We start from the raw sequence: 54819 nt of genomic DNA on the forward strand, positions 1-54819 counted from the left end.
ATTGCGCGCCGCCCACTCGGAAAGCTTCACGAGATCATGATACATGCTGAGAAGGGCTGACATTTACCGATGAATTACGGAGCAGTCGTCAGCCCTCCACACATCCGCCGGAAATGCTGCCGCTCACTCGGCCATCGGCCGTCACGGCCATCGCCGCTCCGGGCTGCCGGGGCGCACTGCCCTGCACTGCGACGACCGTGGCGAGGGCGAACGGCGCTCTCTCCTGCGTCAGTTCACGCAGCTGCGGCACCATCTCACGCACCGGCCGCCTCCTCGTCGCGAGCCGCGCCCAGCCGGCCCTGCCAGCGTGTATAGAGGGTGTGCGGGACTCCGATGACATCCAGGACCTTTCCCGCAACGAAGTCGATGAGCTGCTGAACGTCGCTGGAGCCCGCGTAGAAACCGGGCGAGGCCGGCAGGACCACGGCGCCCTCGCCGGACAGGTCGGCCATCTGTTGGAGGGTCACGCGACGCAGTGGCGCCTCACGCGGCACCAGAACCAGTCTCCTGCGCTCCTTGAGGGTGACGTCGGCCGCGCGCTGGACGAGATCCTTGCTTGTACCCGTGGCGATGCCGGCGACAACAGCCGTGGTCGCGGGCACCACCACCATGCCCCGCGTCGGGTAGCTACCGCTGGCCGGACCCGCGGTGAAGTCGTTCTCCTTCCACACCACCATGTCGCCCACGTCTCGGCCGATGAAGGCCTTGACGTCGGTGCGCCACTGCGCCTCGCGGAAGGTCAGTCCGGTCTCGTCGAGCAAAGTGAGCCGGGCCGCTCTGCTGACGACCAGGTCGACCGGCTCGCCCGCGTCGAGCAGTCCCCGGATGACGGCCGCCGCGTACGCCGTGCCGCTGGCCCCGGTGATGCCGAGGACCCATGGTGTCCTGGGTGTGGTTGGCTGGTGAGGCATGACAGGGCCTTTCATGAAACGGCAGCGAGGCGGTGCTCAGGAGTGGCGGTGAACGGATCGGCAGCGTGGTCGGCACGTGAACACGGCGAGCTGACGGCCGGTGAACGGGAGATCCTGCGTGTGCTCGGCCGCTCGCAGGATCTCGAAAGCGTCGGCGACGAGATCCTCGTCTCGGTCGGCGCCGCCATCATCGAGGGCCGGCTCAAGCCAGGTGACGACCTCAACTCGGTCGAGCTCGCGCGCCGGTTCCACAGCAGCCGTACTCCGGTGCGCGAGACCCTCGCCACGCTGGAGCGGGAGGGCCTCGTCGAGATCGTCGCCCGCAAGCGGCCCCGGGTACGGCAGCTCGGCATCGATGAGGTGCGCGACATATACGAGCTGCGCGGCGAGCTGTACGGCCTGGTGAGCCGGCGCATCGTCGGACGCTGCACCGACGCCCAGCTCGATGAACTCGCAGCAGTGCAGGCCAGTTTGGAGGAGGCGGCCGCCGCCGAGGATCTGGACCGGTACTTTTGGCTCAACGTCGAGTTCCGCAACACCGAGGCCCGGCTCGCGGCGAACGAGATCGTACGGAGCGTGCTCGACTCCGTCGGCATCCGGACCCTGCAACTACGGCACCTGAGTCTGTCGCTGCCCGGCCGGCTGGACACCTCCGTGGCCGACCACCGTCGGCTGATGCAGGCGTACACCGACCGGGAGGCCGAGCTGGCCGCGGCCCTCACTCGGTCCATCGTGCGCCGGGGCCTCGCGGCGGTGGAGCGGTCGGGATGGACGGGGTTTCTGGGCTGACGCTGCGGGAGACGAGGAAGGTCGCCGCCCCGAGGACGCTCGCGCGTCCATCGCCGTCGGGTTTCGCCGCATCCAGTGCCTCGATCGGCCGCTCCAGCCGCATCGGGAAGGGATAGTCGCTGCCGAGCAGTACGCGCTCGGTTCCCGCGAAGTCCATGAGATGGCGCAGCGCGTCCTCGTCGTGCAGCACCGTGTCGAAGAAGAGCTGCCCGAGCAGTTCGCGCGGACTGCGGTCGCCCTTCGCCCGGACCTGCGGGGGTACCGCGGTGAAGCCACGCTGGAGTCGGCCGATCTGGTACGGGACGAACCCGCCGCCGTGCACCAGCAGCACCCGCAACCCGGGGCGTCGTTCCAGGACGCCGCCGAGCATCAACGCCGCCGCCGCGAAGGTCGTCTCGGCCGGGTTGCCGACCAGGATGTGCAGGAAAAGGCGCCGGTGCCGATCGGGCACGTCGAGCTCGGCGGGGTGCACGATCACGGGTACGCCGAGTTCCTCAGCGGTGTCCCAGAACGGCTCCAACAGCGGGTCGTCCAGCCCGCGTTCGTTGATCCTGGCGCCGATCTGCACGGCGGAGTGGCCCAGTTCGGTGACTGCGCGCCGTAGCTCGGCGGCCGCGTACCCGGGGTGCTGGAGCGGTACGGCCGCCGCTGTGAGGAACCGGTCGTGGGTGGAACGCAGTTCGGCCGCGGAGTCGTTCTGAACGCGGGCCAGCCAGAGCCCGTCCTCGGCGTCGAGTTCGTATCCGGCGAGGTCCATCCATGGGGAGACGAGCTGAACATCGATCCCGGCCGCGTCCATCCACGCCAACCGGGAAGGGACATCGCTGAGTTGGGGAAGCAGCGGCAGTCCGCTGGCCCGGCCCGCGACCTCGACGCGAGTCATGGGCTTGCCCCCCGCGTTCTGGGTGACGAGTCGGACCTGGTGCCGGGCGCCCTCGTCCCGGATCCGCTCGATGGCGTGTGTGCCGACGTGGTGGGCGTGCGTGTCGACGACGATGTCATGCGCGCCCTGCCAGCGTGTCACCGGTCGCCGTGCGGTCGATCAGCGCCGTCAGCGCATCGGCCACGATGCCGGGGCTCTCCAGGGGTGTCAGGTGGCGTGTGCCGGGCACGACGGTGGCGGGGCCGTCCCCGATGAGCCGCGCCAGAGCCCTTGCCATGTCCGGCGGGGTCGCCCGGTCGTCCTCACCGACCAGGACGGCCGCGGGATGTGGGATCGCTGCTGCCGCGTCGCGCAGGTCGGTGCTGCCGAGCATGGTGCAGGTGGCCTCGTAGCAGTCGATGTCGTTCGCGGTGAACACCTTGGTGAGCCGGTCCATCAGTTCGGGTTCGGCAGCGCGGAAGGCGTCGCCGAACCAGCGCGTCAGCTGGAAGGGGATCAGTGACGTGAGCCCCTTGGTGCGCGCGGCGGCCGCCCGTGCGGACCAGTCCTGCGGGGCGGTGGGCCCGTACCAGGCGGTGGTGTCGACGAACAGCGCCGCGCGGGTCCGCGCGGCGTGCCGGGCCGCGAAGGACTGTGCCACGCAGCCGCCCATGGAGCAGCCCGCGACAACGGTTTCCGTCCACCCCAGATGGTCGAGCAGGTCGGCGAGGTCGTCGGCGAACTGGTCCGTGGTGTACGGGCCACTGGGCCGGCCCGAGCGGCCATGTCCGCGGCAGTCGTACGTCAGCATCTCGGCGCGGCCCGCGAGCGCCGCAGTCACCCGGAACCAGAGCGAACGGTCGAGAGCGAGGCTGTGCACGAACGCGATGCGCGGGGCGCCGGGCGGCGCCGGATGCCGCGTGTACGACAGGGTGAGGCCGTCCCGGGTGCGGGCCTCCCCAGTGATCACCGTCATCGGTCTCCTCCTGCGTTGGACGGGTCGGGCACGGACTCGGCCCTGCGGATCGCGGTGGTCAGGGCGCGCCGTGAAAACTCCGCGATCATGCGGGTCTTGTAGGCGGCTGAGCCCCTGACATCGCTGTACGGCGTGGTGGAATCCGCCGCGCGTCTGCCTGCTTCCTCGATCAGGGCCCGGTCGGCCCGGGCGCCGTTCAGCCCGGTCAGATCAATGGCCACGGGCCCGCCCGTCACCGAGCCGACCGCGAGGGCCAGGTGCCGTGCGGTGCCGTCCTCGGCGAGCGTGACAACTGCGGCGACGTTGACGCAGGCGTACTCCCACACGCCGCGCACGAGGAACTTCTCGTAGGCGGAGCCCGTGCGTGAGGCGGGCAGGGGGAGCCGGATGTGTTCGATCAACTCGTCAGGGCGCAGCCGCGGCAGTTCCGGGACCGTGAGGGTCTTCCTTGTGGTGACGCTGCGGACCGCGAGGGTCGCGCCGACGGCGGTGAGGGCCACGGGCGGGTCGTGGCTGTCGTCCCGGGCGGCCAGGTTGCCGCCGAGAGTGACCAATCTGCGGATCCGGCCGGTGGCGACGGAGGCCGCTGCCTCGGTCAGGACGGGCCAGGCGCGGGAGACCCGTTCGTCGGCCGCCAGCGCGCTCAGTCGCACACCGGCCCCCAAGAGGAGGTGATCCGGGTGTTCGATGATGTCGGCGAAACCGGGCAGGGCCGCCAACGACACCAGGGGGGAGGCCGTCGGGGCCGAGCGGTCGTGGCGTCGCAGCGTGTGTCCGACGCCGCCGCCGAGGACCACGGCGCCCTCGGCGGCGATCAGCCGCACCGCCTCGTCGAGGGTGCGGGGTGTCAGCAGGGCCACGGGTGTCGAAGGGGCTTCGGCCGGCAGCGGTCCTGAGTCGAGCAGGGTCATCGCGGGTCGCCTTCCTGAGCGGCGCCGTCCGCGGCGTCCGCGGACGGGATCGGTACGACGGGTGCCGACTCGCCGTGCTGCATGCCCCAGTAGATCTTCTCGGCGGTGATGGGCAGTTCGTGGACGCGTACGCCGACCGCGTCGGCGACGGCACTCGCGATGATCGACGGCACCGGGTCCAGGGCGATCTCGCCGACGCCCTTTGCGCCGTAGGGGCCGGTCGGCTCGTAGGAGTCGGCGAACTCGATGTGCAGTTTCGGCATGATGGCGGCGGTGGGGAGCTTGTAGTCGGAGAAGTTGGGGCGGGAGGGGGCCCCGTCCTGCCAGTCGAAGCGCTCCGTGACGGCCATGCCGCGGCCCTGGGCGATCGCACCCTCCACCTGGCCCTCGGCCAGCGGAGGGTTCAGGACCGTCCCGCAGTCCACGACGGCGGCCATCTCCAGGACGCGCACCGTGCCGGTGTCCGGGTCGACCTCGACCTCTGCGGCTTCCGCGACGAAGTTGTAGGCGCCCGACTCGTTGCCGTAGCGGTTCTCGTCGGGGAACTCCGACGGGTTGTCGAACGAGCCGATGCCCACGATCGGCTGGCCGTTCGGCCGGTAGAGCTCGGCGCGTACGACCCGGCCGACCGACGCACTGACCGGGTCCGCTCCGTCGGGTCCGGCCGAGGCGTGCACGCGGCCGTCCTCGACCCACAGCTGGGCGGCGGGCCGCTCCAGCTGACGGGCGGCGGCTTCCAGAAGCCCTTGGCATGCCTGCTCGGCCGCCCGCTTGACAGCGTTGCCCGCGACATACGTGACCCGGCTCGCCAGAGCGCCGAGCGCGTGGGTGGCCAGATCGGTGTCCGGGCGGGTCACGGAGACGTCGGCGACGGGGAGACCGAGTTCGGCGGCGGCGATTTGGGCGAGCGTCGTACGGGCACCGGTGCCTATCTCGCCCTCGCCGACGATGACGGTGGCTCGTCCGTCCTCGGTGAGCCGCACGATGGCGGAACTGCCATCGTAGTCACCGAAGCTGCGCCGGCCGGAGACGTGCACGCTGACGCCCATCGCCAGGCCCCGGTTGGGTGTGCGCGCCGCCCGCTTGGCCTCCCAGTCGATGGCCTTGGCGGCCTTGCTGATGCACTGCTTCAGCTCACAGCTGCCGATCCTGTGGTTGTGCGGGGAGACACTGCCGGATTCGACGGCGTTGAGCAGGAACAGGTCCGGTATCTCGATGCCCAGTTTCTGTGCGGCGAGGTCCCAGGCCTGGCCGACCGCCCAGTCCGCGGACGGGTTTCCGAAGCCGCGGAAGGCGCCGGTGGGTTCCAGATTGGTGTAGACGAGTCGTGAATGAGCGCGTACAGCCTGGTACTTGAACAGTGCGTCGTGCCGTACGGTGGCGGCGCCGAGGACGGCCTGTGCCTTGCCGGTGTAGGCGCCGTTGTCGGCGACCACCTCGATGTCCTTCGCGGTGACCAGGCCGTCCTTGGTGAAGCCCAGCCGGACGGTGTAGCGCATGGGGATGCGCGGGCGGCTGGCGAGGAACTCCTCCTCGCGGGTGTTCACGAGTTGCACCGGGCGTCCGGCCCTGCGGGCGAGGAGTGCGCAGATGACGGATGTGTTGTCGTCGCCGGACTTGCCGCCGAAGCCGCCGCCGATCTCGGTCTGCACGACCCGCACGGCCCGCAGCGGCAGGCCGAGGGCGGTGGCGTAGCGCTGGCGGGCGAGGAACGGGGTCTGGGTGTTGACCCAGAGGCTGACCCGGTCCTGGGACCAGTCGGCGGTGCAGCCGATGGTCTCGAGGGAACCGTGCCACTGGCGGGTGCTCTGCCACGTGCCCTCGACGACGACGTCGCTGCGCTCGAACCAGGCCTGGACGCCGCCCCGGTCGAAGCCGAACTCGTGGGCCACGTTGCCGGGCGCGTCGTCGTGCACGAGGGGGGCGCCCTCGGCGAGCGCCTCGTCCAGGCTGAGAACGGCGGGCAGGACGTCGTATTCGACGCGGATCAGATCGGCGGCCCGGCGCGCGGTCTCCGGATCGCGGGCGGCGACGGCGGCGACCTCGTCGCCGACGTACCGGACGCGGTCGATGGCGAGGGGGTACAGGTCGGGCCGGAAGGCGCCCCACTTCACGCCGGCCGTGTCCGAGCCGGTGATGACGGCGTGCACCCCGGGCAGCCGCTCCGCTCGCGTGGTGTCGATCGACAGGATGCGGGCGGACGGGTACGGGGAGCGGACGACAGCGCCGTGCAGCATGCGCGGCAGCCAGTTGTCCCCGGCGTACACCGCACGCCCGGTCACCTTCTCTACGGCGTCGATGCGTTCGACGGGGCGGCCGATGACGGGCGGCAGCGCCGTGCCCTCGAGGTCGGCTCCGGTGACGGGGATTTCGACGGCGGACATCAGTGCACCTCCTCGCCCTCGGCTCGGGCCGCCTTCTGCAACGCCACCGTCTCGCGCGCGGAGTCGAGGATCTTCACATAGCCGGTACAGCGGCAGTAGTTGCCGTCGACCGTCGCGCGGATGCGCTCCTCCCCCGCGTCCGGGTCCTCATCGAGCAGGGCGCGCAGCGCCATCACATGGCCAGGGGTGCAGAAGCCGCACTGGAGCCCGGAGCACTTGACGAACGCGCTCTGTACCGGGTCGAGCCCGCCCGCTCCACCGAGGCCCTCGATGGTGCGCACGTCGCGGCCTTCCACCAGGCCGATCATCTGCAGACAGGAGGGCACCGCCTCGCCGTCGACGATGACGGTGCAGGCTCCGCAGTAACCGATCGCGCAGCCCGACTTGGTGCCGGTCAGGCCCAGATCCTCGCGCAGGACGTCGAGCAGGGGCGCGGTCGGGTCCTGGACATGGATCTCCATGTCCTCGTCGTTGAGCCGGAATCGCAGGGGTACTGCCATGGCCTTCTTTGCCTCGGATTCGTCTGCGGAGGTGGCGTTGGGGGTGAGTACGTCGGTCATGGTTCTTCGCCGGTCCATCCCGAGCGCTCGATCGCCGCGTATCCGGCTCGCACCAGTGACTGGGTGAGGGCGGAGGCGAGTTCGGCGTCCCGGTCCTCGTACGCCTGAAGCAGGCGCGCGTGGTCGCGTACGGACGGTCCGAGCCGGCCGGGCTGGGAGAGGCTGAGATGGCGCAGTTGCAGCGCCCGCAGCCCCAGTGAGTCGAGCACCCGACGCAGGGTCGCGTCGCGGGCGATGCCCGCCTCGGTGTTGCGGAACTGAACGTTGATCCAGAAGTAGCGGTCCACGTCGCCGTCCACGGCCGCGGCCTCCAGGGCGCGCTGGTGGCCTCGTAACGTCTCCAGGTCGGCCTCCGTCGCCTGGCGTACGACGGCCCGGCTGACCAGGGCGTAGAGCTCGGCCCGCAGGTTGTAGAGCTCTCTGACCTCGCGCAGCAGCAGGCGGGCGACGCGCGGCCTGCGTCGGGCGGTGATCTCGACGAAACCCTGCCGCTCCAGCACCAGCAGCGCCTCGCGCACGGGGGTCCTGCTGCTGTTGAACGAGCGGGCGAGTTCCACCGAGTTGAGGTCGTCGCCCGGTGAGAGGCGTCCTTCGATGATCTCGGCCGCCACAGCGAGCGCGATCTCGTCGGCGATGCTGGGTACCGGAGATCCGCGACCGAAGCTCCGGTTGAGCTCGAGCTGACGCGCTGCCTCCCCGACGGGGATGGGGGCGGCGGACGGCAGACGGTGTCCGCTCGCCGTGGGGGCTGCCGCATCCGACGTCACCATGTGCCGCCCAGGACGTCGGGCCACTTCCGCGTGACCCGCTCCAGCAGGTCCCTGCTCGCCTCGGCGACCTTCGGGAACGTCTCCTGCCGCGTCCAGGGCCGGCAGGCGTCGATCACGGCGCGAGTGTTGAAGGGCGGGGCCCCCTGCTCGCGCAGCGGGTCGACCCGACTCCCCCACGTCTGGCGCATCGTCTCGATGTCCTCGGCCGGGTCGGTGCGCGTGCACATCGCCCACACCACGTCGTTGAGGCTACGTGGGTCGACGTCGGCGTCCACCACGACCACGAACTTGTTCATGTACGCGGCGGCCGGCAGCTGGGCCGTCAGGTATCCGGCCTGGCGGGCGTGTCCGGCGTACTGCTGGCGGACGGCCACCGCGAGCAGTTGGCGTCCGCCACCTGCCTCATGGGCCCAGACCCCTTCGACGCCGGGCAGACCCGTGCGCACGAGCGCGTCCTGGATCATCGCGGACTTCATCACGCTGCGCATGTACGAATAGTCGTGCGGGGGTTTGCCGGGCGGGGCGCCCAGCTGGATCGGGTCGTCGCGGTGGTAGACGCGCTGCACGTCGAGGGTGAGCACGGGCTCGGTGCCGCCGCTGTAGTAGCCGGTCCACTCCCCGAAGGGTCCCTCCTGCTCGCGCCGGTCCGGGTAGAGCCAGCCCTCGACGGCGAGTTCGGCGGTGGCCGGGATCGGCAGTGCCGTGACCTCTCCCCGGATGACGTCCACGGAGCGACCGAGGACCGCGCCCGCATACTCCAACTCCGAGATCCCGCCGGGTACTTCGGTACCGGCGACGACGAGCAGCAACGGGTCGTGGCCGAGGGAGGCGGTGACCGGGGCCCGTCCTTCGCGGGCGAACCAGGCGCGTACGTGGGCGGCGCCGTGCTTGCCTGCTTCGATGTTGATGCTGGCGGCGCGGCCGTCGTTCTGTACCTGCATCCGGTAGGCGCCGGCGTTGAGAGTGCCGGTGTCGGGGTCGGTGGTGAAGACGGCGCAGCCGGTGCCGATGTAGCGGCCGCCGTCGCCCTCGTGCCATTGGGGTACGGGGAAGCCCAGCAGGTTGACTGAGCCGTCCCTCAGAACGTTCTCGCAGACCGGCCCGGTCGCCACATCGCGCGCGGGGTAGCGGGAGGCGTTCGCCACCCACTGCCCCGGCTTGGTGCGCAGGGCTTCGACCAGGGCGCGGTCGTCGAGGTCGGTGCCGAGCCTGAGGGTCATCCCCAGGCGGCGTGCATTGCCCATGGAGGCGGTGAGAACACGCTGGCCGGACCGGTAGTCCACGATGTCGTCGAAGAGCAGCGCCGGTGGCGAGGGCCGTTTGTAGTTCGCCTCGGACGCCGCGCCGATCTCCTTGTCCCAGTGGGCGCCGGAGATGGTTCTGACTTCGCCGAGCTTGTCGGCGAGTTCCAGCCAGCCACGCAGATCGTTGATGTCCTCGAGTGACGTCACGTCACTCGCCTCCTTGTCGTTTCTCGGGGCGCCGGCCGGGCGGGCGGACGGCGCGCGGGGCCTCATCGGTAGAGCGAGGTGATGAAGCCGGACTGCTGCAGCTCGTCCACGTAGGAGTTGTCGATGAACACTGCGGTGTTCTTCGGCATGGTCCCGATGCCCTTGGCCACGGTCGCGGCGAAGGCGTCGTGGACCAGAGCGGGGTCGACCCGGGGTGTCTTCGCCCAGAGCGGGTTGAAGAAGTCGTACGAGTACTCGGCGAGCGGCCTGCTGCTCACACCGCTGTGCTTCATGATGCTCTTGATCGCCGCGGCCTTGTCGTTGTGCAGCAGAGCGAGGCATTCGGCCTCCGACTTCACGAAGGCGGTCACCGCCTTCGTGTTGACGTCGAGGTAGTCGGACCTGACCGTGTAGGCGTTGGCGGCGGCGGGCAGTTGTGTGAAGTCCATGATCTTCTTGAAGCCCTTCTCACGGGTCTTCGTGCCCGTGGGCGGCTGGGTGACGATGGCGTCGACGGCGCCGTTCTCCAGGGCCGAGACCTCTGCGGGGGTGCTCTTGAGGAAGACCTTGTGGACGTCCCCCCGCTTCCAGCCGTTGTGCTCGATGAGGGAGTCGACAGCGGCGTCACCGAGCGACCCGGGGGAACTCAGTCCGACCTTGAGGCCCTTGATGCCGTCGCCGGGCCGGACCGACTTCTTGCCCCACATCTCCAGGTAGTAGTGATTGATGGGGAGCGCGATGTAGCGCAGGTCGACGCCCTTGAGGTTCATGGCCCCCGCTGCCGTCGACGTGGTGGCCCCGACGCCGACCTGGACGCTGTTGCTCACCAGTGCGGCAACGAGCTGTGAGGAGCTGTTGAGCAGGGTGAGCTTGACGTCGAGGCCGTTCTTCTTGAAGACGCCCTGGTCCTGGCAGATGTAGAGGTCCGAGTAGGCGGCGCCGATCGCCGTGTAGCCGATCGTCATCTTCATGCTGGGTTGCTGCACGGATGCCGTCGGTGTCACGGCGCAGCCCGCCGCGGTCAGGAACAGTGTGGCTCCCAGCGCCGCTGACAGCGGTGTGGCGATGCGCATGGGCGGTTTCGTCTCCTCAGTCCGTGCCCGACCAGAAGGTGAAGCGGCGTTCGAGGTAGCCGACGCCGCGGGTGAGGACGATGGCCACCACGGCGATCACGGCGATCGACGCCATGGCGTCGTCCATCTCGAAGTTCGAGGTCTGCAGCTGCACTTGATAGCCGAGGCCGGCGGACCCCATGAAGAGCTCGGCGACGATGGCCCCGATGAGGGCACGGCCGACCGCCTGCCGTATGCCGGCGAGGATGTACGGGAGAGTTGCGGGGAACGCGACCGAGCGCAGGGTGGTCATGCGGGAGGCGCAGAAGACCTTGGCCACCTGCATGTGGCTGGTCTCGAGGTTGCGGGCACCCGCTATGACGTTGATGAGCAGCGGGAACAGCGCGCTCCAGACGACGATGACGGTGCGTGCGTTCATGTCGATGCCGAACCAGAAGATGAGCATCGGCAGGAAGACGACGTAGGGAACGGAATACATGATGCTGATCAGCGGGTCGGTGAGCCCGTAGAGCACCTTGTTCCGTCCGATCAGCAGCCCTGCCGGAATGCCCACGACGATCGAGATGAGCATGCCCCAGGCCACGATCGACAGTGTGGCGCCCAGTGGGTCCCAGACGCTGCCGGTGCGGATCGAGTCGATCAGCGCCGTGAAGGCGCCGACGGGTGAGCTGCTGAAGTTCTCGTCGACGGCTCCGGTTGCGGCACAGATCTGCCAGGCTGCGAGGACCACGGCCAGTCCGACGACACCGAGGATCAGATTGAGATGACGACTTCCCAAGGTGCGCCGTGCGGCTCGGGCCGGTGCGTCCGGGGTACGGACGTTATCCGACGACAGTTGCGTTGCTGTCATGGTCACTCGCCCTTCGACCGGTCTGGGTCTGGCTCATCACCAGGCCGAGGATGTAGTCGTGGATTGCCTGGAATTCGGGTGTCCGCTTGATGTCGGAGCGCCGGGGGCGCGGCAGATCGACGTCGACGACCTCGACCAGGTGGGCGGGCCCGCTGGAGAAGACGACGACGCGGTCGGCCAGGAACACGGCTTCGGGGACGTCGTGCGTCACGAAGATCGCGGTCTTGCCCTTCCCGGCGCCGTCCGCCTGCCAGATGCGGGTCAGCTCGTCCTGCATCAGCTCGCGGGTCTGCGCGTCCAGCGCGGAGAACGGCTCGTCGAGCAGCAGCAGGTCGGGATCGGTGGCCAACGCGCGGGCGAGGTTGACTCGTTGACTCATGCCGCCGGACAGCTCGCGCGGGTACTTGTCCTCCTTGCCCGCGAGTCCCACCAGCTCGACCAGTTCGCCCACGCGTGCCTTGCCGCGGCTGTCGAGGCGCTTCTGGGCCTTCAGACCGAACTCGATGTTGGCGACCACATTGCGCCAGGGGAAGAGCGAGGCGTGCTGGAACACGAGCGAACGGTCCGGCGCGGGCCCCTGGATCTGCTCGCCGTTGAGCTCCAGCCGCCCCGAGGTCACCGGGGTGAGCCCGGCCAGGGCGGTCAGGAATGTTGTCTTGCCGCAGCCGCTGGGGCCGACGATGGCCACGAACTCGTTCTCGGCCACCTCGAAGTCGAGCCCGTCGCACGCCAGCGAGAACGTGCCGGACCTGCGCGACCAGTGACCGAGCCTGAGGTCCTGGACGACCAGTTTTCGTCGTGGAAGGTTCATGGATACCCCCTCTGGGCCGGTGTCGACCACCACTGCCCCCGCAAAGTGTCGACACTTGGATTCAAGCAGTGCCGGGGTCGCTGTGTCCAGGGGGTTACAGCGGAGTATCCGACTTGTTCCGACTCCCGTCGGTGCCGACAGGGAAACAGACAGCAAATCCTGCCGCTCGCCCTCACCGCTCGTGTTCCGCTTCGAACCGGTCGCCCCGACCCTGTCGAGTCGGCAACTCACGCATTCGACCTTTCTGTCGACACTTGGGGAGAGGCGATCGCAATCCGGGGGTGGCCGGCAAGCATCGCTCCGATGCCGGGCAGAACCACATCATGCGCAGCGTGCACCGTTCGCCGTGACCGCCAACACGCTCGGCCCAACAAGGACGGCACACGACGACGTTCGGCAATGTGACGAAGCGCATGACTGCTCTCAGTCAAAACTGCAACCGCGACCGGAAGGGCGCCATGCTCACCCACAGCGGACAAGCCGCACTGGTCACCGGTGCTTCCTCGGGGATCGGTCGTGCGTACGCCGAGCAGTTGGCACGGCGGGGCTACGACCCCGTCCTCGTCGCCCGCCGCGCCGACCGGCTGGCCCAACTCGCCGAGACTATCCACCGGGACACGGGCCGGCAGGCCGCGGTACTCCCGGCGGATCTGGCGGACGAGAGCGACCTCGCACGGGTCGAGACGGTCGTCCTCGAACACGGCAACCTCGCCGTCGTGGTCAATGCCGCCGGCCTGGGCGCACTGGCACCTCTGGCGAGGCAGACCCCAGGAAGCTGAGCCATCTCATCGCGGTCGACGTGGAAGCCCTGACACGCCTGTCCCGCGCCGCGCTGCTCGCCTTCGACAAGAACGACTCCGGCATCCTGATCAACGTATCGTCGATCGGCGCTTTCCGCGCACCGGTCGGCGGCGCCGCCTATGGGGCCTCCGAGGCGTACCCGCTGCACTTCTCACGCGCCTTCCCCGACGAGTCGTTCGTCAGCGCGCACGACGTGGTTCGGGCCGCGCTCACCGGGGTCGATCACCGACGGCCGACCAGGAGCACACGGACCGCGGCTTCGACCTGTGGTGCATCCATACTGGCGTCGATGGCGGTCCGGGTGGACAGGCATCCGCGTGCGGGGGTGCCTGCCGTGATCGACTCGATGCAGAAGCAAGAGCGAGCCGCGTTGAGCACCGGTCGCCGCGGCGAGGTCCAGCATCGACGTCGCACGGAAACCACGCGCACCGAACACCTCCAGATCGCGAGCGAACACGGGTCCTAGGCGGCTTGCGCCGTCAGCCGTTGGAACAGTTCCCAGGATGCACGCTCCACCCAGTTGTGCAGCAGCTTCCCGTCCTCGCGAACCGCCCAGACCGCCGTCCCGGTGAACGAGATGTCCTGCCCGTCCGCCTTGGTTCCCAGGATGCCGTTGTTCTTCCCGCTCACGCGCCATCGCGACGCGACCCGGCTCCCGTCCTGGTTCTGGAAGGTCTCGATGACTTCGAACTCGAAGTCATCGATCTTGGCGAGGAACGCCCTCACCCACGCCTTGAAGTTCTCCCGGCCCTCGATGCGCTCACCGCCGCTTGTGATCACGAAGTCCTCGACCACGAAGTCGTCGGCCTTCTCCGGATCACGGGCCTTCCACACCGCGTCCCAGAAAGCCTCCATGACCTCGGTCGAACTCGCATACGTCACGAGAACCTCCGCTCGCGGTAGGTAATGACCTTGTTTGACATTTATGTCACAGATAGTCCAGGAAGTCCCGCGCGCCAATCGGGGGGCGCGTTGATGACAACGCCCCACCACCTGATCCTGCGTTGGTATAATGGTATGACATTAATGGGCAGTCGAGAGGGGCCACGAAATGACGGCCGGAACGCTCATCGTCGGCGCCAGCCAGGCTGGACTCCAACTTGCCGTGTCCCTGAGGCAGTTGGGAGACACCGGGCCGATCACTCTGGTGGGTGAGGAGGTCCATGCGCCGTACCAGCGACCGCCCCTGTCCAAGGAGTTCCTCAGCGGAGAGACGGATCTGGAGGCGCTGGCCCTCCGTACCCCGTCCTACTACGCCGGTGCGGGAATCGACCTCGTCAGTGGTGAGCGGGTCACCGAGGTCGCGCTCTCCCCCTCGGGTCGCCCTGGCTCCGGTACCGCGGGGACCGCGAAGGGGCGCACGTTCACCTTCGACCGCCTGGCCCTCACCGTCGGAGCCAGGCTCCGGCGGCTGGCCGTGCCCGGGGCCGGCCTCGACGGCATCTGCTGTCTCCGTGACCGTGACGACGCGACGGATCTGCGGCAGCGCCTCGCCTCCGCGTCCCGCGTCGTGGTCGTCGGCGGCGGCTTCATCGGGCTGGAAGCGGCGGCAGTCGCCCGGGCGCTCGGCAAGGACGTCACCGTAGTCGAGGCCGCCCCCCGGCTGATCCCCCGGGCCGTAGCACCCGTCGTCTCGGAGTTCTATCGGCAGGCCCATCTACGGCGCGGCACCCGGGTGTTGCTGTCCGCCGCGGTCGCGGGTTTCGAGGGGGCCCGCGGGCGGGTCACCGCAGTAGGCCTCGCGGACGGTACGACGCTGCCGGCCGATCTCGTCCTCGTCGGGGTCGGGGTGATCCCGCGCACCGAACTCGCCGAAGACCTGGGGCTCGAGTGCGACCACGGCATCGTCGTCGACAGCTACGCCCGCACCAGCAATCCCCACATCGCCGCCGCCGGCGACTGCACCGTCCAGCCGAACCCCATGACGGGCCTCGGTCGAGTGCGACTGGAGTCCGTGCAGAACGCCGTCGCCCAGGCCACGGTGGCTGCCGCATCGCTGCTCGGCAGGCCGGCTGCGACGAGATCGGTGCCCTGGTTCTGGTCGTACCAGGGTGACCTCAAACTGCAGATCGCCGGCTTGTCGAGCGGCTACGACGCATGCGTGGTGCGGGGCGAGCCGGACAGCGAACGATTCTCCGTCCTGTACTACCGGCAGGACGAACTCCTGGCGATCGATGCGGTCAACAGCCCCGCGGACTACATGGCGGTACGCAAGGCCCTCACGGTGGGAGCGACCGTCCCGGCGAGCGTCGCGGGCGACGTCGGCACGCCGCTCAAGGCGCTGCTGGCGACGCGTCCGGCCGTGGTGCCCACCACCTGAGCGCCCGGCGTCGCATGCCCTCTGCAGGGCGAGTTGCCCGAAGAGGCGTGAGGTCAGTACCTCACGCCTCTTCTGCTGGGCCGACGGCCGTCAGATGACCGCGGATTCCAGCGATTCGGGGGCGAACAGTTCCTCGGGCCGCCACAACCGCGCGGACAGCCCCTGCTCGAGGTGGTAGCGCAGGAAGGTCTCCAGCGCGTCACGGTTGTCCTCGATGCCGTAGGACCAGTAGTCGCTGCCCAGGAGGCTCCGGGCCTCCTCGAGTTGGGGGATGAGCCAGGGCAGCATGAACCGAAGTGCCGAGGTGTCGTAGAGGTTCTCGTACGCCGCTTCCTTGGCGGCCAGCAGAGCCTTGTAGAGCGACTGCGCGACCCAGCGGTGACGGTCGTAGACGTCCCGTCTGATCACCACCACATGCATGATCGGGAAGATGCCGGTGGCCGCGTAGTACTCCTTCTCGGCGCCCACGACGTCCGGGAACACCCGGCGTACGCGCGCGTCTCCGGCGACGAACGGGCTCGGCACCCGTGGTGTGCACAGTGCGTCGAGTTCACCCGCGGCCAGCATCTCCGCGAGTGTCCTGTCCTCGGGGATGCGGCTGATGCGCAGTGAGTCGGGCAGGTCGACACCCGCCTTCTCGATGCGGCCCGGTGTCTCCTGGCCACCGGTGAAGTAGCTGACCGAGTCGAACGGCACCCCGTGCCGGTCGGCCAGGATGCCGCGCATCCACACACAGGCGGTCAGCTGGTACTCCGGGGTACCGATGCGCTTGCCCCGCAGGTCCTCGGGGGACGAAATGCCCGCGTCGGCATGGCAGTAGAGCGAGCCGTGCCGGAACATGCGCGAGGTGAACACCGGCAGCGCCACGAACGGCGCAGGGTCGGTACGCAGTGTGAGGACATACGAGGACAGCGACATCTCCGCCACCTCGAATTCCTGGTGCCGCATCATTCGGAAGAAGGTCTCCTCGACGGGCAGCCGCAGATACGTCAGCTCGATGCCGTCGGGGCGGACGGTGCCCTCCTCAAGGGCACGCGTGCGGTCGTAGTCGCCGCAGGCGAAGGTGAGGTGCAGTCGGGCCATGTGCGGCTACCTGCCTTCCGCCGTCAGACGTGCGTCCAGGCGCGGATAGACGCGCCGTGCGTTGGCCTCGTAGACCTTGTGCCGCTGCTCGTCGCTGAGTCCGGCCCGGTCGACGTACCTCTTGGTGTCGTCCCAGGCGATGCCGGTCTCCGGGTCGGCGCCACGCACGGCGCCCAGCATCTCCGAGGCGAACAGGATGTTGTCGGCGCCGATCACCCGGTGCAGGAGGTCGATGCCTGGTTGGTGGTACACGCAGGTGTCGAAGAAGACGTTGCTCATGACGTGTTCGGCCGGGTCGGGGCGGCCCAGCCGTACGGCGAGCCCGCGGTAGCGCCCCCAGTGGTAGGGCACGGCCCCGCCGCCGTGCGGGATCACGAACCGCAGCGCCGGGAAGCGGGAGAACAGGTCGCCCTCGACGAACTGCATGAATGCCGAGGTGTCGGCGTTGAGGTAGTGGGCGCCAAGCGCGTGGAAGTTCGGGTTGCAGGACGCCGAGACGTGGATCATGGCGGGGACGTCCAGCTCGACCATCGCCTCGTACAGGGGGAACCAGTACGGGTCGGTGAGGGGCGGCGAGGTCCAGTGACCGCCGGACGGGTCGGGGTTGACGTTGCAGCCGACGAAGCCGAGGCCCTCCACGCAGCGACGTAGTTCGGCGATCGCGCCGTCGAGCGTGCCGCCCGGGGTCTGCGGCAACTGGCAGACGGCGGCGAAGCTGCGAGGGAACAGCTCGACGGCCCGGTGGACGAGGTCGTTGTTCGCTCGCGCCCACTCGCGTGCGGTGGCCGGGTCCGGGACGTGGTGTGCCATTCCGGAGGCCTTCGGCGAGAAGAGCATCAGGTCGCCCCCGCGCTCCCGCAGCAGCTTGAGCTGGTTGTTCTCGACGCTCTCGCGGATCGCGTCGTCGCTGATGGCGGCGGGCACCGGGGCGGGCAGCGACGGGTCGGCCAGGCAGGCCAACTGGGCGTCGCGGAAGGCCTGGTGCTGCCTGGGGGCTGTCGTGTAGTGACCGTGCACGTCAATGATCACCGGGTGGGCTCCTGGTCGACGTAGGTCAGGCCCTTGCGTGCGAGCCGGTCACGCATCGCGTTGATGTCGAGGCTGAGTTCGCCGCTCGCGTACCGCTTGCGGCTGGCGGCCTCCTTCTCCTCCCGCGCGCGGCAGGCCGTGAGCACCGCCGCAGCGTCGCTTCGCGGGACGACGACCACGCCGTCGTCGTCGGCGACGATCACATCGCCCGGCTCGATCCGCTGGCCGGCGCAGACGATCGGCGTGTTGACGTCGCCCAGGGTCTCCTTGACGGTGCCGAACGCGCTGATGTGCCGCGACCAGACGGGAAAGTTCATCCGGTGCAGTTCGGCGACGTCGCGGCAGCCCGCGTCGATGACCAGTCCGCGCACGCCTCGTGCGGCCACCGCGGTGGCGAGCAGATCACCGAAGTAGCCCGCCTCGGAGGGGGAGGTGGGGGCGACCACGAGAACGTCGCCGTCCCGGCACTGTTCCACCGCGACGTGGATCATCCAGTTGTCCCCGGGGGGCACGCTGACGGTCACGGCGGTGCCGGCCAGGTGCGCGCCTGACCAGACGGGGCGCAGGGCGGGGTCGAGGAGGCCGGCGCGCTGTCGGGCCTCGTGGACGGTGGCGACGCCGAATCCGGCGAGGGCGTCGACGATCGCCTGGTCGGCGCGGCGTGGGTTGCGGACGACGATGCTCATGCCACCGCCCAGGGCAGGAGGGAGACGTGCACGGCGTCCTCGCCGGTCTCGCCGGCGACGGTGCGTATGGCTCGGTCGGCCTCGGCGAGCGGGAAACCGTGAGTGCTCAGCTTCTCCAGGGGGAAGCGGGCGGACGCCAGTTGCTCCAAGGCGAGTTCGCAGGAGCGGTAGCTGTGACCGCGGGCACTCTTGAGGGCGATCGACTTCTCCGTCAGCTTCTTCATCGGGAAGTCGGGAAAGGCGGCCAGTTCGCCCTGGACCACCATCGTGCCCTCGCGCCGCTTGAGGGCGTCGATGCCGAGCAGGACGGGTGCGGTGCCCGCGCCCGCGGTGCAGTCCAGGACGACGTCGACCCCGCGGCCACCGGTGATCTCCAGGACACGGGACAGCGCGTCCTCCCGCGTCACGTCGATGACGTGGTCGGCTCCCAGCTCCCGCGCGAGGGACAGGCGCGCGGCGTCCCGCGTGGTGCCCGTGACGATGATGAGCGCGGCGCCCGCCTGCTTGCAGGCGACCACCTGGGACAGGCCCTGCTGACCGGGGCCCTGGATGAGGACGGTGGAGGCGTAGCCGACACCCGCGGTGACCAGCGCCCACTCGATGCCGTTCGACAACGGAGTGACCAGGCCGGCGAGTTCGGCCGAGACGCTGTCGGGCACGCGGTGCGTCACCGAGTTCCACGGCAGGTACAGGTACTGGGCGAAGCCGCCCCACAGGTGGTACGGGTGGTTCGCCGAGGTGTAGCCGTAACGGCGGGCGTCGGGGTTGGTGCGCCAGTCGGTGGCCTCGCAGTGGCGGTACTCGCCCTGATGGCACCACGCGCAGCGGTGGCAGCCGACGTAGTGCTCGACGAAGACCCGATCGCCTTCGGTCAGGCCCTTGCGCTCGGTGAACGTGCGTCCCGCCTTGGCGATGACGCCGACATTCTCGTGGCCCATGATCACGGGATCGGCGAACGGCGGCTTGGCGTACATCTTCACGTCGGTGCCGCAGATCCCGGCGACCTCGACCTTCAGCAGCGCTGCGTCGTCGGGAATGTCCGGCATCGGGAACTCCCGTAGTTCTGTCCGGCCGGGCGCCGTCCTCACCGCCGCCAGTACCTGTTCCGCCATGACGTCGTCTCCTCACGTTCGGGGATGTCCCGCCGGACGACAGTCTATGGACTTATGGACTAACCATGCTACCTTTCGGGCCATGGTCGTACCTCTGCTCAGGACCGTCACCCGCACCCAGGGCAACAACGAGGCGCTCAAGACGGGAGCGGTCACGCCCCGCGGCTTCCGCTTCGACTTCGAGGAAGTGCCCGTTCTCGTCCATGCCTTCCGGCGCATGGTGCGGGCAACGGAGTACGACGTCAGCGAGATGGCGCTGACCACCTACCTGGTGGCGAAGGCACACGGCGCGCGGTTCACGGCCGTGCCCGTCTTCCTGGTGCGCGGTTTCCACCACGCAGCGATCTTTCATGACCCTGCGTCAGATGTGCGCAGCCCCAAAGACCTTGAAGGGCGCAGGGTCGGTGTCAGCCGGGGTTACACGGTGACCACCGGCGTCTGGGCGCGGGCCGTCCTCCAGGAGGAGTACGGCGTCGACCTCGACAAGGTGACGTGGGTACTGTCGGGCGACGAGCACGTGGCGGCGTACCGGCCGCCCGCGAACGTCCTCCCCATGGAGCCCGGCGGCTCCCTGGAGGACATGCTGATCCGCGGCGAACTGGCCGCGGTGATCGGCCCGAGGCCGACGTCTCCGGCCCTGGCTCCGCTGATCCCGGATCCCGAGGAGGCCGGTTTCACCGCCCTGCGCGACCGCGGACTCTACCCGATCAACCATCTCGTCGTGATCCGCGACGAACTGCTGGAGCGGCAACCGGAGTTGGGAGCGCTGGTCTTCGACGCCTTCGCCCGCGCCAAGCAGCTGTATGTGGATCGGCTGCACGGCGCGGCGATCGATTCCCCGACCGAGACGGACCTCATGTACCGGCGGGTCCTGGAAATGACCGGCGCGGATCCGCTGCCGTACGGCATGGAGCCGAACCGCACCGTGCTGGAGGAGCTCATGCGCCACGCGATGGACCAGCATATCCTCGAGCGACCGCTGCCCCTCGACGACTTGTTCGCCGAGAGCACGCGCACGCTGATCGCCTGACCGAAGTTCCCCCCTCCGCCGAAGGGACCAGCATGCGCATCGCCATCGCCGCCGACCACAACGGCCTCGCCCTGAAAACCCGACTCACCACGTGGCTGACGGCGCACGGACACAGCGTCAACGACCTCGGGAGCCACACGGAGGCAACGGTCGACTACCCGCCGCTCTGCGCGGACGTCTGCCGGCAGGTGACCGAGGGCGTCACTGAGCGTGGGATCGTCCTCGGCGGTAGCGGGCTCGGAGAGACCGTCGCCTGCAACAAGATCCACGGGATACGGGCTGGGCTGTGCCACGACGTGTGGAGCGCACAGATCTCCCGCGGCAACAACGACTCCAACGTTCTCGTTCTCGCGGCCAAGGTCCTCGCCCCGGAACGCGCCGAGGAGATCGTCGAGACGTGGCTGACGACCCCTTTCAAGGGCGGGGTGCACGCCCGGCGACTCGAGCAGATCGCCGAACTCGAGCGGAAGTCGGCAGAAGCCTGATCCGCGTGCGCAGGGGGCTCGGCCACGCCTCTCCTGGCGGCCGAGCCCCGTGCCTCTCGTTATGCGTCGACCCCAGCGAGGAACTCCAGCACCCGTGCCGACGCCGACTCCTCCGTCTGCTGGGCCACCGGCACGTCCCAGTACTCGGTGTCCGGGATGCACTCCTGCAGGTAACGCGCGGCCGACGGCGCGTGCGAGGTGTCCTGCCCGGGGACGATGAGCGCCGGGACGTCGAGCCGGAGAAGGTCCTCCGGCTCCGGTCCAGGAACCGTGTCCCGGTCGAACAGCAGCCGTGCCATGCCGGTCACCGTCGCCCGGTAGCGGTCGGGATCGGTCCGGGCGTAGGCATCGGCGAACTCGACGTCGCCACGCAGGACCTGGGCCCAGGGACCGACGCGGGGATCCTTCGTGAAGCCCGCCTCCGACCCACGCACCAGGGAGACCACCTGCTCCAGTCCGTGCTCGTCGGCGTACACCAGATGCCGCCGGAACCTGTCATGTTGTTTCATCCGGTACTTCACACCGCCCGCGGGTGAGTACAGCACCATGCTCAGCACGCGTTCCGGACGGGCTATGGCGACGGCCGCGGCGGTGGAGCAGCCCACGCAGCCACCCATCAGGTGCGCGCGCTCGATCCCGAGGTGGTCGAGCAGTCCGACGCCCTGTCGTACGTAGTCGGACCAGGAGATGCGCTCCAGGCGTCCCCCGGACCGCCCGGACTCGCGCCGGTCGAAGGTGACGCAGGTGAACTTCTCGGTGAGGTGGTCGAGCAGGCGGAGGCGCCGGTAGAGGCCCACCGTCCGCCAGCCTTCCAGACTCGAGTCGAAGCCTCCGGGCGAGAACATCAGCAGGGGTGGTCCCGAGCCGGCGACCTCGTAGCGCGTCGGGATCCCGTCGATGACTGCGGTGGGCACGGTCCTTGGTCCTTTCGTCGGTCGGCCGGTCGTCAGGTCGCCGGCGGGACGGGTACACCGCCGGCGACCTGGCGTGCCGCTCGCACGTCCGCGGAGTAGGCGGTGATCGCGTCGAGCGTGATCCGGGCGACGTTGGCGTAGGTGACCGGCGGATCGTCGAGGGCCGACGCGGCGTAGCCGATGGCCGCGTGGGCCATGCGCATCCGCCCGTCGAGCCAGGGGCCGCCGCCGAATCCGCCGAGCACCGGGATGGAGACGGCCTCGGCGACGGCGGCCCCCACCACCGGACCGGAGTTGGTGAAGTTCAGCAGGGCGGCCCCGGCCTCCTCGAGCCGTTTCGCCTCCGCCACCATGGCGTCCTTCATCTCCACCGGCACCTGGTCGGCACGGGAGGGGAGCGCGCTGTACTCGACGCCATAGCGCAGCGCGGTCTGCGGGGTGATCCCGAACTGGGCGAACACGGGGATCCCGGCCCGGGTGATCGCGGCGACGGCGTCGGGGAAGTCGGGGGCCGCATCCAGCTTGACCATGTCGACGCCGGCCTCCTTGACGAACCGGATAGCCGCCCGCACCGCGCCGGCGGTGCCCTCCTGCAGGGGACCGAAGGGGAAGTCCGCACTCACCAGGGCCCGGTTCACGCCCCTCCGTACCGCCTGGGCAACCGTGATCATCTGGTCCATCGTCACCTCGAAGGGGTTGGCATGCCCCCACAGGTTGACGCCCACCGTGTCGCCGACGGAGACGAGGTCGACCTCGGCCTGGTCGACGATGCGCGCGATCTGGTAGTCCCAGGCCACGACACCGACGATCTTGCGCCCCTCGTCCTTCATCCGCCGCAGTCCGCGCAGGGTGACCTTCTCGGACATGAGACCTCCTAGACCCTGAGTGCGGTGAGCAGTTCGAAGGCGTCGCTCTCGTCGGCGGACAGCAGCAGCACGCGGGCGTAGGGCCGTAGGGCGGCGACGGCGTCATCGGCCTCGAATCCGTCGCCGAGGACCACTCCCGCCGTGGTGATACCGCGTCGGCCGCAGAGCCTGCCGATCGCCGCCGCGGCGGCCCGGCCGCCGTCCTCGGTGGCCAGGACGACGACCACGTCGGTACCGGTGAGGACCTCGTCGAGCGGGGCGGCCACGCCGTCGAGTTCGTGCAGCGGCCCGTCGCCGTCCCGGATTCCGGCACTGGTGTAGAAGCGTGCGTGAGCCCAGGGCCGTTCGGCGAGGCGGCGCGCCACCGATGCCGCTCGCTCATCCAGCGCGACGACACGGGCGGATCGGGCCGGGGCGATCGGAACGTCGATCCGGAACCGCGACTCGCTCGCCGAGGCCGCACGGGCACTTTCGCTCAGGTGCATCGCTGCCGTCGTCATGTCACACCGACGACTGCGCGACGCCGGGAGTCGCCTTCACCGCGTCGCGGCAGGACTCCAGGAAGGACTCAGCCCGCGGCAGCACCACGGCCGCCGACCGCACCCGGTGGTGCTCGGGGTCGACGCCGGGGGGTGTGGCACCCTCGTCGCGCAGGGCGATCGCGGCCTTCCGCAACTTCTGACGGGCCTTGATGATCCCGCTGTCGGCGGGGACGAGCCGCTCCTTGGAGCGGTCGACGATGGGGCCCATGCTCTCCTGGAGGGAGGCGTCCTGCATGGCGATGCCGGCGACACCGGAGTAGGTCTCGCCGCGCCGTTGGGCCTCGCGGTCGATGAGGTAGTCGTTGTCCATGTTGGCCACGGGCCGGTAGGTGCCCGGGATGTTCTTGCTGTGCACGCCGTGGCCGTCGATCATGGCCTGCCGCTCCGCGTCGGTGAGCGGGCGCACGGGGTGGTAGTCGAAGGAGTACGTCCAGCAGTTCTCGTCGTCGATCGGCACCCAGAAGTGGCCGTGCACGGGATGGTCGCCGCGCGGCGGGACCATGGTGAAGGCCGGCATGACCCAGGGGGTGATCCGCCAGTAGTACCTGCCCTCCTCGGCGTTGCGACGGGCGCCGACGAACAGTCCGCCCTCGCTGTCGGCGACCTCGAAGAACGGCTTGGTGTCGTTGAGGTTGTACTCGTTGCCCTTGGCCCCCTTGAACAGCGGATCGGTCTTGAGGCCGCCGGAGTGCAGGAACGTGACGTGGCTGGAGTCGATGCCGCCCTCGAAAGCCTGCAGCCAGTTGCACTGCTGCCAGCGCTTGGAGGTGTAGGTCTGCTCCGGCGGAACGTGGATCCACTCGAACTCCGGAAGCGGGGGCTGGGTGGCCGCGTCACCCATGTAGGTCCACAGCACGTCACCTATTTTCACCAGCGGGTACGACGTCAGCTGGACGTTCTGGCAGAAGCTGCTGTTGTCGGCCTCCGAGGGGACCTCGATGCACTGGCCCGTCACGTCGTACTTCCAGCCGTGGTACGGGCAGCGCAGACCGGATCCCTCGTTGCGGCCGAACCACAGGGACGCACCGCGGTGCGCGCAGAACTCGTCGACGAGGCCGTAGCGGCCCTCGCTGTCACGGAAGGCGACCATGCGCTCGGACAGGAGCTTGACGCGCACGGGCGGGCAGTCGTTCTCGGGGAGCTCTTCGGCGAGGAGCGCGGGAATCCAGTACTGCCGGAACAACTCGCCCATCGGCGTGCCCGGACCGGTCTGGGTGAGCAGCTCGTTGATGTCTTTTCTGAGCATGGCCGTTTCCCTTTCAGGTACTGACCCGCCGGCGGGTCGTGGAACATCGGTGCGCAACGGCGCGTGGCCCCGCGTTCAGGGCTGCTCCGGGGGGATGTCGACGGTGAGCCCGTCGAGTTCCCGGGTGAGGCGGATCTGGCACGACAGACGGCTGGTGTCGCGCCGTTCGGCCACGGCCAGGTCGAGCAGGTCGTCCTCCATCTCGCCGGGGGGACCGACGAGCGACGCGAACGATGCGCGCACCCAGACGTGGCAGGTGGCGCAGGACTGGTTGCCGCCGCACTCGGCGACGATCCCGGGAACGCCGTTCTTCACCGCGGCCGCCATGACCGAGTCCCCGACCGTCGCATCGACGGTGTACTCGGGACCGTCGCTGCCGACGTAGATCACCTTGGGCAAGGTCCCTGTTTCCTCTCGCGATCGGCGGAATTCCACTGCGAACGGGCACGCCGTCGGGCTACGCTCGGCGCAGTGGTCTGTCCATTAGACCAGATGCGGGAAAGGCGGAACAAGAGACGGGACGCGGGATCACAATCGGCGGCATGCGCACACTGATCCTGCTTCGCCACGGCGAGAGCGAATGGAACGCCAGAAACCTGTTCACCGGTTGGATCGATGTCGGTCTGACATCGCGCGGTGAGCAACAAGCCAGAACCAGCGGGGTGTTGCTGCGCACCGTCGGCCTCGCCCCCGAGGCGGTGCACACCTCCGTGCTGACGCGCGCAGTGCGTACCGCCGCCCTGGTCACGGAGGCCGCCGGCTGCCCCTCGGTGCCCACCACCCGGCACTGGCGGCTCAATGAGCGTCACTACGGAGCCCTGCAGGGCAGGGAGAAGGGCGAAGTGCTGCGGGAGTTCGGCGAGGAGCGGTTCCGGCTCTGGCGCCGTTCCTACGACGCGGTCCCGCCGCCGGCCGTGGATGGTTCCGCGGACACAGGGGCGGACGATCCGCGGTATGCGGGAGTGCCACGCGGCCTCCTGCCGCGCACCGAGTCGCTGGCCGATGTCACCGCCAGGCTGCTGCCCTACTGGCACGACGCCGTCCTGCCCGATCTTCGCGCAGGCCGCACGACGCTGGTCGTCGCGCACAGCAACTCGCTGCGGGCCCTCGTCGCGCATCTGGACCGGTTGAGCCGCGACGAGCTAGCGGACCTGAACATCCCCAAGGCCATGCCCCTGTGCTACGACCTCGACGAGGACCTGGTGCCACTCGTGCGGGGCGGCCGCTATCTGGACCCGGAGGCGGCGGTCGAGGCCGCCGCCGCGGTGGCCGACGAGGGATTCCGATCATCGCGCACGAGTCGTTGACGCCCACAAGTGGTGGACTTATGGTTCTACCAATCCCCATCTCACCGATGCCCTGTCAACGCACGTCACGTCGCGAGAGCCGACCAGGAAGGGCCGCCGTATGGCCAAGGATGCGATCGTCAATGACTCCCTGGCGGCGAAGTTCGCCACGGAGAAGGACTCCCCCTACACCCGCTGGGTCGCCGCGGAGGGGCTGGACATCATCGCCGCCCACTATGTGCCCGACCTGCGTACCGTCGAGCTGAAGCCGTGGGAGCGGCGCGGCGGCCGGGGTGTGTTCATCAACCACGAGGCCACCCGCACCTCCAACGACTGCTACGTCTGCGAGATCCCGGCGGGCGGCAAGCTGGCCCCGCAGCGGCAGCTGTTCGAAGAGATGATCCTGATCCTGGACGGCCAGGGATCGACGAAGGTCTGGAACGACGCGGGCGCCGAGGTCACCTTCGAGTGGCAGGCGGGTTCGATGTTCGCCATCCCGCTCAACGCCCACCACCAGCATTTCAACGGCTCCGGCCGCAAGGCTGCGCGCTTCGTCTCCTCGACGAACATGCCTCCCGTCATCAACCTCTACGACGCCGCCGACTTCGTCTTCAACACCCCGAGGGACTTCCCGGACCGCTTCAACGGCGAGCCCGACTACTTCTCGCCCAAGGGCGAGCAGAGGGGCCTGCTGCTCGACACCAATTTCGTCGCGGACGCGGTCAACCTGCCGTTGATCGAGGCCAAGGAGCGGGGCGCGGGCGGCGGCCACATCCGCTTCGCGATGGCCAGGGGGTCGATGAACAGCCACATCTCGCAGTTCCCCACGGCGACCTACAAGAAGGGACACCGGCACGGACCGGGCGCCCATGTCATCATCCTCTCCGGCGAGGGCTACAGCCTGATGTGGCCGGAGGGCGAGGAGCCCCGCCGCTACGAGTGGGGACCAGGCACACTGATCGTCCCCCCGAACATGTGGTTCCACCAGCACTTCAACACTGGGACCGAACCGAGCCGCTACCTCGCGTTCAAGCACGAGGTCGTCTCCGTGCGCAACGCCCAGGGAGTGCCGAAGGCCTGGATCAGCCGGCGCATCGGCGGCGACCAGATCGACTACGCCGACGAGTCGCCGTACGTGCGCGAGACGTTCCGCGAGGCCCTGGCCAAGCACGATATGGAGCCGCAGATGGACGCCGTCTACGAGGCGGAGCTCGCCACGCTTCCGCCGCAGCCGGATCGGTCCGCGACCGTCTGACGGAGGATTTCGACGTCCGTTGAGGAGCGCGGCCGTGCGGCATGCCCAAGAACACAGCCAACCCGACGGGGTGCGCACGGTCTATTCGGCGTACACCCCCGACCACGACCACATACACGACGACGAGGCACTCCGGGCGCTGGAGGACAACCCGATCTGGCAACAGGACAACGTCACGCTGCACAGCGTCGGGATCGACATCGGGTCGTCCGGTACGCAGGTCGTGTTCTCACGGCTGCATCTGCGGCGCATCGGCGAGGACCTGACCAGCCGCTACCTCGTGGTGCGGCGGGAGACCCTCCACCGCTCTCCGGTGGAACTCACGCCGTACGCGAGCGATGAGCACATCGACGCCGGCGCGCTCGGCTCGATCATCGACGCGGCGTACCAGGCGGCGGCCGTCGACCCGGCCGGCGTGGACACCGGTGTGGTGATCCTCACCGGCGAGGCGCTGCGACGCCGCAACGCGGAGGCGATCGCTGGCGTCCTGGCCGAGCGCGGGGGCGAGCTGGTCAACGCGAGCGCGGGTCATCATATGGAGGCCATGCTGGCCGCCTATGGTTCGGGAGCGGCGAAGGCCTCGTACGACACCGGGCGGCGCATCCTCAACGTCGACATCGGCGGCGGGACCACCAAGCTCGCCGTTCTCGACGGGGGGCGGGTCACGGCGACCGCCGCCGTGCACATCGGCGGCCGCCTGCAGGTGGTCGACTCCGCAGGGCGCATCGTACGGCTCGATCCGGCGGGGAAGATGCACGCCACCCGCGCCGGGTTCACCTGGGAACCCGGTGACACCGTCCGCGGTGACGAGCTGGACCGGGTGGCGGAGTCCATGGCCGACGCGCTGATCCAGGCCGTCACGGCCGAGCCGCTCCCCGCGCAGGTCCGCGAGCTGTACCTCACCGAGCCGCTGCCGAAGATCCGGCCGGTCGAGGGGGTGATGTTCTCCGGCGGAGTCGCGGAATACGTCTACGGCCGCGAGCACGAGGACTTCGGTGATCTCGGTCGCCGCCTGGGCCGTGCGCTGCGGCGCCGGGCGGACGACGGCGCGCTGCCGTATCCGCTGCTGCCGCCGGGTGAGTGCATCCGGGCGACGGCGCTGGGGGCGTCCGAGTACAGCGTCCAGCTCAGTGGCAACACCGGGTGTATCTCCGCACCCGACGCGCTGCTGCCCCGCCGCAATCTCCAGGTCCTCAGGCCGGTGTACGAGCTCGGGGAAACGGTGGATGCACAGGCGGTCGAGGCCGCGATCCGCCGGCACCTGGTCGCCCTCGACGTCGCGCAGACGGGGGCGGACATCGCCCTCGCCCTGCCATGGAGCGGGCTACCGAGCCACGACAGGTTGCTGCCCTTCGCGCGCGGCATCCGGGACGCGGTGGCCGAACGGACGGCACAGGGCAGGCCGCTGTACCTCGTGCTCGACGGGGACGTGGCGCTGACGCTCGGCACACTGCTGCGGGAGGAACTGGACGTCACCGGGGATCTGCTCGTCATCGACGGGTTGAACCTGCGGGACTTCGACTACGTCGACATCGGGCGGGTGCGTTATCCGTCGAACACGGTCCCGGTCACGATCAAGTCCCTTGTTTTCGGTCGAGGTCCGAGCTGAAGGCCGGCACACCTGTGGCACGGCAGGCAGCTCACGTGTGTAAACCGATCCAAGCCCACGCGATAACAATCGGGTAAATCTCCTGTCCGATGGTTAGACCATCAGACCGCGCCTGCTGTTTCATGCAGGAATCCCCCCACACGGACGGACGCGAGCCGCAACCGTCCACCGGCCGGCTGACGACTCACTGACCCGCCGTCGGCGCGACCGCACCCTCCCCCACGCTCTGTGCTCTTCCGTCCGCCCCACGAGCCATCCGCCTCGCCAAGGAGTGTGCGATGCGTCAAGGTGCTCTCCCCGCCGGCCTCCTGGCCGTCGGCCTCCTCCTCGCCGGCTGCGGAGCCTCGCCGACGACGGGTACCACCGGCTCCGCCCCCGCCAAGAACCCCTACGCCGCGTACGAGTCGCTCACCGGCCAGGACCGCACGCGCAAGCTGCTCGCCGACGCCAAGAGCGACGGTGGCGTACTGGACCTGTACACCTCGAACACCGACATCCAGGACCTCGTCGACGGATTCCAGAAGGCGTACCCGGGAATCAAGGTCCACGCCTTCCGGGCCAACTCCGAGACGGTGCTCCAGCGGGCGCTGCAGGAGAACCAGGCCGACAAGCCGCAGAACGACGTCATCGACACCAACGACCTGGAACTGCGGGCGCTGGACGCGCAGCACCTGCTCCACCCCTACAAGGGGCCCGCCGCGGCCGGACTGAAGGACGCCGCCAAGAACCTCGGCGGATGGACGGCCGAGCGGTTCAACGCCTTCGTCGTCGGCTGGAACACCAACCAGGTCAAAAAGGGCCAGGAGCCCAAGGGCTTCGCCGACTTCGCCGACCCGAAGTGGAAAGGCAAGCTCTCCGTCGAGGTCGGCGACTGGGACTGGTACGCCTCGATGCACACCTACCTCACCGAGGAGAAGGGCATGAGCCCCTCCGCCGTGGACGCCCTGTTCGAAAAGATCGCCGCCAACGTCAAGGTGACCAAGGGCCACACGGTGCAGGGCGAACTGCTCAGCGCCGGCCAGTTCGCCGTGGCCCTCTCCGTCTACAGCCACACCGTCGACAAAGCGGCGAAGAAGGGCGCACCCGTGGCGTGGCGGCCGGCCGTCGAGCCGGTGATCCTGCGCCCCAACGGCGTGGCGCTGATGGCCCGCCCGCGCCACCCCGCCGCGGCGCTGCTGTGGACCGACTGGGTCCTCAGCGGCGGTCAGAAGATCATCGCCGAGTCCCTGCGGATCCCGGCGGCCAAGAGCGTGCCCGGCTACAAGGACCCGATCCCGGTCGGAACCACCACCTACAGCCTGTCGAAGACCGCCGAGACCGACACCAAGAAGTGGAACACCGCCTACGACGCGCTGCTGCGCGGAGTCCCCGCGGCGAGCTGACCGCACATCCCTTCCCGCACCTCTCCAGGAGAGCACCGCATGAGGACCCGTAACACCACCCTCGCCGTGGCCGGACTGCTGGTCGCGACCGTCACCACCGGGTGCGGCGGCGCCGTCACCACCGCGTCCGACGCCAAGGCGAACGGCGACTACGCGCAGATCGCCGCGCTCCCCAAGGACCAGCAGGTCGCCAAGGCCAAGGAGCTGGCCCAGAAGGAGGGCAGAACCCTCTCCCTCTACACCTCGATGACCGCGGACATCGCGACGCCCATCGCGCAGGCCTTCGAGAAGCAGTACGGCATCCACGTCAGCGTCTTCCGTGGCAACTCCGAGACCGTCCTCCAGCGGACCCTGCAGGAGGCCCAGGCCGGCAAAGCGGGTGCCGACGCGGTGGAGACCAACTTCCTGGAGATGACCGCCCTGTCCGACAACAACCTCCTGGCGGACTTCAACGGCTCCGCGCTCGACAAGGTGGAGCCGGCCGGCAAGTTCGCGCACTGGACGGCGAGCCGGCTCAACGTCTTCCAGCCCGCGTGGAACACCGACCTGATCAAGGCCGGCGACGAGCCGAACAGCTGGGAGGACCTCGCCCTGCCCAAGTACAAGGGCAAGCTGACCCTCGAGGTCAGCGACAGCGACTGGTTCGAGAACGTCACCAAGTACTGGCTGGACCACGGCAAGACGCAGGCCCAGGTGGACACGCTGTGGAAGGACATCGTCGCCAACTCCAAGGTGGCCAAGGGCCACACGACGATGATGCAGTTCCTCGCCGCAGGCCAGACTCCGATGGAGGCGATGAACTACACCTACATCACGGACCGGGCCGCCCAGAAGGGCGCTCCCGTCACCCACCTGCCCAAGGGCGGGGTGTCGAAGATACCCGCATTCGCCCGGCCCAACGGCGTCGGCATGATCAAGCAGGCCCAGCACCCGGCGGCGGCCTGGCTGTTCTACCACTGGCTGCTCACGGACGGGCAGAAGGAACTCGTCAAGCTCGGGCTCACCCCGTCGACAAAGGTCCCCGGGGACAAGAGCCTCACCGGCGTGACCCTCGTCCCCTTCGATGTCGAGGGGCTCAGCAAGGACAACGGCACCTGGGAAAAGAAGTACGACGCGCTGCTGCGCGGCGCCGCCACCGTGGGGAAGTGACCCGATGACCCTCGTACCCACGTCCACGGCCTCGCGGGACGACGGTCCCGAGGCCGGGCCGAGCCTCGCTCCGCGGCCCACCGAAAGCGGACGGGCGGGCAGGCTCGTACGGCTGTTGCGGCGTCCTCTCTCCCTGCAGGGCCTGCTGGTCGGTGGCGCCGTCATCGTGGTCGGCTACCTCGCGATCGTGCCCCTGGGCTATCTGATCCACGACACCTTTCTCAGCGCCGACGGAAACGGCATCTCCTTCGGCGCGTTCTCGCGGGCCTACGGCGGCAACTCGCAGTCCGGCGAGATGATGCTCAACTCCCTGTGGTTCGCGTGCGGTTCGGCCGCGCTCGCGCTCGTCATCGGCGTGGCACTGGCGTATGTGCAGGTACGGACTGACACCCCGTTCAAGGGTCTGTTCTTCGCGGCGTCGCTCGTGCCGCTCATCGTCCCCGGCATCCTCTACGCCACGTCCTGGATCTTCCTCGGCGACCCGTCGAGCGGACTGCTCAACTCCCTCGTTTTCAAGCCCCTGTTCGGCTCGTCGCCGATCAACATCTACAGCGTGTGGGGCATGATCTGGGTTCAGGGGCTGCACCTCGCTCCGGTCGCGTTCCTGCTCATGGTCGCCGCATTCCGTGCGATGGACCCCTCGCTGGAGGAGTCCGCCGCCATGTCGGGGGCGAGCAGACTCACCGTCCTGCGGCGCGTCACGGTGCCGCTGCTGCGGCCGGCGATGATCTCCGCGGCGCTGCTGATGTTCGTCCAGTCCCTGGAGAGCTTCGAGGTGCCAGGCCTGCTCGGACTGCAGAACGGCACTTACGTCTTCACGAGCAGGATCTACTTCGTCCTGCGGGCCTACCCCATCGACTACGGGGCCGCCGGTGCCTACGCCATCGGCCTGCTGGCCATCGCGGCGGTCGGGGTGCCGGTCTCCAGCTGGCTGCAGCGATCCTCGCGCAACTTCCAGACGGTGACCGGGAAGGCGTTCCGGCCGCGCCCGGTCGAGCTGGGCCGTGCGCGTCCGTTCGTCGGAGCCGGCGTGATCCTCTACTTCCTGCTCACCGTGGTCCTGCCGGTCGCCGTCCTCGTCTACGCCTCGTTGCTGAAGTACTACGCCGCACCGACGCGCAAGACCCTCAGCCAGATGACGCTGGACAACTACCGTTCGGTCCTCGACATGCCCCTGGCGTTCACGGCCCTGAAGAACTCGCTCATCGTCGGGGTGGGCGCCGCCACGGCGGTGATGCTCCTCACCGCGATCGTCGCGTGGGTCGTCCTGCGTACCAGGGCCCCGGGACGGCGACTGCTCGACCTGCTCGCCTTCACCCCGATCGTGATCCCCGGCCTCGTCCTCGGTCTCGCGCTGTCGTTCGTGTACCTGCGGATGTCGCTGCCGATCTACGGCACGCTCCTCATCCTGCTGGTGTCGTACTGCACGCGCTACCTGCCGTACGGCATGCGCTACTCCTCGTCGGCGATGGCGCAGATGTCGCCGGAGCTGGAGGAATCGGCCGCGGTCTCCGGCGCCTCGTGGTTCCAGACCTTCCGCCGTGTGCTGCTGCCGCTGATGAGCGGCGGCATCCTGGCCGGCTGGGTCTACATCCTGGTCGTGTCCTTCCGTGAGCTGTCCAGCACGATCCTGCTCTACAGCCCCGGTAAGGAAGTGTTGTCGGTGCTGATCTGGGAGCAGTTCGAGAACGGCCAGTTCACCACCCTCGCCGCCCTGGGCGTCTGCATGGTCGTCCTGCTCGTCGTCCTCGTCTCCGTTGCCTACCGCCTGGGTGCCCGCTTCGGGCTGCAGAGCGACTCCGCGAACTGATCGAAGGGACCTTCAGCGATGTTGACGGTCGAATCCCTCAAGAAGAGTTACGACGACACGGCCGCACGCGCCTCCAGGCGCCGGCCCGACGAGGGCACGCGTGTGTACGCCGTCGGCGGGGTCGACTTCGAGGTGCGCGACGGCGAGCTGTTCACGCTGCTCGGCCCCTCCGGCTGCGGAAAGACCACCACCCTGCGTTCGGTGGCGGGCCTCGAACGCCCCACGGAGGGCCGCGTGACGCTCGGCGGGCGGGTGCTGTTCGACGCGAAGCAGGGCGTCAACATGCGAGCCAACCGGCGCGGGCTCGGCATGGTCTTCCAGTCGTACGCCATCTGGCCGCACATGTCGGTCTTCAAGAACGTGTCGTTCCCGCTGGAGGTGATGCCCCGCGCCAAGCGTCCCGGGCGCAAGGAGATCGAGGAGCGTGTCGGACAGGTCCTCGACGTCACCGAGCTGGGCGCCTACGCCACCCGTCCCGCCACCAAGCTCTCCGGCGGCCAGCAGCAGCGCCTGGCCCTGGCGCGGGCGCTGGTGACCCGGCCCGAACTGATGCTGCTGGACGAGCCGCTGTCCAACCTGGACGCCAAGCTGCGCGAGAGCATGCGTTTCGAACTCAAGCGACTGCAGCGGGAGTTGAACCTCACCGCGATCTACGTGACGCACGACCAGTCCGAGGCGCTCGTGATGTCGAACCGCATCGCGGTGATGAACCGGGGCCGCATAGAGCAGATCGGCAAGCCACGCGAGATCTACACCAAACCGGCGACCCGCTTCGTCGCCGAGTTCATCGGCACCTCCAACTTCATGGAGGCCAAGGTCGTCTCGGTCGGAGGCGGTGAGGTGCAGGTCGACACGGCGCAGGGCCGCCTCGTCGCCCACCGGGCGGACCAGGCGCCCTCGGTCGGCGACACGGTGCTGATCTCGATCCGGCCCGAGTGCGTCGACCTGTCCCGCGAGCGGCGCGGCGACGTGCCCAACGAGTGGTCGGGCACCGTGCTCACCCGCGCCTTCATGGGCGATGTCGTCGACCACATAGTGGGCGTCGGCGGCCTGGAGATCCGCAACCGCTCCAATCCCAACCTGTCGATCCCGCCGGGCACCGAGGTGCACTTCTCGGTCGCCCCGGACAAGGTGACGCTCGTCCCGGTCGACTGACCGATGCCGATACCCGAGGTACTGCGCAACCGCGACTTCGACCTCTACTGGGGCGGCGTCGTCCTCTCCCAGATCGGGACCCGGGGCGCCGTCGCCGCCAACCTCTACCAGGTCTACCAGCTCACCGGTTCGACCGCGCAGGTAGGGCTCGTCGGTCTGGCCCAGGCGGTGGCCCTGCTGGTGCTGTCACCGGCCGGCGGGATCTACGCCGACCGGCTGGACCGGCGCCGACTGCTCCAGGTCACGCAGGGCGTCGCGCTGCTGGTGTCGGCGGTGCTCGCCGCGGTCACCCTCGTCGGCGCCGCCACGGTGTGGACGGTCGTCGTCTCGTCGCTGCTCGCGACGGCGGCGGCGACCTTCGACCAGCCCGCCCGGCAGGCGCTCATCCCGGCGATGGTTCCGCGCGAACGGCTCGTCGAGGCCTTCGCCCTGCTCAACCCCTCGCGCGAGCTGGCGGTCCTGGTGGGCCCCGCGTTCGCCGGCGTGCTGATCGCCGTCGGCGGGCCCGGGGCGGTCTACATCCTCGACGCCGTCACGTACGCCGTGCTCGTCGGCGTCCTGGCTCTGTTGCGGGTGCCGCCGCTGGCAGGCGGCGGCGAGCGGCGGTCGCTGCTGGAAAGCCTGCGGCAGGGTGTGCGGTACGTGGCGGACCGGCCCGTGGTCTGGCAACTGATGGGCCTGGACATGACCGCGACGGTGTTCGGCGCCTACCGGGTGCTGCTGCCCGCCTTCGCCGCCACCGTCCTGCATGTGGGCCCCACCGGCTACGGGTTGCTGTCCGCGGCGCCCTCGGCCGGGGCGCTGATCGGGTCGGTGTGGGTGTTCCGGCTCGTGCGCACGGCACGCGCCGGGCGGATCGTGCTGTGGGGAACGGCCGCGTACGGGTTGGCCGTGGTGGGCCTGGCCCAGTCGCGCGCCTTCCCGGTGGCGACCGTCATGGCTCTCGCCCTGGGGGCCGCGGACGCGGTGGCGACCACCGTCCGCCATGCCGCCGTCCAGGTGGAGACGCCTGACGAGCTACGCGGCCGCGTCTCCGCCATCTACCAGATGTGCTCCCGGGGCGGACCCGCCATCGGCGACTCGCTGATGGGCCTGCTCGCCGGTGCCCTCGGCCCCGTCGTCGCCCTGACCCTCGGAGGTCTGCTGCCGACGGCCGTCTCGGGCGCGAGCGCGGCGCGCAGCCGCACGGTCCGTGAGTACACCGTGCCCGCGGCCCAGCCCGCCACCTCCTGATCACCGTTCCCCTCCGACGCCCCTTGCCCTGCTCACCTCTGGGAGACACGTTGAGCACGCACACCACGACCGGGGTCACCCATTACCACGTACAGAAACGCCGACGAGCCGCCTTCATCGAGGAGTGGCGGAGAAACCAGCGCACCGTCGTCGCCCTCGAGGACGTCGTGATGCATCCCACCGAACGGGGCAGCCGCGTGGGCGTCTACGTCGGTGCAGACGGCGACCGGCCGACCCGCACGATGGACGCCCTGGCGCACGAACTGGACCCTGGGACCACGACCACGCTGCACCGTCATTCCTGGGACGCCATGGTCTTCGTCGTGGCCGGCTGGGGCTGGACCGAAATCGACGGCAAGCGCGTCGACTGGGGCCCCGGCGACTCGCTGCACCTGCCGGCCTGGTCCTGGCACCGCAGCGGCAACGACGGGGGCACGACGACGCGTTACCTCACCTTCTCCGGCGGGCCGCTGCTGGAGACGATGGGCATGGCCGTCCTCGAGGACGTGGGACACACCCCCGTGACGGATCTGCCGCCGCGTCCGCCGTACTCGCCGGGCCGTGACGGCGCCGATCCGTACGCCACGCGTCTGCGGCGGCTCGCCCGCGACCAGGATGCCCGCCGCTCCGGCCGGCTGCACACCAGCTGGGAGGAGTTGGAGCTGCGCAACACCCCGCGCGGCACCAGGACGACGTTCCTGCTGGACCGCGCCATCGGGTACCAAGCGTCCGGCATCACGATGGCCATGTTCGAGATCGGACCGGGCCGCGCCCAGTCGATGCACCGGCACCCGGGCGAGGCGTGGCTGTACGTCGTCGAGGGCGCCGGGGAGAGTTATCTGGGCACCGAGCCGGAGGGCGGCGAGCGGCACCCGTGGAAGAAGGGCGACATCATCGTCGTCGACCACTTCCTGTGGCACCAGCACATCAACACCGCGGCGGACCGCACGGCCAAAGTGGTGCGCATCCACATGTTCGACAGCCTGCTGGAGACGATGCGGGCTCTGTGCGATCCGCTGGTGCTGTTCGAGGAGCCGCCGGACCACATCCGCGACGCGCAGGCGGGCGACCCGTCGACGATCCACTGGCCGGCGCTGACGCGCCCCACGTGGCCGTGAACGGGGGACGCCAGCGGTGAGCACCGCACTGCCGCACGGAATCGCCGGAATCCACGCGCTGCCCGCCGACCACCACGACGGACCGTGGGACTCCGTGATCATCGATCCCCGCGTCAAGGAACGACTGCTCGCGACCGCCGTGCTCGTGCTCCGGCACGGGCGGCGGCTCGCGGGCTCACCCGTCGCACCGCACGGCCTGGTGGTGCTGGTCGGGCCGCCCGGCACCGGAAAGACCACGCTGGCCCAGGGCCTCGCCCAGGCCGCCGCCCGCGCGCTGGCTCCGCACGGCGCGACGACGCTCCTCGAGGTCGATCCGCACGCGTTTCCGAGCGAGATGCTGGGCGAGAGCCAGCGCGCGGTCTCGCGACTGTTCCGCGAGACGCTCCCGGAGCTGGCCGCACGCCGTCCACACACCCTGGTCCTCATCGACGAGGTAGAAGCGCTTGCCGTCCGGCGCCACTCGGCGTCCTTCGACACCAACCCGGTCGACGTGCACCGGGCCACGGACGCCGTGCTCAGCGGTCTGGACGCGCTGCGGGCCCAGCGCCCGGGCACCCTGCTCGTCGTCACGACGAACTTCGCCGAGGCCGTCGACGAGGCGTTCCTCTCCCGGGCCGACCTGGTCGTGCACACCGAGCTGCCCGACGAGTCGGTGGTCCCGCTGATCGTCGCCGACTCGCTGCGCGGTCTGGCGGCGCAGTGGCCCGAACTGTCCGCGCTGGCCGAGGATCCCGCTGTGCATCAGCGCGTGGGCAAGCTGCTGGCCGGCCTGGACGGGCGCCGGATCCGCAAGACCGTGCACGGGGCGCTCGCCCTGCGTGTGGCGACGGCGTGGCAGCCGTCTCTGTTGAGCGTCGACGACCTCGTCTCCGCAGCAGAGGAGGCCGCGGCAGCCCGCCCATGACGCTACGTACGGCCCGCAGGGCTTCGGCCCCACACCCATCGGCACGGTGTGGGGCCGAAGCGGTCGGGGGCGTCAGGCGGTCTGCGGGGCCTCGTACTCGGGAGCGTCCTCCAGGAAGTGCACCGTGTCGTAACCGAGGTGCTTGAAGACGCGGTTCTGCGCCGACAGCAGGCGCAGGGGCGTGCCGTCGTAGGCGAAGAGCTGGCACACGTGGTTCTGGGGCACGTACAGCGTGTCGCCCTTGGTGATCTCGTGCCGGGTCGGCTCAAGTGCGACCCGTGCGTAGTACTTCTCGGCGATCTCCGCCTCGACCTCCCACTGGAGGGCGTACCCGCTGCCGTCGAGTACGTAGAACACCTCGTCGGCCATCTTCCAGTACTTGCCCGAGCGGCTGCCTGCGGGAATGTCGAGCTCGAAGGCGTCGATGGAGAAGATACGGGCGTCGGTGCGCTCAGGAGAGGACATCACCCGGACCCGGCCCAGGGCGGTGTTCTCCCAGGTGGTGTCGGCGAGGCCGATGACCTTCTTGCGGTCCCCCACGCCGGGCGTCCAGATCCGCGACCAGTCCTCGCGGGGACCGAACTCGGCCTCGTGCGCGATGGGGCCACTGCGTCCCTGCTGCCACAGGCCCATGAACATCCAGGTGCTCTTGGCCTTCACCACGAGGGCGGTGGCTGTCTCGTCATAGGGGTTGAAATGGCGGTGCACGGAGTCGGTGTGGACGAAGACGAGGTCGTCCTTGGTCCAGTCGTAGCGCTGGTCGTCATGGATCTCGTAGCCCCGGCCCTGGAGGATGTAGAAGGCCGCCTCGTTCTGGTGGCCGTGCCCATGGTTGCTGGACTGCGGCGGCAGTTCGACGAAGTGGACCTGGATCGTCTGGGTGAGGAAGTCCTCGTCCCCCGGCCCCACACGCCACCACGTCCGGGACTTCTCGCTGTCGCCCGAGTGGGCCACCTTGGCGTCGTCGACGACCACGGAGTCGTCGCGAACCCGGTTGACGGCCAGTTGCCTGCGGCGGTACTCGCCGAGTCCGTACGTCTCCGAGGTCAGGCCGCGGACGAAGACTCGCCCCTTCTTGCCCATGGTGCCTCCTGTGATGGCCGAAGCCTTCTGATCACCTGATGGTCTAACCATAATGCCTATGCTGGGGACATAAAAGAGCCCCGGGCCCAACGGGACCCGGGGCTGCGCCACTTCCGGTCACCTGCCGCGGCCGGCGCCCTTCACTCTGGACGCGGTCCGCTTCAGATGTGTACGCATGATCTCCGTCGCGGTCTCCGCATCACGCGCCGCGATGGCCTCGACGAACTTGCGGTGCTCCTTCGATCCGCGCTGCCCCATCTGCGGCTCGATGCTCTGTGCCTCGCGCAGGCTCATGAGCAGAGGGCCGTGGAAGGACTGGACGAGCATCTCGATCGCGGAGTTGTGCGTGCACGCGGCGACGCGGGTGTGGAAGTCCGCAGACATCTCCATATCGTATGTGCCCTGCTTGACGGCCTCGGCGTGCTCGTCGCACAGCGCGCGGAGCGCGTCGAGGTCCTCATCGGTCGCACGCTCGACGATGAGGGGCACGATGCCGAGCTCGAACACGAGCCGGGCCTCGGTGACCTCGGCGGCGGTCAGCGGCGACAGCGACAGCAGGTCGGCGAGCCCCTCCCCGACCCGGCGGGACGACGGCGCCGTCACGAACGCGCCGCCGCGGGCGCCGACCCGGATCTCGACGAGCCCGCTGGCCTCCAGGCTGCGCAGCGCCTCCCGCACGGTCACGCGACTCACGCCGAACTGTGTGCACAGCTCGCGTTCACTGGGCAGCCGGTCACCGGGCTGGAGGCGCTCCTCCTTCAGGAGCATCCGGATCTGGTCGACGATCAGCTGCGAGACGCGACTGGAGGAGACCGTCTTGAAGAGCCCCTCGGGCGGGGCGGCCTGCTTGACGGTCGTCTCGTCGGTCTCAGCGCGCTGAGCCTGACTGGGTCGCGATGGCATGTGCGCATTGTCGCATGACCAGCAGCTTCGTTGACGTCCGCCGTCACAATGGCTTAAAGTCATACCAACAGACCAATAGACAGGGGCGGGCGAATTCCAGGTGGAGTCGTACGAAGCGCTGCGCGAACGTGTCGCGCTCGCGTGCCGGGTACTCGCCGTCACCGGCCTGGTCGAGCACATCCTCGGCCACGTGAGCGCGCGGACCGGCCCCGACGCCTTCCTCGTCCGCGGGCGCGGGCCCGAAGAGCGGGGGCTCGGCTTCACCGTCGTGGAGGACGTGCAGGAGGTCGACCTGGACGGCACGGGCGAGGTCCCGTCCGGCTGGACGGCGCCGAGCGAACTGCCGATCCATGCCGAGATCCTGCGGTCGCGGCCGGAGGTCACCGCCGTGGTGCACGCCCATCCACCCGCGGTGGTCGCTGCGTCCGTGGCGGATCTTCCCTGGCTCCCGCTCGTGGGTTCCTACGACATCCCGGCAGCCCGGCTCGCGCACGACGGGATTCCCGTCTGGCCCCGCTCGGCCCTGATCCGCCGCCGCGACCTGGCCGAGCAGATGGTGGCCTCGCTCGGGGACCGCCCCGTCGTGGTGCTGCGAGGGCACGGACTGGTCGCCGTGGGCAACGGCGACCCGGCCCAGGCCGTCGCGGAGGCCGTCACCCGGGCCCTGGCCGTGGATTCCCTGGCCCGCATGGCCCTCGCCGTGGCCGCCACCGGCGCTCCCCTGCGCCCGATTCCCGACGAGGACATCGCCGAACTGCCCGATCTGGGACCGGCGTTCAACGTGTCGGCGATGTGGCGCCATCTCGCGGCCCGGGCGGAGCACGAAGGTCCTGGTACGCCCTTGCGCCCCTGACCGGCGCCCCACCGGTGCCGAGCCGACCGAACGGAGGATCATGCTCGTCCTCGACAACCAGGTCACGGCCGCCGTGCTCACCATGCACGACGTGGTGCGCGCACTCGAGGAGTCGTACCGGGATCTGGCCGCCGGGATCGGCGTCTGCCGCCCGCGCATCGATCTGTCCCTGCCGCTGGACGACGAGCGCGTCTACCAGTGGGGAACGATGGAGGGCGGCTCGGCACGCAGCGGCTATGTGGCCATCCGCATGAAATCGGACGTACTCACGGAGACCGGTCCCCCGGGCCACCGGACCCAGAAGAAGTACTGCGTCCGTCCGGGCATGTTCTGCGGGCTTGTGCTCCTGCTCGAGGTGCGAACCGGCGAACCCGTCGCGCTGCTCAACGACGGGCTGCTGCAGCATCTGCGCGTAGGCGCCGACTCCGCCATCGGTGCGCGCCTCGGGGCGCGCGAGGACGCCCGTGTGCTCGGCCTGCTCGGTTCGGGCGGCATGGCACGCAGCCACGTCGAGGCTTTCCGCACCGTGCGCCCGCTGGAGCGGGTCCAGGTCTACAGCCCGACCCGGGCCCACCGCGAGCGCTTCGCCGCACAGATGCGAGATCTGCACGGCCTGGACGTCGTCGCGGTCGACGAACCCGAGAAGGTCCATACCGGCGCGGACATCGTGGCCGGCTGCACCGACGCTGTCGGCGACGTCGTCCTCGGACGCCATCTGCGTCCGGGTACCCACGTCACCTGCATCGGCGGGCGCCCCGACGCACAGGCACAGCGGCGCTTCGACGTGTGGTTGCGACTCGGCAGCACCAGTGTGCCCTCGTTCACCCCGGCCTGGGCCACCGACGACGAGTACGTCACGTACCGGGCCCAACCGGAGGCCGCCGTCTGGCGACGCCGCCACCACGGCAGCGGAGCTCGCCGACCTCCGGAGGAAGCCAGGGTGGTCCGCCTCGACGCCGTGCTCGCAGGCCGTGCCCGCGCCCGCGACGACGACGAGCAGGTGACGTTCTCCGAACGCGGCAACATCCAGGGAGCCCAGTTCCACGCCATCGCGGCGATCGTCTACGAGCGGGCCCGAGAGCGCGGCCTCGGCCACGAGATCCCGCGCGCGTGGCTGCTGCAGGACATACGGGACTGACGGCTCGGCGCGTCAAGTCAAGACCGAGACCAGCACGCCCCCTTCCGCCGTCCGGGCCACGTCGGCGTAGTGCTGCGGGTCCAGGACCGCATCGGGATCCTGGCCGGGACCTTCCAGGCCGACTGGTGGTGTCCGGAGTTTCGCAGACAGGCTGCAGGTGTGGTGGGTCAGTAGTCCGGAGGCCAAGCCCCACCCTGTTGGCCTGTAAATCGAAGGCGGATCGGGGTTCTCGACCTTGGACGCGATCTATTTACGAATCAGACGAGTGGCTGTCCGCCGTCGACGGGGAGGCAGACGCCGGTCAGGAACGTGTTCGTCATCGCGAAGAGGATCGCGTGAGCGACGTCCTGCGGGGTGCCTATGCGGCGCGCGGGTTGTGGGCGGACAGACGTGCGAACAACTCGGCCTTCTTCTGCTCGCCAAGTGCGTCCCACGCTCCGGTGTCGACCGTGCCGGGCGAGACCGCGTTGAACCGGATCGGTGCCAGTTCCACGGCCAGCGAACGCACGACGGTGTTGACGGCGCCGTTGGTCGCCGCGACCCCGAGGAATCCGGGATCGGGCTCAAGCCCGGCCACACCGGAGAGCAGGACGAAGGAGCCGTCGGCCGGCATCGTGGGCGCGAAGTGCTTGGCAAGCATGATCGGGCCGACGACTTTGGTGTGGAACGACCTCAGAATCGCGTCCGGCTCCAGTTCCCCGACGGTGCCACGGGCCCGGGCGCAGGCAGCGGCGATCACGTGGTCGACGGGGCCGACTTCCGCTGCAAGAACCGAGATTGACGTCTCGTCGGTCATGTCCACGGTGGCGACCTTGACTGCCGTCCGCTGGTAGCTCTCCCCCAGCGCGGCCTCGTCGCGGCCGGCCGCGACGACACGGGCCCCGCTTCAAGGGCTGCGTCACCGACCGCACGGGCGATGCCGCTGCCACGGCCCACCACGAGGACCGTTCTGCCTTGCAGCGACGTCGACATGGGATTCCTCCTTCGATCAATCCGCGCCGAGGCCAACACGCATCGGCTTTCGTTCCGCAGGGTTCTGACATGCGTCTTTCGGTGGCCAACGCCAGACTTTTCGCATATCGCGGAAGGTCAGCGGTTCCTGATCTCGTCGACGTCCAGACCTCGGTCGACGCCATGCGGCATGACCTTCTGCCCCGGCTCGGGTTCCAGGCGTTTGCCGTCGAGATAGACCTCGACCTGGTCAGGCTCGAACGACACCATGTCGCCGATCCGTTCGACCTCCCGGTAGGCGTCGCGGTACGTCCAGGCAGCGCGGCGCGCGTCACCGATGTCGTAGTAGTCGCACAGGCCCTTGTAGGGGCAGAAGGTCTGGCCTTCGACCGGGCGCAGTTGGTTCTCGTCGATGTCGGCGCGCGGGATGTACCAGCGCGGGGCGAATCCGGACTCGTACAGCACGACGGGGTGCTCGGAGCGGGCCACTACGGTGTCGTCGAGGCGGACTTCCAGGGTGCGGGAGGTATTGCGGATGTCGATGCGGTGGTAGGGGTCCGCGGCGTGTCCCAGGATGCGCTCGTCCTCCTCGTAGAAGGCGTCCATCGCGCGCCAGGCGAACGCGATACGGCCCTGGAATTCAGCGGCGTGCCCGGGTGGCGCGGTGAATTCCCAGGCGGCGCGTTCCGTGGTGCGGTCGCCGGCGTGCACCGCGTACCAGGCGGTGTCCCCGAGATCCTTGTGGTGGGTGACCTTGCCGCTTGCGACCAGGGCCTGTTGGTCCGCGTCTTCGCGGGGGAAGTAGGCGACCGGGTAGCGGCCCGGCTCGTGCAGCAGGATCACGTTCTCGCTGTCGGCGATCCAGGCGTCGTTGAACTTCACACGCATGCGGCGGCGCAGCCGCTCGGCGAACAGGAGGCGCTCGGGCAGGGGTTCGGCGGTGAGGAAATGTCCGATCGCGCCTTCGGAAAGGGGGCCTTGCTGCCAGGACAGTCCCATGGTGTGTTCCTTCCGGCTGCGGGGTGCGCTGTGAGAAGTGGAACCCCGGTGTGCGGGTGGGTGGTTGCCGTTGCCCGGTAAGGGCTGCGGGAGCAGCGAGCGACGGCGGCCTCGGGCCTGCGGAAGCAGATCCAGACGACCTTGCCGTCTCCCGTGCTGGTCCGGACTCCCCATCGTCGGAGAGTTCCTGGACGATGTGCATGCCTCGGCCTGACTCCCTACTCGCGGAAAGAGCAGGGACACGGACGCTTGACCGGCACGCGCTGTCGTGGACTTCAAGGTGGAGGCAGTAGGGGTGCCGGATGAGGCGGACCAGGTACTCCCCGCCGTCCGGGCTTCCATGCTGGACGGCGTTGCCGGCCAGTTCGGAGACACAGGCCCGGATGTCGTCGCGGCGTCGGCACCCGCCCCAGTCGTCGAGCGCCTGCATCGCGAAGGCACGGACGGTGCGCACGGTCTGGGGGGTGGAGCTGAAGGCGTGTTGCGTGAGATGTTGCATGACGGGTCCTTTGCCGACTGCGGCAGAAGGGACCTGCGAGGCCCGCGCCCACCACAGCCGCCTCGACCCTTGGCGCGTCAGGCGAGGACGCGGGCGAGGAAGTCGCTGATGTAGTCGGTGATGGTCTCGAGGTGGCTCTCCAGGGCGAAGTGCCCGGACTCGAGCAGGTGGACCTCGGCGCCTGGCAGGTCCTGGCCGAACGCCTCCGCGCCCGCGGGGCCGAAGATCTCGTCGCGTGCTCCCCAGACCGCCAGCAGCGGAACCTGGGAGTCGCGGAAGTACTGGTGGACCTGCGGGTAGAGGTCCACGTTGGTGGGGTAGTCGCGGAACAGCTTGAGCTGGATCTCGTCGTTGCCGGGCCGATCCAGCAGGGCTTGGTCGTGAACCCAGTTGTCAGGGCTGACGAGGCTGGGGTCGGCGACTCCGTTCACGTACTGGCAGCGTGTGACCTCTGCCGTCAGGGCGCCGCGCATGGGGGCTTCGGTGTCCGGTCCGGGCGCCTCGGCGTAGGCAAACACGCCGTCCCAGAAGGGCTTGACGAAGCCCTCTTCGTAGGCGTTGCCGTTCTGGGTGATGATCGCCGTGATGCGGTCCGGGGCCTGGAGGGCGAGCCGCCAGCCGATGGGGGCGCCGTAGTCCTGCACGTACATCGCGAACCGGTCGATGCCCAGCTGCCGGAGCAGGCCGGAGGTGACCTCGGTGAGGGCGTCGAAGGTGTAGGGGAAGTCCTGCAGGGTCGGCATTGCGGACTGGCCGAACCCGATGTGGTCGGGGGCGATGACGTGGTATCGGTCGGCGAGCGCCGGAATCAGGTGGCGGAACATGTGCGAGCTGGTCGGGAAGCCGTGGAGCAGCACCACGGAGGGTGCCTTCGGGCCTCCGGCCTCCCGGTAGAAGACCTCGAGGCCGTCGACGGTGGCGGTGCGGTGGTGGACTGCGGGGGCCATTTCCCTAACCCATCTATGGAGCTTCACTGGTTATGGAACCAGTCGACCATGCCATTTCTAACCCGTCAAGCTACTTTTACTGGTTAGCTGGGTGGGTGTGGTTCACGAGGGGCGCCGCCGCGCCCGGGCCGAACGCGCCCACTGCCGGACACGAGGCGGGATCGAGGGCGGGAGCAGGCCGGCGGCCTGCATCCAGCCTCCGCCAGTGGACGGTCATGAGCCAGCGCAGCCGGGGGCCTCGACCCCCCCATGCCGACCTCGCCTCGCGCCCCTTCGGGATCACGCCCGTCGGCCCTCCAGGGCTCCCGCGATCAGCAGGCCCGTGGCGTTCGGGCACCGCCCATGAACACCCTCATGTAACCTGTCAAACGAATCAATGTGGTTAGGAGGCGGCAATGGTGGCCGATCGAGAGCAGCAGGACGCACTGCTGGAGCTCCTCAACACCACGCCGGTGGTCAACGGGGTGGTCCAGGACCAGCTGGCAGATCCGGAGGCCGCCAAGGCCTGGCAGCGAGTGCACGGCGGCCGTGGCAGCGTAGAGGAGCGCCGATATCTCGTACAGGCGCGCGATGCCCTGCAGAGCGTTGTGCGCGGCAGCCGGCCGGCCGCGTCGCTAGGTCCGCTCCTCAAGGACGTCACCTCACACCCCCGCCTCTCCCCTGCCGGCGTGTCCTGGGAGCTCAACGCCCCCACGGAGCACCGGATTGCCGTGGACGCCGTTCTCACCTGGGGCGCGCTGCAGGAGACGATGCCCGGCCGGCTGCGCCCGTGCGGCAACCCGGAGTGCCGACGGTTCCTCCTCGACCGCAGCAAGACCAACAAGGCCCGCTGGTGCTCGATGGCCGTGTGCGGCAACAGGATGAAGGCCAGGCGCCACTACCAGCGCACCCGCGACGGCGCAGCCGAGTAACGCGTCCGACAGCCCTCTCGGCGCACGGAGCGGCCCGCGAGCGCGCAGGCCGGCCGACAAGCGATCAGCCTGTTCACAGGCACTTGCTGATCTGCGCGCCTGGCGAAAAGCAAACGACCGGTGGGGGGAAACCCTCGACAGTCATGTCCGATGCCCACGGTGACGCCGACGCTTTACCTTGGCGATCTCGCCCGCGATGGGAAGCCAGTAGTAGGGAATAAAGGCGGCGATCACGGCCACGCCGAGGACGGGAAGCAGGGCGCCGAGCAGGGTTCCGGTGGCGAGCCAGACAAGGGCGAGTCGGAAGCGTCGGCTGATGGCCACCACGCCGGCTGAATCGATGGAGGTGGTGAGCAACCGGCGATCATGGCGCGCGTACCACCAGATCACATTGAACAGAACGGCCAGAAGTCCGAAGGCGATGCCGTGGAGGACGACGGCGGTGCGCTGCCCGTGTCCGTCGCGGAACGCCTGGGCCAGTACGGAGGCGGCGAACGGCAGCAGCGCGATGTCCATCAGCAGCACCGTGTTGAGGAACAGCACCACCCGGTCGGCGCTGCGGATGTGGTCGAACATGATGTGATGATTGACCCACACCTGCCCGATCAGCATGAAGGTAAGGAAGTAGGCCAGGTAGGACGGCCAGAGCGTGGCGAGGCCGTGCAAAAGGTGGCGGGTGTCGTGCGGCGGACGGATCTCCAGGACGAGCAGCGTGATGGCGATGGCGATGACGCCGTCGCTGAACGCGACCACCCGGGCAGGATCACGCTCCAAGCCGAACGGCGTCGGCTCTCCTGGTCCGTCTGGTCCATGAACAGGCTCTGTCATCGCCCCAGCCTCAGGTACCGGACGCCCCTGCACGCGCAACCGAGGAGCGTTTCTCCAGCGATGCAGGTCCGCCGGCCCGGACACCGGCACGATGGTCACGCCCATTGCCGACCCCCACCGGCTGGGCGCCGGTCCGCGGGCTCCGGGTCCGCAACACGACCGTCAACGGGGTCTGCCGGGCCGCGACGAACTGATAGACCCACACGCCGAGGTCCAGGCGGGGCGGCGTGTGCAGCGGCACAACCCCGCCACCTCGCAAGAATGCGTGATGCGAATGACCAGCCGAGGAAAGACGAATACGCGCGTTTCGGCACCCGTGCCGTCCGTTCAAGAAATCTCAGCGAATACACGAAAAGATTGACGATGACGGAATCGCGGCGGCGTCGGCCGAAGAACTAGTATCGACCCGAGTGCACAGATCAGCGCCATGAGGGCTGCCCGGCCGGCCACCCACGCAGGAGGTCTGCGATGGCGACGCTGCTGTCCGTGAACGTGGGGATGCCCAAGGACGTCTCCTGGCAGGGAAGGACGGTCCACACCGGAGTGTGGAAGTCCCCCGTCCACGGCCCTCGGATGGTGCGGCGGCTGAACATCGACGGAGACGGGCAAGGTGACCTGGCCGGGCACGGAGGCGAGATGCGCGCCGTCCTCGTCTACCAAGCTCAGTCCTACCAGTACTGGCAAAAGCAACTCGGCCGCGACGACCTGACCTTCGGCATCTTCGGAGAGAACTTCACCGTCGACGGCCTTTCGGACGACGAGGTGTGCATCGGCGACCGGTACCGCATCGGTGAAGCCGAATTCGAAGTCACACAGCCTCGCGTCACCTGCTACCGCGTCGGCATGCGCCTGGGCGAACCCGCCATGGCCTCCCTTCTCGTGGCCCATCACCGCCCCGGCTTCTACCTGCGCGTCATCACCGAGGGACACGTCCGGGCCGGCGACGAGATCACCCTCACCCGCAAGGGCCCGGAAGAACTCAGCGTCGCCGACACCGACGCGCTCCTGTATCTCCCCGACCGAGACCCCGAAAAGCTGCGCAAGGCACTGAACATCCCTGCCCTCAGCCCGGGATGGCAGCAGTCCTTCCGCGAACTCGCCGCCGCCCAGCAGCCCAGACAGGAACCGGGATGGCCGGGTGAACTCGCCGGCGCTCAGCAGCCCAGAGAGGAACCGGGGTGGCCGGGCTTCAAGACCATGCGGGTCGCCCGCATCGTCGCCGAGACCCCCGCCATCTCGTCGATCTACCTCGAAACCCCTGACGGCACACCACTGCCCGAGGCGCGTCCAGGCCAATACCTCTCGATCCGGCTGGCCGCCGACGAGGCCGCCCCTGCAGTGCGCAGTTACTCCCTGTCCTCCGCGCCCGGAACCGGCACCTATCGCATCAGCGTGAAGCACGAGCCCCACGGCCGGGTCAGTCACTACCTCCACACCCGCCTGCACCCCGGCGACCTCGTGGACATCGCCGGCCCCCGCGGGACCTTCGTCCTCGAAGAAGGCTCCCGTCCCGTCGTGCTCATCTCCGCAGGAATCGGTGCCACCCCGGTACTGGCCATGCTCCACCAACTCGCCGCCGCACAAGACCCACGCCCGGTGTGGTGGATCCACACCGCCCACGACCGCCCACACCACGCCTTCGCGAACGAGACCCACACGCTCCTGGCGCAGCTCGCCGACGCGCACGAGCACGTCTACTACACCGCCGAAGCCCCACGTCCCGATGAGCCCCACATCACCCGGGGCCGCCCGACCGCCGCATCGCTCGCGGCCCTGGGCATCCCCGCCGACGCGGACGCCTACGTCTGCGGACCGTCCGCTTTCATGGACGACCTCGGCGGCTTCCTGCGCGATCACGGTCTGCGCCCTGAGCGGATCCACACGGAACAGTTCAGCGCCCTCCCCGCCATCAACCCCGGCGTCACGCCCACGGCCGCGATCCGGCCACACCAACCACCGGGTCCCACGGGCACCGGCCCACTCATCACCTTCGCCCGCAGCGGCATCTCCACCCCCTGGTCACCGGCCCACGCCACCCTCCTCGACCTCGCCGAGGCCTGCGACATCCCCACCCGCTGGTCCTGCCGTACCGGCGTCTGCCACACCTGCATCACCCACCTCGTCTCGGGCGACATCACCTACACCACCCAACCCCTCGAACCCCCCGAGCCCGGCACCATCCTCGTCTGCTGCAGCCGACCCACCACCGAAGTGGTCCTCGACCTCTAGGGCCTGTGGAGAAGGCGGATCCAGGTCGTAGATCATCACAGTTCGTGGGCTGTAGTGACCTGACGAACGGCCAGTCGGTGCGGCTGCGGCCGCTGTTGCCGAGAGGAGGAAGCCGGGCAGTCCACCGGTATGGACCCGCCGACAGCTGATCGACGGCATGCGGCGGCGGACCCGGACCGGCGCTCCGTGGCGCGACGCACCCGAGCGGCACGGGCCATGAGGGGTACCTGCACCCTGACCGAGACCGGGGGTCGAGGTGCCGGCTTGTGCCGAATCCGCAAGCCGCACCGGGAACCGGACCGACCTTCACCCGCATCGATCGCCTTGTCGAAACGTCCTGACAAACCGATTGACATCTCCTGAGTGCAGCCCCATAGTACGTGCTACTAGAGCGCGCTAATAAAGCGCTCTAGTAGCACCGTCTTACGCGGTCCACACCCATGACCGCCCTCACGGAGCTCCATCCGGGCGTACCGGGCACCCCGTCGGGCCGACAGTCAGTGCCGCAAGAACGAACAAACCCCGTTGTCCACGCGCCTGCGACGTTCCGTCCACCGGCGGCGCGCCCTGACATCGACGGACACGCCCCGGCCCCTCAGACCGACCGCCTTCCCCTGAGACGAACCCCGACCGCACAGCGAGGTACAAGGGACATGCACAGAAACCACCGAGCCGCCGCCCTGGCCGCCGTCGTTCTCACCGGCACACTGCTCGCCTCCGGCTGCTCCAGCAGCTCCGGCGGCAAGAAGTCCGAAGAGGTCGGCACCAACCTCTCCGCGGGCAAGGCCACCACCCCCCGCATGACGGTGGCCATGATCACCCATGCCGCCCCGGGCGACACCTTCTGGGACCTGATCCGCAAGGGCGCCCAGGCCGCCGCTGCGAAGGACAACGTGAAGCTCGTCTACTCCAGCGACCCCAATGCCGGTAACCAGGCCAACCTTGTACAGAACGCCATCGACCAGAAGGTCGACGGCATCGCTCTCACCGCCGCCAAGCCCGACGCCATGAAGGCGGTCGTGGCCAAGGCCAAGGCGGCCGGCATCCCGGTCGTCGGCTTCAACTCCGGGCTCGACGACTGGAAGCAGCTCGGGATGCTCGAGTACTTCGGCCAGGACGAGAACATCGCGGGCCAGGCTTTCGGCGCGCGGCTCAACCAACTCGGTGCCAAGCACACCCTGTGCGTCATCCAGGAGCAGGGACAGGTCGCACTGGAAGCCCGCTGCGCGGGTCTGAAGAAGGGCTTCAACGGCACGACGGAAAACCTCTACGTCAACGGCACCGACATGCCGTCCGTGAAGTCGACGATCACCGCCAAGCTCCAGAAGGACTCCTCCATCGACCAGGTGGTCACGCTCGGCGCCCCGTTCGCGCTGACAGCCGTGCAGTCGGTGTCCGACGCGGGCAGCAAGGCCAAGATCGCGACATTCGACCTCAACAAGGACCTGGTCAAGGCCGTCCAGAGCGGCTCAGTGGAGTTCGCGGTCGACCAGCAGCCCTACCTCCAGGGCTACCTCGCCCTCGACGCCCTGTGGCTGTACAAGACCAACGGCAACTTCAGCGGCGGCGGCACCGCCCCAGTACTCACCGGACCGGCCTTCGTCACCAAGGACAACGTCGACGCCGTCGCCAAGTTCGCCGCCAACGGCACCCGCTGACCTCGAAGGCCCCACTCGCCGGATTCGACATGACGGCAAGGACCACTGCCCCGCCGCCCGGCCAAGGCCACGGCGGCGGAGCGGTGGCCTTCGTCGCGAGCGCTCAGGCCGCCCCCTGCGGCGGCGGCCCGCTGGTTCCCCGTACCACCAGCTTCGGGTCCAGTACCGCCTCCCGCGGCTCCAGTTCCGGGTTCTCCAGCCGCTCCACGGCGAAACGCACCGCGTGCTCGGCCATGAGCACGGCATCCTGGCGGACGGTGGTCAGGCCGATCGGCATCAGGTGGGAGAGGTGGCTGTCGTCGTAGCCGACGACGGACATGTCCCGCGGGACCTCGACGCCGGCCCGCCCCAGGGGCATCAACACGCCCATCGCGCAACGGTCGTTGCCGGCGAGGACCGCCGTAGGCAGGGTCAGGCCCCGGTCGCGCTCCTCCAGGAGGAGACGGCCGGTCTCGATGCCGGACTGCTCGGTGTGCTCACCGGGAATCACCCGGATCTCCGACGCCAGTCCGTGCCGGCGCATCGCGGCCTGGTAGGAACGCCGCCGCTCGGCCGAGCCGGGCCCCCGGCCACCGTCGATGTGCACGATGCGCCGGTGCCCGAGTTCGACCAGGTAGTCCATGGCCTGCCGGACCCCCTTGCCCTCGGCGCTGTGCACGAAGTCGACACGGGCGCGCGGCACCCGGCGGCTGACCGACACGGTGACGGCGCGCTGTCCGAGTTCGTCGAGGTAGGCGGGCTCCGCGTCGGGGCCGAGCAGGATCAGCGCCTCGCAGCGGTGGCCGAGCAGCGCCTCGACCGCCTTCGCCTCGCTGCGCCCCTGGGCCGCCGCGGAGAGCAGGACGTCGTAGCCGAGCCGTTCGGCCTCGGGGTAGATCCCTTCGATGAGGTCGGTGTGGAAGGTCTGGTGCACGGTGAACATCACGCCGAGCGTGCGGCTGCGGCCGCGGGCCAGCAGCCGGGCCGCACTGTCGGGGCGGTAGCCGATCTCGTCGGCGACGCGCAGCACCCGCTCGCGGGTCTCCTGGCTCGCTCCCGGCTCGTTGCGGAACACGATCGAAACCAGCGCCCGGGACACTCCCGCCTTGTCGGCGACGTCCGCCATCGTGGGCCGCTGCCTACCCGATGCATCCACCTGTGATCCCCACCCTTCGACGGAGCCCACCCTAGGCCAGCCGCGAAATCTCCCGGCAACAAGGTATTGACATGACATTTGGACAGGGGCCATCGTACTCGCACTAGAGCGCACTAGTAGAGCGCGACAGGAACTCTCTCCTGACAACTCCCCGGATCTCCGGAGCGAAGGGAAGCCCAGCGTGACGCCGTTCGAAGTGCTGACCATGGGCCGCGGCGGAGTGGACGTGTACCCGTTCCAGCCAGGCGTAGGGCCGGCCGAGGTCACCTCGTTCGGCACGTACCTCGGCGGCAGCCCGACCAACGTAGCCGTCGCCGCCGCCAGGTACGGGCACACCTCGGCCGTGATCACCAAGACGGGCGTTCGGGGACTTCGTCCGCACGGCACTGGACGGGTACGACGTCGACACCCGCTTCGTCGGTACGTCGGACATCGCGCCGACCCCGATCACGTTGTGCGCGATCATCACCACCCGCTGGCCGGGCGTACGCCGTGCTCGCCATGACGGTCACCTTCCTCGCCTTCCGGCAGGGCTGGATCTCCCCGTGACCCGGCTGATGCTCTCGGAGATCTTCCCGATGCGGATGCGCGGCTTCGGCATGGGGGTGGCGCCGTGGTGCTGTGGCTCACGAACTTCGTGATCGGACTGGTCTTCCCGTCCCTGGTCTCCGGCATCGGGATCTCCAACACCTTCTTCCTCTTCGTGGTGGCGGGAATCTTCTCCCTCACCTTCGTGAAGCTCTACGTCCCCGAGACCAAGGGCCGCACCCTCGAAACCCTCGAAGCCGAACTCCGGACGCGCTTCTCCTGACCCACTTGTCCTAAGGAAAAAGACCATGACCGTACGTGTAGGCGTCATCGGCGCCGGAATGATCGGCCAGGACCACATACGGCGCCTGACGGAGGTGGTCACCGGGGCCACCGTCAGCGCGGTGACCGACATCGACGCGGCCCGTGCCACGGAAGTGGCCGCCCGGGTCGGCGGCGTGGCCCTGCCGACCGGCGCCGACCTGATCAACTCCCCCGACGTGGACGCCGTCCTCGTCACCTCCTGGGGTCCTACCCACGCCGAGCACGTCCTCAACGCCATCGCGGCGGGCAAGCCCGTGTTCTGCGAGAAGCCCCTGGCCACCACCGCCGAGGACTGCCTGCGCATTGTGGACGCCGAACGCGCTCACGGCCGCCGCCTCGTCCAGGTCGGCTTCATGCGCCGCTTCGACGCCGGCTACCGGCAGATGAGGGAGGTCATCGCCTCCGGCGCCCTCGGCGCCCCGCTGATCGTGCATTGCGCCCACCGCAACCGGAGCGTCCCGGACAGCTACACCTCGGCCATGGCCGCCCAGGACACGGCGGTGCACGAGATCGACGTACTGCGCTGGCTGCTCGACGACGAAATCGTCTCCGCCCAGGTGATCACCCCACGCGCCACGAGCAAACGGTTCGAGCACCTCAAGGACCCGCAGATCATGTACTTCGAGACGACGAACGGGGTCCGCATCGACCTGGAGGTCTTCGTCAACTGCCGGTACGGCTACGACATTCAGTGCGAGACCGTCGGCGAAGAGGGCCTGGTCCGGCTGCCCGACCCGGCCGCCGTCGGTGTCCGCACCGCGGGGCGCCACGGCAGGGCCGTACTGCAGGACTGGAAGAGCCGGTTCGCGGACGCCTTCGACACCGAGTTCCGCGAGTGGATCGCCGGCATCGCGGCCGGTGTCGAACCCACCGGGCCCTCGGCCTGGGACGGCTACGCCGCCACCGTCATCACCGACGCCGCCGTCCGCTCCCTGGAGTCCGCCGGCCGGGTCGTCACCGTCGACATCAAGCCCCGCCCCGCCTTCTACGGAGGTACCGCATGAAGATCGCCCTCGACCCGTACATGTTCCGCGCCCTGCCGATCGACGACATGGTGCGCACGGTGGCCGAACTCGAGTATGAGTACATCGAGTTGTCCCCCCGCGACGACTTCATGCCGTTCTTCGTGCATCCGCGGGCGGACGACGAGCGGATCGCCGCGCTGAAGCGGTCACTGCGGGCGCACGGCGTGAAGCTGTCGTCCGTCCTGCCGCTGTACAAGTGGTCCTCGCCCGACGAGACGGAACGGCAGGCCGCCGTCCGCTACTGGAAGCGGATGATCGAGATCACCTCCGACCTCGAATGTCCGCTGATGAACTCCGAGTTCAACGGCCGCCCCGAGCGGGCCGCCGAGAGCGAGGCGGCGTTCTGGCGCTCCCTGGAGGAGCTGCTCCCACTCTTCGAGCGTGAGGGCATCGCCCTCAACCTCGAGGCGCACCCGGACGACTTCTGCGAGGAGAACACCCCGGCGGTCGACCTCGTCCGGGCGATCAACAAGCCGTGGGTGAACTACCTCTACTGCGCCCCGCACTCCTTCCACCTGTCCGGCGCCGACCCGACGACGGACATCGCGGCGATGATGCGCTACGCCGGCGACAAGCTCCAGCACGTCCACATCGCCGACTCCTTCAACCACAAGGGATCGTCAGGCCTGCGCTACATCCTCAACCCGCCCGGCACCCCGGCCCGTATCCACCAGCACCTGGACATCGGGCAGGGCGAGGTCGACTGGGACGCCTTCTTCCGCACCCTGCGCGAGCTGGACTTCGACGGCGTCGCCACGGCCTGCGTCTTCGCCTGGGAAGAACGGGCCCGCGAGTCCTCGGCGTTCATGCTGGACCGCATCACCAAGGAACTCGCCGCGTAGACAGCCCATCCCGCTCCGGCACGGGCATTCGGCAGGTTGCGTAGCTGGCACTCGGGGCTGGAGGGCGTACACGCCCAGTGTCGCCCTCCACCCGGCACGGCGCCGCAAGCGCAGCCTCACTCGGCCCACGGCTGGAAGCCGGTGTGGAGGACGCCTTCGAGGGACGCGCGCAGTCGGGCCGCGTTGTCGGCCCCAAAGCTCTCCTCGAATCGGGATTGCACGGCTTGCCACAGTGGCAGCGCCGCCTTCATCCGGGAGATCCCTTCCGGCGTAATCGTAACGATCCGTGCGCGGCGGTCGGTCGGCGATGGCTCGACGGTCACCAGGCCCTCGCGCGCGAGCGGCTTGAGGTTCGACGCCATCGTCGTGCGGTCCATGGCGATGGCGTCAGCGAGGCTGGTGATCGTCATTTCTCCGTGAGCATTGAGCTTCCGCAGGATGCTGAACTGCGTGGACCGAAGACCGACCGGGGCCAGAGCCTTGTCGTAGGTTGCGCCGAGGTACCGGGCCGCCTTGCGCAGTGCCAGGTTGTTGCACCGGTCGTCGAGGTTCTTCGGCGTAGGGGTCATGGTCTCCTCCAGAGTTCCCCGCTCATGATAGGAG

Annotated in this window: 52 protein-coding genes and 4 pseudogenes; 25 read left to right on the forward strand and 31 right to left on the reverse strand. The window is 69.1% G+C overall.

Going from position 1 to position 54819, the window contains the following annotated elements; translation table 11 throughout:
- Positions 1 to 91 precede the first annotated feature (91 nt).
- Together ACZ3TS_RS30645 and ACZ3TS_RS30650 are read right to left on the reverse strand one after the other, a co-directional pair.
- A pseudogene (locus ACZ3TS_RS30645) lies at positions 92 to 253 on the reverse strand (XdhC family protein); the annotation flags it as partial.
- Position 254: 1 nt separating this feature from the next.
- On the reverse strand, positions 255 to 911 hold the full coding sequence (locus tag ACZ3TS_RS30650) for a UbiX family flavin prenyltransferase (RefSeq protein ID WP_467624294.1): 657 nt from the start codon (positions 909 to 911) through the stop codon (positions 255 to 257).
- A 48-nt stretch (positions 912 to 959) separates the two neighbouring features.
- Here ACZ3TS_RS30650 and ACZ3TS_RS30655 point away from each other — a divergent pair, with 48 nt between their 5' ends.
- On the forward strand, positions 960 to 1700 hold the full coding sequence (locus ACZ3TS_RS30655; protein WP_467624296.1) for a GntR family transcriptional regulator: 741 nt from the start codon (positions 960 to 962) through the stop codon (positions 1698 to 1700).
- Here the strand turns inward: ACZ3TS_RS30655 and ACZ3TS_RS30660 are convergent.
- From ACZ3TS_RS30660 to ACZ3TS_RS30705, 10 genes are all read right to left on the reverse strand, one after another.
- Positions 1630 to 2724, reverse strand: coding sequence for an amidohydrolase family protein (locus ACZ3TS_RS30660; protein WP_467624298.1), 1095 nt, complete (start codon positions 2722 to 2724; stop codon positions 1630 to 1632). The genes ACZ3TS_RS30655 and ACZ3TS_RS30660 overlap by 71 nt on opposite strands.
- On the reverse strand, positions 2699 to 3538 hold the full coding sequence (locus tag ACZ3TS_RS30665; protein WP_467624301.1) for an alpha/beta fold hydrolase: 840 nt from the start codon (positions 3536 to 3538) through the stop codon (positions 2699 to 2701). Before ACZ3TS_RS30665 ends, ACZ3TS_RS30660 begins: the two co-directional genes overlap by 26 nt.
- Entirely contained in the window at positions 3535 to 4449 is a 915-nt protein-coding gene (locus ACZ3TS_RS30670) for an FAD binding domain-containing protein (RefSeq protein WP_467624303.1), read from the reverse strand. Before ACZ3TS_RS30670 ends, ACZ3TS_RS30665 begins: the two co-directional genes overlap by 4 nt.
- Positions 4446 to 6833 (reverse strand): xanthine dehydrogenase family protein molybdopterin-binding subunit, encoded by a 2388-nt coding sequence (locus tag ACZ3TS_RS30675; RefSeq protein ID WP_467624306.1) that lies wholly within the window; start codon positions 6831 to 6833, stop codon positions 4446 to 4448. The genes ACZ3TS_RS30670 and ACZ3TS_RS30675 overlap by 4 nt, the downstream gene beginning before the upstream one ends.
- On the reverse strand, positions 6833 to 7393 hold the full coding sequence (locus ACZ3TS_RS30680) for a (2Fe-2S)-binding protein (protein ID WP_467624307.1): 561 nt from the start codon (positions 7391 to 7393) through the stop codon (positions 6833 to 6835). The genes ACZ3TS_RS30675 and ACZ3TS_RS30680 overlap by 1 nt, the downstream gene beginning before the upstream one ends.
- Positions 7390 to 8163: a GntR family transcriptional regulator gene (locus ACZ3TS_RS30685; RefSeq protein WP_467624310.1), complete on the reverse strand. Its 774-nt coding sequence runs from the start codon at positions 8161 to 8163 to the stop codon at positions 7390 to 7392. Before ACZ3TS_RS30685 ends, ACZ3TS_RS30680 begins: the two co-directional genes overlap by 4 nt.
- Complete coding sequence (locus ACZ3TS_RS30690; protein WP_467624312.1) at positions 8157 to 9614, reverse strand: UbiD family decarboxylase; 1458 nt, start codon at positions 9612 to 9614, stop codon at positions 8157 to 8159. The genes ACZ3TS_RS30685 and ACZ3TS_RS30690 overlap by 7 nt, the downstream gene beginning before the upstream one ends.
- Before the next feature lie 62 nt (positions 9615 to 9676).
- Entirely contained in the window at positions 9677 to 10687 is a 1011-nt protein-coding gene (locus tag ACZ3TS_RS30695) for an ABC transporter substrate-binding protein (RefSeq protein WP_467624314.1), read from the reverse strand.
- Between the two features lie 16 nt (positions 10688 to 10703).
- On the reverse strand, positions 10704 to 11537 hold the full coding sequence (locus ACZ3TS_RS30700; RefSeq protein ID WP_467624316.1) for an ABC transporter permease: 834 nt from the start codon (positions 11535 to 11537) through the stop codon (positions 10704 to 10706).
- A complete protein-coding gene (locus tag ACZ3TS_RS30705; RefSeq protein ID WP_467624319.1) occupies positions 11509 to 12348 on the reverse strand; it encodes an ABC transporter ATP-binding protein in 840 nt (279 codons plus the stop codon). Before ACZ3TS_RS30705 ends, ACZ3TS_RS30700 begins: the two co-directional genes overlap by 29 nt.
- Positions 12349 to 12761: 413 nt before the next feature.
- On the opposite strand from ACZ3TS_RS30705, the gene ACZ3TS_RS30710 reads away from it, so the two are divergent.
- Together ACZ3TS_RS30710 and ACZ3TS_RS30715 are read left to right on the forward strand one after the other, a co-directional pair.
- Positions 12762 to 13127: an SDR family NAD(P)-dependent oxidoreductase gene (locus ACZ3TS_RS30710; protein ID WP_467624322.1), complete on the forward strand. Its 366-nt coding sequence runs from the start codon at positions 12762 to 12764 to the stop codon at positions 13125 to 13127.
- A gap of 20 nt (positions 13128 to 13147) precedes the next feature.
- Positions 13148 to 13615, forward strand: a complete 468-nt coding sequence (locus tag ACZ3TS_RS30715) for a hypothetical protein (RefSeq protein ID WP_467624325.1) — start codon at positions 13148 to 13150, stop codon at positions 13613 to 13615.
- Here the strand turns inward: ACZ3TS_RS30715 and ACZ3TS_RS30720 are convergent.
- A complete protein-coding gene (locus ACZ3TS_RS30720) occupies positions 13612 to 14031 on the reverse strand; it encodes an ester cyclase (RefSeq protein WP_467624328.1) in 420 nt (139 codons plus the stop codon). The two genes, ACZ3TS_RS30715 and ACZ3TS_RS30720, sit on opposite strands and share 4 nt — an antisense overlap.
- Before the next feature lie 169 nt (positions 14032 to 14200).
- Here ACZ3TS_RS30720 and ACZ3TS_RS30725 point away from each other — a divergent pair, with 169 nt between their 5' ends.
- Positions 14201 to 15469, forward strand: coding sequence for an NAD(P)/FAD-dependent oxidoreductase (locus tag ACZ3TS_RS30725; protein WP_467624330.1), 1269 nt, complete (start codon positions 14201 to 14203; stop codon positions 15467 to 15469).
- Positions 15470 to 15559: 90 nt separating this feature from the next.
- On the opposite strand, the gene ACZ3TS_RS30730 is transcribed toward ACZ3TS_RS30725, so the two are convergent.
- From ACZ3TS_RS30730 to ACZ3TS_RS30745, 4 genes are read right to left on the reverse strand one after another with little or no spacing between them, the layout of a single operon-like run.
- Positions 15560 to 16552: a substrate-binding domain-containing protein gene (locus ACZ3TS_RS30730; RefSeq protein ID WP_467624333.1), complete on the reverse strand. Its 993-nt coding sequence runs from the start codon at positions 16550 to 16552 to the stop codon at positions 15560 to 15562.
- Between the two features lie 6 nt (positions 16553 to 16558).
- Positions 16559 to 17581: an amidohydrolase family protein gene (locus ACZ3TS_RS30735; RefSeq protein ID WP_467624336.1), complete on the reverse strand. Its 1023-nt coding sequence runs from the start codon at positions 17579 to 17581 to the stop codon at positions 16559 to 16561.
- Positions 17578 to 18267: a 4-carboxy-4-hydroxy-2-oxoadipate aldolase/oxaloacetate decarboxylase gene (locus ACZ3TS_RS30740; RefSeq protein WP_467624338.1), complete on the reverse strand. Its 690-nt coding sequence runs from the start codon at positions 18265 to 18267 to the stop codon at positions 17578 to 17580. The genes ACZ3TS_RS30735 and ACZ3TS_RS30740 overlap by 4 nt, the downstream gene beginning before the upstream one ends.
- Complete coding sequence (locus ACZ3TS_RS30745; RefSeq protein ID WP_467624341.1) at positions 18264 to 19379, reverse strand: zinc-dependent alcohol dehydrogenase; 1116 nt, start codon at positions 19377 to 19379, stop codon at positions 18264 to 18266. Before ACZ3TS_RS30745 ends, ACZ3TS_RS30740 begins: the two co-directional genes overlap by 4 nt.
- A gap of 82 nt (positions 19380 to 19461) precedes the next feature.
- Between ACZ3TS_RS30745 and ACZ3TS_RS30750 the strand changes: the two genes are divergently transcribed.
- Both ACZ3TS_RS30750 and ACZ3TS_RS30755 read left to right on the forward strand, forming a co-directional pair.
- On the forward strand, positions 19462 to 20409 hold the full coding sequence (locus ACZ3TS_RS30750) for an ABC transporter substrate-binding protein (protein ID WP_467624343.1): 948 nt from the start codon (positions 19462 to 19464) through the stop codon (positions 20407 to 20409).
- A gap of 32 nt (positions 20410 to 20441) precedes the next feature.
- Entirely contained in the window at positions 20442 to 20894 is a 453-nt protein-coding gene (locus ACZ3TS_RS30755) for an RpiB/LacA/LacB family sugar-phosphate isomerase (RefSeq protein WP_467624346.1), read from the forward strand.
- A 59-nt stretch (positions 20895 to 20953) separates the two neighbouring features.
- On the opposite strand, the gene ACZ3TS_RS30760 is transcribed toward ACZ3TS_RS30755, so the two are convergent.
- From ACZ3TS_RS30760 to ACZ3TS_RS30780, 5 genes are all read right to left on the reverse strand, one after another.
- On the reverse strand, positions 20954 to 21808 hold the full coding sequence (locus ACZ3TS_RS30760; RefSeq protein WP_467624348.1) for an alpha/beta fold hydrolase: 855 nt from the start codon (positions 21806 to 21808) through the stop codon (positions 20954 to 20956).
- Between the two features lie 32 nt (positions 21809 to 21840).
- Entirely contained in the window at positions 21841 to 22674 is an 834-nt protein-coding gene (locus ACZ3TS_RS30765) for a 3-methyl-2-oxobutanoate hydroxymethyltransferase (RefSeq protein ID WP_467624350.1), read from the reverse strand.
- 8 nt (positions 22675 to 22682) lie between these two features.
- Positions 22683 to 23174, reverse strand: a complete 492-nt coding sequence (locus ACZ3TS_RS30770) for a 3-methyl-2-oxobutanoate hydroxymethyltransferase (RefSeq protein WP_467624352.1) — start codon at positions 23172 to 23174, stop codon at positions 22683 to 22685.
- Between the two features lies 1 nt (position 23175).
- The gene (locus ACZ3TS_RS30775; protein WP_467624354.1) at positions 23176 to 24462 is read right to left on the reverse strand and encodes an aromatic ring-hydroxylating dioxygenase subunit alpha; all 1287 of its coding nucleotides are present in this window, start codon (positions 24460 to 24462) and stop codon (positions 23176 to 23178) included.
- 75 nt (positions 24463 to 24537) lie between these two features.
- On the reverse strand, positions 24538 to 24852 hold the full coding sequence (locus ACZ3TS_RS30780; protein ID WP_467624442.1) for a 2Fe-2S iron-sulfur cluster-binding protein: 315 nt from the start codon (positions 24850 to 24852) through the stop codon (positions 24538 to 24540).
- Between the two features lie 152 nt (positions 24853 to 25004).
- On the opposite strand from ACZ3TS_RS30780, the gene ACZ3TS_RS30785 reads away from it, so the two are divergent.
- The 10 genes from ACZ3TS_RS30785 (at position 25005) to ACZ3TS_RS30830 (ending at position 37363) form a co-directional block, all read left to right on the forward strand.
- Positions 25005 to 25769 (forward strand): 2,3-bisphosphoglycerate-dependent phosphoglycerate mutase, encoded by a 765-nt coding sequence (locus ACZ3TS_RS30785; protein WP_467624356.1) that lies wholly within the window; start codon positions 25005 to 25007, stop codon positions 25767 to 25769.
- A 100-nt stretch (positions 25770 to 25869) separates the two neighbouring features.
- Positions 25870 to 27003 (forward strand): cupin domain-containing protein, encoded by a 1134-nt coding sequence (locus ACZ3TS_RS30790; RefSeq protein WP_467624358.1) that lies wholly within the window; start codon positions 25870 to 25872, stop codon positions 27001 to 27003.
- A 34-nt stretch (positions 27004 to 27037) separates the two neighbouring features.
- Entirely contained in the window at positions 27038 to 28612 is a 1575-nt protein-coding gene (locus tag ACZ3TS_RS30795; protein ID WP_467624360.1) for an ethanolamine ammonia-lyase reactivating factor EutA, read from the forward strand.
- Between the two features lie 278 nt (positions 28613 to 28890).
- Entirely contained in the window at positions 28891 to 29994 is a 1104-nt protein-coding gene (locus ACZ3TS_RS30800) for an ABC transporter substrate-binding protein (RefSeq protein ID WP_467624362.1), read from the forward strand.
- Between the two features lie 39 nt (positions 29995 to 30033).
- A complete protein-coding gene (locus ACZ3TS_RS30805; RefSeq protein WP_467624365.1) occupies positions 30034 to 31143 on the forward strand; it encodes an ABC transporter substrate-binding protein in 1110 nt (369 codons plus the stop codon).
- Between the two features lie 4 nt (positions 31144 to 31147).
- Complete coding sequence (locus tag ACZ3TS_RS30810; protein ID WP_467624367.1) at positions 31148 to 32953, forward strand: ABC transporter permease; 1806 nt, start codon at positions 31148 to 31150, stop codon at positions 32951 to 32953.
- An 18-nt stretch (positions 32954 to 32971) separates the two neighbouring features.
- The gene (locus ACZ3TS_RS30815; protein ID WP_467624369.1) at positions 32972 to 34108 is read left to right on the forward strand and encodes an ABC transporter ATP-binding protein; all 1137 of its coding nucleotides are present in this window, start codon (positions 32972 to 32974) and stop codon (positions 34106 to 34108) included.
- A 3-nt stretch (positions 34109 to 34111) separates the two neighbouring features.
- Positions 34112 to 35341 carry an MFS transporter gene (locus ACZ3TS_RS30820; RefSeq protein WP_467624372.1) on the forward strand — a complete coding sequence of 410 codons (1230 nt, stop codon included), beginning with the start codon at positions 34112 to 34114 and terminating at the stop codon, positions 35339 to 35341.
- Positions 35342 to 35391: 50 nt separating this feature from the next.
- Positions 35392 to 36459: a cupin domain-containing protein gene (locus tag ACZ3TS_RS30825; protein ID WP_467624374.1), complete on the forward strand. Its 1068-nt coding sequence runs from the start codon at positions 35392 to 35394 to the stop codon at positions 36457 to 36459.
- A 16-nt stretch (positions 36460 to 36475) separates the two neighbouring features.
- Positions 36476 to 37363, forward strand: coding sequence for an AAA family ATPase (locus tag ACZ3TS_RS30830; RefSeq protein ID WP_467624376.1), 888 nt, complete (start codon positions 36476 to 36478; stop codon positions 37361 to 37363).
- A gap of 72 nt (positions 37364 to 37435) precedes the next feature.
- Here the strand turns inward: ACZ3TS_RS30830 and ACZ3TS_RS30835 are convergent, their stop codons facing one another.
- Positions 37436 to 38446 carry a cupin domain-containing protein gene (locus ACZ3TS_RS30835; RefSeq protein WP_467624379.1) on the reverse strand — a complete coding sequence of 337 codons (1011 nt, stop codon included), beginning with the start codon at positions 38444 to 38446 and terminating at the stop codon, positions 37436 to 37438.
- A gap of 117 nt (positions 38447 to 38563) precedes the next feature.
- Positions 38564 to 39349, reverse strand: coding sequence for a FadR/GntR family transcriptional regulator (locus ACZ3TS_RS30840; protein ID WP_467624381.1), 786 nt, complete (start codon positions 39347 to 39349; stop codon positions 38564 to 38566).
- Between the two features lie 100 nt (positions 39350 to 39449).
- Here ACZ3TS_RS30840 and phtC point away from each other — a divergent pair, with 100 nt between their 5' ends.
- Both phtC and ACZ3TS_RS30850 read left to right on the forward strand, forming a co-directional pair.
- Positions 39450 to 40202 (forward strand): 3,4-dihydroxyphthalate decarboxylase, encoded by a 753-nt coding sequence (gene phtC, locus ACZ3TS_RS30845; protein WP_467624382.1) that lies wholly within the window; start codon positions 39450 to 39452, stop codon positions 40200 to 40202.
- Between the two features lie 40 nt (positions 40203 to 40242).
- Complete coding sequence (locus tag ACZ3TS_RS30850; protein WP_467624385.1) at positions 40243 to 41340, forward strand: ornithine cyclodeaminase family protein; 1098 nt, start codon at positions 40243 to 40245, stop codon at positions 41338 to 41340.
- A gap of 358 nt (positions 41341 to 41698) precedes the next feature.
- Here ACZ3TS_RS30850 and ACZ3TS_RS30855 read toward each other — a convergent pair whose 3' ends face one another.
- From ACZ3TS_RS30855 to ACZ3TS_RS30870, 4 genes and pseudogenes are all read right to left on the reverse strand, one after another.
- Positions 41699 to 42184, reverse strand: coding sequence for an SDR family oxidoreductase (locus ACZ3TS_RS30855; RefSeq protein WP_467624445.1), 486 nt, complete (start codon positions 42182 to 42184; stop codon positions 41699 to 41701).
- Between the two features lie 245 nt (positions 42185 to 42429).
- Entirely contained in the window at positions 42430 to 43290 is an 861-nt protein-coding gene (locus ACZ3TS_RS30860) for a DUF427 domain-containing protein (RefSeq protein ID WP_467624388.1), read from the reverse strand.
- Between the two features lie 217 nt (positions 43291 to 43507).
- Positions 43508 to 43789: pseudogene (locus ACZ3TS_RS30865) on the reverse strand (ATP-binding protein); the annotation flags it as partial.
- Positions 43790 to 43866: 77 nt separating this feature from the next.
- Positions 43867 to 44736 (reverse strand): alpha/beta fold hydrolase, encoded by an 870-nt coding sequence (locus ACZ3TS_RS30870; protein WP_467624390.1) that lies wholly within the window; start codon positions 44734 to 44736, stop codon positions 43867 to 43869.
- Positions 44737 to 45131: 395 nt separating this feature from the next.
- On the opposite strand from ACZ3TS_RS30870, the gene ACZ3TS_RS30875 reads away from it, so the two are divergent.
- On the forward strand, positions 45132 to 45647 hold the full coding sequence (locus tag ACZ3TS_RS30875; RefSeq protein WP_467624393.1) for a CGNR zinc finger domain-containing protein: 516 nt from the start codon (positions 45132 to 45134) through the stop codon (positions 45645 to 45647).
- Between the two features lie 141 nt (positions 45648 to 45788).
- Here the strand turns inward: ACZ3TS_RS30875 and ACZ3TS_RS30880 are convergent, their stop codons facing one another.
- A complete protein-coding gene (locus tag ACZ3TS_RS30880; RefSeq protein ID WP_467624396.1) occupies positions 45789 to 46580 on the reverse strand; it encodes a TMEM175 family protein in 792 nt (263 codons plus the stop codon).
- Positions 46581 to 46943: 363 nt separating this feature from the next.
- Here ACZ3TS_RS30880 and ACZ3TS_RS30885 point away from each other — a divergent pair, with 363 nt between their 5' ends.
- Positions 46944 to 48704: an MOSC domain-containing protein gene (locus ACZ3TS_RS30885; RefSeq protein ID WP_467624399.1), complete on the forward strand. Its 1761-nt coding sequence runs from the start codon at positions 46944 to 46946 to the stop codon at positions 48702 to 48704.
- A 653-nt stretch (positions 48705 to 49357) separates the two neighbouring features.
- Entirely contained in the window at positions 49358 to 50362 is a 1005-nt protein-coding gene (locus tag ACZ3TS_RS30890; RefSeq protein WP_467624401.1) for a substrate-binding domain-containing protein, read from the forward strand.
- 103 nt (positions 50363 to 50465) lie between these two features.
- Here the strand turns inward: ACZ3TS_RS30890 and ACZ3TS_RS30895 are convergent, their stop codons facing one another.
- Entirely contained in the window at positions 50466 to 51467 is a 1002-nt protein-coding gene (locus tag ACZ3TS_RS30895) for a LacI family DNA-binding transcriptional regulator (protein WP_467624403.1), read from the reverse strand.
- Positions 51468 to 51702: 235 nt separating this feature from the next.
- Here ACZ3TS_RS30895 and ACZ3TS_RS30900 point away from each other — a divergent pair.
- The 4 genes and pseudogenes from ACZ3TS_RS30900 to ACZ3TS_RS30915 all read left to right on the forward strand — a co-directional run.
- A pseudogene (locus ACZ3TS_RS30900) lies at positions 51703 to 51961 on the forward strand (PfkB family carbohydrate kinase); the annotation flags it as partial.
- Between the two features lie 13 nt (positions 51962 to 51974).
- Positions 51975 to 52308 (forward strand): annotated as a pseudogene (locus tag ACZ3TS_RS30905) (MFS transporter); the annotation flags it as partial.
- Between the two features lie 25 nt (positions 52309 to 52333).
- The gene (locus ACZ3TS_RS30910) at positions 52334 to 53353 is read left to right on the forward strand and encodes a Gfo/Idh/MocA family oxidoreductase (protein WP_467624405.1); all 1020 of its coding nucleotides are present in this window, start codon (positions 52334 to 52336) and stop codon (positions 53351 to 53353) included.
- Positions 53350 to 54216: a sugar phosphate isomerase/epimerase family protein gene (locus ACZ3TS_RS30915; protein WP_467624408.1), complete on the forward strand. Its 867-nt coding sequence runs from the start codon at positions 53350 to 53352 to the stop codon at positions 54214 to 54216. Before ACZ3TS_RS30910 ends, ACZ3TS_RS30915 begins: the two co-directional genes overlap by 4 nt.
- Positions 54217 to 54332: 116 nt before the next feature.
- Here ACZ3TS_RS30915 and ACZ3TS_RS30920 read toward each other — a convergent pair whose 3' ends face one another.
- The gene (locus ACZ3TS_RS30920) at positions 54333 to 54785 is read right to left on the reverse strand and encodes a MarR family winged helix-turn-helix transcriptional regulator (protein WP_467624411.1); all 453 of its coding nucleotides are present in this window, start codon (positions 54783 to 54785) and stop codon (positions 54333 to 54335) included.
- Positions 54786 to 54819 lie beyond the last annotated feature (34 nt).

Source organism: Streptomyces sp. NPDC022910, assembly GCF_055561075.1.

What these genes read in the sequence shown, in the direction of transcription:
- ACZ3TS_RS30740 (WP_467624338.1), bottom strand. Translation starts at nt 18,267, where the DNA reads ATGAGCATCGTCGTCCGCAACCCACGCCGCGCCGACCAGGCGATCGTC.
- ACZ3TS_RS30820 (WP_467624372.1), top strand. Translation starts at nt 34,112, where the DNA reads ATGCCGATACCCGAGGTACTGCGCAACCGCGACTTCGACCTCTACTGG.
- ACZ3TS_RS30790 (WP_467624358.1), top strand. Translation starts at nt 25,870, where the DNA reads ATGGCCAAGGATGCGATCGTCAATGACTCCCTGGCGGCGAAGTTCGCC.
- ACZ3TS_RS30695 (WP_467624314.1), bottom strand. Translation starts at nt 10,687, where the DNA reads ATGCGCATCGCCACACCGCTGTCAGCGGCGCTGGGAGCCACACTGTTC.
- ACZ3TS_RS30810 (WP_467624367.1), top strand. Translation starts at nt 31,148, where the DNA reads ATGACCCTCGTACCCACGTCCACGGCCTCGCGGGACGACGGTCCCGAG.
- ACZ3TS_RS30920 (WP_467624411.1), bottom strand. Translation starts at nt 54,785, where the DNA reads ATGACCCCTACGCCGAAGAACCTCGACGACCGGTGCAACAACCTGGCA.
- ACZ3TS_RS30880 (WP_467624396.1), bottom strand. Translation starts at nt 46,580, where the DNA reads ATGGGCGTGACCATCGTGCCGGTGTCCGGGCCGGCGGACCTGCATCGC.
- ACZ3TS_RS30680 (WP_467624307.1), bottom strand. Translation starts at nt 7,393, where the DNA reads ATGACCGACGTACTCACCCCCAACGCCACCTCCGCAGACGAATCCGAG.
- ACZ3TS_RS30885 (WP_467624399.1), top strand. Translation starts at nt 46,944, where the DNA reads ATGGCGACGCTGCTGTCCGTGAACGTGGGGATGCCCAAGGACGTCTCC.
- ACZ3TS_RS30745 (WP_467624341.1), bottom strand. Translation starts at nt 19,379, where the DNA reads ATGGCGGAACAGGTACTGGCGGCGGTGAGGACGGCGCCCGGCCGGACA.
- ACZ3TS_RS30750 (WP_467624343.1), top strand. Translation starts at nt 19,462, where the DNA reads ATGGTCGTACCTCTGCTCAGGACCGTCACCCGCACCCAGGGCAACAAC.
- ACZ3TS_RS30835 (WP_467624379.1), bottom strand. Translation starts at nt 38,446, where the DNA reads ATGGGCAAGAAGGGGCGAGTCTTCGTCCGCGGCCTGACCTCGGAGACG.
- ACZ3TS_RS30840 (WP_467624381.1), bottom strand. Translation starts at nt 39,349, where the DNA reads ATGCCATCGCGACCCAGTCAGGCTCAGCGCGCTGAGACCGACGAGACG.
- ACZ3TS_RS30915 (WP_467624408.1), top strand. Translation starts at nt 53,350, where the DNA reads ATGAAGATCGCCCTCGACCCGTACATGTTCCGCGCCCTGCCGATCGAC.
- ACZ3TS_RS30675 (WP_467624306.1), bottom strand. Translation starts at nt 6,833, where the DNA reads ATGTCCGCCGTCGAAATCCCCGTCACCGGAGCCGACCTCGAGGGCACG.
- ACZ3TS_RS30755 (WP_467624346.1), top strand. Translation starts at nt 20,442, where the DNA reads ATGCGCATCGCCATCGCCGCCGACCACAACGGCCTCGCCCTGAAAACC.
- ACZ3TS_RS30730 (WP_467624333.1), bottom strand. Translation starts at nt 16,552, where the DNA reads ATGGCCCGACTGCACCTCACCTTCGCCTGCGGCGACTACGACCGCACG.
- ACZ3TS_RS30875 (WP_467624393.1), top strand. Translation starts at nt 45,132, where the DNA reads ATGGTGGCCGATCGAGAGCAGCAGGACGCACTGCTGGAGCTCCTCAAC.
- ACZ3TS_RS30765 (WP_467624350.1), bottom strand. Translation starts at nt 22,674, where the DNA reads ATGTCCGAGAAGGTCACCCTGCGCGGACTGCGGCGGATGAAGGACGAG.
- ACZ3TS_RS30805 (WP_467624365.1), top strand. Translation starts at nt 30,034, where the DNA reads ATGAGGACCCGTAACACCACCCTCGCCGTGGCCGGACTGCTGGTCGCG.
- ACZ3TS_RS30700 (WP_467624316.1), bottom strand. Translation starts at nt 11,537, where the DNA reads ATGACAGCAACGCAACTGTCGTCGGATAACGTCCGTACCCCGGACGCA.
- ACZ3TS_RS30705 (WP_467624319.1), bottom strand. Translation starts at nt 12,348, where the DNA reads ATGAACCTTCCACGACGAAAACTGGTCGTCCAGGACCTCAGGCTCGGT.
- ACZ3TS_RS30710 (WP_467624322.1), top strand. Translation starts at nt 12,762, where the DNA reads ATGACTGCTCTCAGTCAAAACTGCAACCGCGACCGGAAGGGCGCCATG.
- ACZ3TS_RS30665 (WP_467624301.1), bottom strand. Translation starts at nt 3,538, where the DNA reads ATGACGGTGATCACTGGGGAGGCCCGCACCCGGGACGGCCTCACCCTG.
- ACZ3TS_RS30850 (WP_467624385.1), top strand. Translation starts at nt 40,243, where the DNA reads ATGCTCGTCCTCGACAACCAGGTCACGGCCGCCGTGCTCACCATGCAC.
- ACZ3TS_RS30670 (WP_467624303.1), bottom strand. Translation starts at nt 4,449, where the DNA reads ATGACCCTGCTCGACTCAGGACCGCTGCCGGCCGAAGCCCCTTCGACA.
- ACZ3TS_RS30910 (WP_467624405.1), top strand. Translation starts at nt 52,334, where the DNA reads ATGACCGTACGTGTAGGCGTCATCGGCGCCGGAATGATCGGCCAGGAC.
- ACZ3TS_RS30770 (WP_467624352.1), bottom strand. Translation starts at nt 23,174, where the DNA reads ATGACGACGGCAGCGATGCACCTGAGCGAAAGTGCCCGTGCGGCCTCG.
- ACZ3TS_RS30685 (WP_467624310.1), bottom strand. Translation starts at nt 8,163, where the DNA reads ATGGTGACGTCGGATGCGGCAGCCCCCACGGCGAGCGGACACCGTCTG.
- ACZ3TS_RS30800 (WP_467624362.1), top strand. Translation starts at nt 28,891, where the DNA reads ATGCGTCAAGGTGCTCTCCCCGCCGGCCTCCTGGCCGTCGGCCTCCTC.
- ACZ3TS_RS30725 (WP_467624330.1), top strand. Translation starts at nt 14,201, where the DNA reads ATGACGGCCGGAACGCTCATCGTCGGCGCCAGCCAGGCTGGACTCCAA.
- ACZ3TS_RS30870 (WP_467624390.1), bottom strand. Translation starts at nt 44,736, where the DNA reads ATGGCCCCCGCAGTCCACCACCGCACCGCCACCGTCGACGGCCTCGAG.
- ACZ3TS_RS30650 (WP_467624294.1), bottom strand. Translation starts at nt 911, where the DNA reads ATGCCTCACCAGCCAACCACACCCAGGACACCATGGGTCCTCGGCATC.
- ACZ3TS_RS30890 (WP_467624401.1), top strand. Translation starts at nt 49,358, where the DNA reads ATGCACAGAAACCACCGAGCCGCCGCCCTGGCCGCCGTCGTTCTCACC.
- ACZ3TS_RS30815 (WP_467624369.1), top strand. Translation starts at nt 32,972, where the DNA reads ATGTTGACGGTCGAATCCCTCAAGAAGAGTTACGACGACACGGCCGCA.
- ACZ3TS_RS30860 (WP_467624388.1), bottom strand. Translation starts at nt 43,290, where the DNA reads ATGGGACTGTCCTGGCAGCAAGGCCCCCTTTCCGAAGGCGCGATCGGA.
- ACZ3TS_RS30785 (WP_467624356.1), top strand. Translation starts at nt 25,005, where the DNA reads ATGCGCACACTGATCCTGCTTCGCCACGGCGAGAGCGAATGGAACGCC.
- ACZ3TS_RS30775 (WP_467624354.1), bottom strand. Translation starts at nt 24,462, where the DNA reads ATGCTCAGAAAAGACATCAACGAGCTGCTCACCCAGACCGGTCCGGGC.
- ACZ3TS_RS30895 (WP_467624403.1), bottom strand. Translation starts at nt 51,467, where the DNA reads ATGGCGGACGTCGCCGACAAGGCGGGAGTGTCCCGGGCGCTGGTTTCG.